Annotated in this window: 54 protein-coding genes and 1 pseudogene (2 of these 55 cut by a window edge); 31 read left to right on the forward strand and 24 right to left on the reverse strand. The window is 72.8% G+C overall.

The genetic code is table 11. From position 1 onward, the window contains the following. The 5 genes from V5E28_RS11415 to V5E28_RS11435 all read right to left on the reverse strand — a co-directional run. Positions 1–739, reverse strand: the beginning of a protein-coding gene (locus V5E28_RS11415) for a penicillin-binding transpeptidase domain-containing protein (RefSeq protein ID WP_336206620.1). Its footprint begins 884 nt before the window's first position; 739 of the gene's 1,623 nt are visible here — the first part of the coding sequence; its start codon is at positions 737–739; the stop codon falls past the left edge of the window. A gap of 30 nt (positions 740–769) precedes the next feature. Beyond that, positions 770–1,462: a lysophospholipid acyltransferase family protein gene (locus V5E28_RS11420; RefSeq protein ID WP_336206622.1), complete on the reverse strand. Its 693-nt coding sequence runs from the start codon at positions 1,460–1,462 to the stop codon at positions 770–772. A 217-nt stretch (positions 1,463–1,679) separates the two neighbouring features. Then, positions 1,680–2,276, reverse strand: coding sequence for an NUDIX hydrolase (locus tag V5E28_RS11425; RefSeq protein ID WP_336206624.1), 597 nt, complete (start codon positions 2,274–2,276; stop codon positions 1,680–1,682). Positions 2,277–2,356: 80 nt separating this feature from the next. Continuing rightward, a complete protein-coding gene (locus tag V5E28_RS11430) occupies positions 2,357–2,680 on the reverse strand; it encodes a hypothetical protein (protein WP_336206626.1) in 324 nt (107 codons plus the stop codon). 59 nt (positions 2,681–2,739) lie between these two features. Beyond that, positions 2,740–4,761: a HelD family protein gene (locus tag V5E28_RS11435; protein WP_336206629.1), complete on the reverse strand. Its 2,022-nt coding sequence runs from the start codon at positions 4,759–4,761 to the stop codon at positions 2,740–2,742. A 61-nt stretch (positions 4,762–4,822) separates the two neighbouring features. Here V5E28_RS11435 and V5E28_RS11440 point away from each other — a divergent pair, with 61 nt between their 5' ends. After that, positions 4,823–5,422 (forward strand): TetR family transcriptional regulator, encoded by a 600-nt coding sequence (locus V5E28_RS11440; RefSeq protein ID WP_336206631.1) that lies wholly within the window; start codon positions 4,823–4,825, stop codon positions 5,420–5,422. 130 nt (positions 5,423–5,552) lie between these two features. Here V5E28_RS11440 and V5E28_RS11445 read toward each other — a convergent pair whose 3' ends face one another. The 4 genes from V5E28_RS11445 to V5E28_RS11460 all read right to left on the reverse strand — a co-directional run bounded on the left by V5E28_RS11445 (position 5,553) and on the right by V5E28_RS11460 (position 8,709). Beyond that, a complete protein-coding gene (locus tag V5E28_RS11445; RefSeq protein ID WP_336206633.1) occupies positions 5,553–5,762 on the reverse strand; it encodes a hypothetical protein in 210 nt (69 codons plus the stop codon). A gap of 36 nt (positions 5,763–5,798) precedes the next feature. Beyond that, positions 5,799–6,770: a tyrosine-type recombinase/integrase gene (locus V5E28_RS11450; protein WP_336206635.1), complete on the reverse strand. Its 972-nt coding sequence runs from the start codon at positions 6,768–6,770 to the stop codon at positions 5,799–5,801. A gap of 22 nt (positions 6,771–6,792) precedes the next feature. Continuing rightward, a complete protein-coding gene (locus V5E28_RS11455; RefSeq protein ID WP_336206637.1) occupies positions 6,793–7,404 on the reverse strand; it encodes a LysE family translocator in 612 nt (203 codons plus the stop codon). 117 nt (positions 7,405–7,521) lie between these two features. Next, the gene (locus V5E28_RS11460) at positions 7,522–8,709 is read right to left on the reverse strand and encodes a cysteine desulfurase-like protein (RefSeq protein ID WP_336206639.1); all 1,188 of its coding nucleotides are present in this window, start codon (positions 8,707–8,709) and stop codon (positions 7,522–7,524) included. Between the two features lie 9 nt (positions 8,710–8,718). Here V5E28_RS11460 and V5E28_RS11465 point away from each other — a divergent pair, with 9 nt between their 5' ends. The 3 genes from V5E28_RS11465 to V5E28_RS11475 are packed head-to-tail and all read left to right on the forward strand — an operon-like array spanning position 8,719 to position 12,325. Then, entirely contained in the window at positions 8,719–9,771 is a 1,053-nt protein-coding gene (locus V5E28_RS11465) for a winged helix DNA-binding domain-containing protein (protein WP_336206641.1), read from the forward strand. A gap of 30 nt (positions 9,772–9,801) precedes the next feature. After that, the gene (locus tag V5E28_RS11470) at positions 9,802–11,232 is read left to right on the forward strand and encodes a WS/DGAT/MGAT family O-acyltransferase (RefSeq protein ID WP_336206643.1); all 1,431 of its coding nucleotides are present in this window, start codon (positions 9,802–9,804) and stop codon (positions 11,230–11,232) included. A gap of 16 nt (positions 11,233–11,248) precedes the next feature. After that, on the forward strand, positions 11,249–12,325 hold the full coding sequence (locus tag V5E28_RS11475; protein WP_336206645.1) for a winged helix DNA-binding domain-containing protein: 1,077 nt from the start codon (positions 11,249–11,251) through the stop codon (positions 12,323–12,325). Here V5E28_RS11475 and V5E28_RS11480 read toward each other — a convergent pair. Together V5E28_RS11480 and V5E28_RS11485 are read right to left on the reverse strand one after the other, a co-directional pair. Further along, positions 12,322–13,221, reverse strand: a pseudogene (locus V5E28_RS11480) (RNA polymerase sigma factor); the annotation flags it as partial. The gene V5E28_RS11475 and the pseudogene V5E28_RS11480 overlap by 4 nt on opposite strands. Before the next feature lie 214 nt (positions 13,222–13,435). Continuing rightward, positions 13,436–14,188, reverse strand: coding sequence for a protein phosphatase 2C domain-containing protein (locus V5E28_RS11485; RefSeq protein ID WP_336206647.1), 753 nt, complete (start codon positions 14,186–14,188; stop codon positions 13,436–13,438). 166 nt (positions 14,189–14,354) lie between these two features. Between V5E28_RS11485 and V5E28_RS11490 the strand changes: the two genes are divergently transcribed. After that, a complete protein-coding gene (locus V5E28_RS11490) occupies positions 14,355–15,116 on the forward strand; it encodes a class I SAM-dependent DNA methyltransferase (protein WP_336206649.1) in 762 nt (253 codons plus the stop codon). Positions 15,117–15,159: 43 nt separating this feature from the next. Continuing rightward, entirely contained in the window at positions 15,160–16,098 is a 939-nt protein-coding gene (add, locus tag V5E28_RS11495; protein ID WP_336206651.1) for an adenosine deaminase, read from the forward strand. A 3-nt stretch (positions 16,099–16,101) separates the two neighbouring features. Here the strand turns inward: add and abc-f are convergent, their stop codons facing one another. From abc-f to V5E28_RS11510, 3 genes are all read right to left on the reverse strand, one after another. Then, a complete protein-coding gene (abc-f, locus tag V5E28_RS11500; protein WP_336206653.1) occupies positions 16,102–17,682 on the reverse strand; it encodes a ribosomal protection-like ABC-F family protein in 1,581 nt (526 codons plus the stop codon). A 191-nt stretch (positions 17,683–17,873) separates the two neighbouring features. Next, the gene (locus V5E28_RS11505; protein WP_336206655.1) at positions 17,874–18,212 is read right to left on the reverse strand and encodes a hypothetical protein; all 339 of its coding nucleotides are present in this window, start codon (positions 18,210–18,212) and stop codon (positions 17,874–17,876) included. 105 nt (positions 18,213–18,317) lie between these two features. Continuing rightward, the gene (locus tag V5E28_RS11510) at positions 18,318–19,436 is read right to left on the reverse strand and encodes a winged helix DNA-binding domain-containing protein (protein ID WP_336207118.1); all 1,119 of its coding nucleotides are present in this window, start codon (positions 19,434–19,436) and stop codon (positions 18,318–18,320) included. A 123-nt stretch (positions 19,437–19,559) separates the two neighbouring features. On the opposite strand from V5E28_RS11510, the gene V5E28_RS11515 reads away from it, so the two are divergent. From V5E28_RS11515 to V5E28_RS11535, 5 genes are all read left to right on the forward strand, one after another. After that, a complete protein-coding gene (locus V5E28_RS11515; RefSeq protein WP_336206656.1) occupies positions 19,560–20,117 on the forward strand; it encodes a DUF6624 domain-containing protein in 558 nt (185 codons plus the stop codon). Between the two features lie 71 nt (positions 20,118–20,188). Further along, the gene (locus V5E28_RS11520) at positions 20,189–20,527 is read left to right on the forward strand and encodes a YciI family protein (protein WP_336207119.1); all 339 of its coding nucleotides are present in this window, start codon (positions 20,189–20,191) and stop codon (positions 20,525–20,527) included. 1 nt (position 20,528) lies between these two features. Further along, on the forward strand, positions 20,529–21,761 hold the full coding sequence (locus V5E28_RS11525; RefSeq protein ID WP_336206658.1) for an RNA polymerase sigma factor: 1,233 nt from the start codon (positions 20,529–20,531) through the stop codon (positions 21,759–21,761). A 32-nt stretch (positions 21,762–21,793) separates the two neighbouring features. Continuing rightward, a complete protein-coding gene (locus V5E28_RS11530) occupies positions 21,794–22,381 on the forward strand; it encodes an ArsR/SmtB family transcription factor (RefSeq protein WP_336206660.1) in 588 nt (195 codons plus the stop codon). A gap of 1 nt (position 22,382) precedes the next feature. Further along, the gene (locus tag V5E28_RS11535) at positions 22,383–23,102 is read left to right on the forward strand and encodes an SRPBCC family protein (protein ID WP_336206662.1); all 720 of its coding nucleotides are present in this window, start codon (positions 22,383–22,385) and stop codon (positions 23,100–23,102) included. On the opposite strand, the gene V5E28_RS11540 is transcribed toward V5E28_RS11535, so the two are convergent. From V5E28_RS11540 to V5E28_RS11550, 3 genes are all read right to left on the reverse strand, one after another. After that, entirely contained in the window at positions 23,093–23,749 is a 657-nt protein-coding gene (locus tag V5E28_RS11540; RefSeq protein ID WP_336206664.1) for a class I SAM-dependent methyltransferase, read from the reverse strand. The genes V5E28_RS11535 and V5E28_RS11540 overlap by 10 nt on opposite strands. Before the next feature lie 68 nt (positions 23,750–23,817). Next, the gene (locus tag V5E28_RS11545; protein WP_336206666.1) at positions 23,818–24,639 is read right to left on the reverse strand and encodes a TetR/AcrR family transcriptional regulator C-terminal domain-containing protein; all 822 of its coding nucleotides are present in this window, start codon (positions 24,637–24,639) and stop codon (positions 23,818–23,820) included. Between the two features lie 185 nt (positions 24,640–24,824). Then, positions 24,825–25,136: a hypothetical protein gene (locus tag V5E28_RS11550; RefSeq protein WP_336206668.1), complete on the reverse strand. Its 312-nt coding sequence runs from the start codon at positions 25,134–25,136 to the stop codon at positions 24,825–24,827. Between the two features lie 508 nt (positions 25,137–25,644). Between V5E28_RS11550 and V5E28_RS11555 the strand changes: the two genes are divergently transcribed. From V5E28_RS11555 to V5E28_RS11565, 3 genes are read left to right on the forward strand one after another with little or no spacing between them, the layout of a single operon-like run. Continuing rightward, positions 25,645–26,958, forward strand: a complete 1,314-nt coding sequence (locus V5E28_RS11555) for a purine-cytosine permease family protein (protein ID WP_336206670.1) — start codon at positions 25,645–25,647, stop codon at positions 26,956–26,958. 22 nt (positions 26,959–26,980) lie between these two features. Then, positions 26,981–28,606, forward strand: a complete 1,626-nt coding sequence (locus V5E28_RS11560; RefSeq protein WP_336206672.1) for a hydantoinase/oxoprolinase family protein — start codon at positions 26,981–26,983, stop codon at positions 28,604–28,606. Further along, the gene (locus V5E28_RS11565; RefSeq protein ID WP_336206674.1) at positions 28,591–29,697 is read left to right on the forward strand and encodes a DUF917 domain-containing protein; all 1,107 of its coding nucleotides are present in this window, start codon (positions 28,591–28,593) and stop codon (positions 29,695–29,697) included. The genes V5E28_RS11560 and V5E28_RS11565 overlap by 16 nt, the downstream gene beginning before the upstream one ends. Before the next feature lie 380 nt (positions 29,698–30,077). On the opposite strand, the gene ligA is transcribed toward V5E28_RS11565, so the two are convergent. The 3 genes from ligA to V5E28_RS11580 form a co-directional block, all read right to left on the reverse strand. Next, a complete protein-coding gene (gene ligA / locus V5E28_RS11570; RefSeq protein ID WP_336206676.1) occupies positions 30,078–32,261 on the reverse strand; it encodes an NAD-dependent DNA ligase LigA in 2,184 nt (727 codons plus the stop codon). A gap of 333 nt (positions 32,262–32,594) precedes the next feature. After that, the gene (locus V5E28_RS11575; protein ID WP_336206678.1) at positions 32,595–33,284 is read right to left on the reverse strand and encodes a response regulator transcription factor; all 690 of its coding nucleotides are present in this window, start codon (positions 33,282–33,284) and stop codon (positions 32,595–32,597) included. Continuing rightward, positions 33,281–34,507, reverse strand: coding sequence for a sensor histidine kinase (locus V5E28_RS11580; RefSeq protein WP_336206680.1), 1,227 nt, complete (start codon positions 34,505–34,507; stop codon positions 33,281–33,283). The genes V5E28_RS11575 and V5E28_RS11580 overlap by 4 nt, the downstream gene beginning before the upstream one ends. 109 nt (positions 34,508–34,616) lie before the next feature. Here V5E28_RS11580 and V5E28_RS11585 point away from each other — a divergent pair, with 109 nt between their 5' ends. The 11 genes from V5E28_RS11585 to V5E28_RS11635 all read left to right on the forward strand — a co-directional run bounded on the left by V5E28_RS11585 (position 34,617) and on the right by V5E28_RS11635 (position 45,634). Beyond that, positions 34,617–35,558 (forward strand): ABC transporter ATP-binding protein, encoded by a 942-nt coding sequence (locus V5E28_RS11585; protein WP_336206682.1) that lies wholly within the window; start codon positions 34,617–34,619, stop codon positions 35,556–35,558. After that, positions 35,558–36,565 carry an ABC transporter permease gene (locus tag V5E28_RS11590; protein ID WP_336206684.1) on the forward strand — a complete coding sequence of 336 codons (1,008 nt, stop codon included), beginning with the start codon at positions 35,558–35,560 and terminating at the stop codon, positions 36,563–36,565. The genes V5E28_RS11585 and V5E28_RS11590 overlap by 1 nt, the downstream gene beginning before the upstream one ends. Continuing rightward, entirely contained in the window at positions 36,562–37,671 is a 1,110-nt protein-coding gene (locus V5E28_RS11595; protein WP_336206686.1) for an ABC transporter permease, read from the forward strand. Before V5E28_RS11590 ends, V5E28_RS11595 begins: the two co-directional genes overlap by 4 nt. A 123-nt stretch (positions 37,672–37,794) precedes the next feature. Then, a complete protein-coding gene (locus tag V5E28_RS11600) occupies positions 37,795–39,798 on the forward strand; it encodes a beta-ketoacyl synthase N-terminal-like domain-containing protein (RefSeq protein ID WP_336206688.1) in 2,004 nt (667 codons plus the stop codon). A 47-nt stretch (positions 39,799–39,845) separates the two neighbouring features. Beyond that, positions 39,846–40,376, forward strand: coding sequence for a hypothetical protein (locus tag V5E28_RS11605; protein ID WP_336206689.1), 531 nt, complete (start codon positions 39,846–39,848; stop codon positions 40,374–40,376). Positions 40,377–40,501: 125 nt separating this feature from the next. Beyond that, positions 40,502–41,146, forward strand: a complete 645-nt coding sequence (locus tag V5E28_RS11610; RefSeq protein WP_336206691.1) for a class I SAM-dependent methyltransferase — start codon at positions 40,502–40,504, stop codon at positions 41,144–41,146. 214 nt (positions 41,147–41,360) lie between these two features. Then, on the forward strand, positions 41,361–42,269 hold the full coding sequence (locus V5E28_RS11615) for an ATP-binding cassette domain-containing protein (RefSeq protein WP_336206693.1): 909 nt from the start codon (positions 41,361–41,363) through the stop codon (positions 42,267–42,269). Next, positions 42,266–43,048: an ABC transporter permease gene (locus V5E28_RS11620; RefSeq protein ID WP_336206695.1), complete on the forward strand. Its 783-nt coding sequence runs from the start codon at positions 42,266–42,268 to the stop codon at positions 43,046–43,048. The genes V5E28_RS11615 and V5E28_RS11620 overlap by 4 nt, the downstream gene beginning before the upstream one ends. An 11-nt stretch (positions 43,049–43,059) precedes the next feature. After that, complete coding sequence (locus tag V5E28_RS11625; RefSeq protein ID WP_336206697.1) at positions 43,060–44,172, forward strand: sensor histidine kinase; 1,113 nt, start codon at positions 43,060–43,062, stop codon at positions 44,170–44,172. Continuing rightward, positions 44,163–44,807, forward strand: coding sequence for a response regulator transcription factor (locus tag V5E28_RS11630; RefSeq protein WP_336206699.1), 645 nt, complete (start codon positions 44,163–44,165; stop codon positions 44,805–44,807). The genes V5E28_RS11625 and V5E28_RS11630 overlap by 10 nt, the downstream gene beginning before the upstream one ends. A gap of 17 nt (positions 44,808–44,824) precedes the next feature. Continuing rightward, positions 44,825–45,634: a pentapeptide repeat-containing protein gene (locus V5E28_RS11635; RefSeq protein ID WP_336206701.1), complete on the forward strand. Its 810-nt coding sequence runs from the start codon at positions 44,825–44,827 to the stop codon at positions 45,632–45,634. Between the two features lie 49 nt (positions 45,635–45,683). Here the strand turns inward: V5E28_RS11635 and V5E28_RS11640 are convergent, their stop codons facing one another. After that, entirely contained in the window at positions 45,684–46,241 is a 558-nt protein-coding gene (locus V5E28_RS11640) for a fasciclin domain-containing protein (RefSeq protein ID WP_336206702.1), read from the reverse strand. A 181-nt stretch (positions 46,242–46,422) separates the two neighbouring features. Between V5E28_RS11640 and V5E28_RS11645 the strand changes: the two genes are divergently transcribed. Continuing rightward, positions 46,423–47,940 (forward strand): SDR family oxidoreductase, encoded by a 1,518-nt coding sequence (locus tag V5E28_RS11645; protein ID WP_336206704.1) that lies wholly within the window; start codon positions 46,423–46,425, stop codon positions 47,938–47,940. A gap of 36 nt (positions 47,941–47,976) precedes the next feature. Here V5E28_RS11645 and V5E28_RS11650 read toward each other — a convergent pair whose 3' ends face one another. Next, entirely contained in the window at positions 47,977–49,053 is a 1,077-nt protein-coding gene (locus tag V5E28_RS11650; protein ID WP_442945796.1) for an NADH:flavin oxidoreductase/NADH oxidase, read from the reverse strand. Between the two features lie 89 nt (positions 49,054–49,142). Here V5E28_RS11650 and V5E28_RS11655 point away from each other — a divergent pair, with 89 nt between their 5' ends. Continuing rightward, positions 49,143–49,487 carry an ArsR/SmtB family transcription factor gene (locus tag V5E28_RS11655; RefSeq protein WP_336206706.1) on the forward strand — a complete coding sequence of 115 codons (345 nt, stop codon included), beginning with the start codon at positions 49,143–49,145 and terminating at the stop codon, positions 49,485–49,487. On the opposite strand, the gene V5E28_RS11660 is transcribed toward V5E28_RS11655, so the two are convergent. Continuing rightward, entirely contained in the window at positions 49,462–50,205 is a 744-nt protein-coding gene (locus V5E28_RS11660; RefSeq protein WP_336206707.1) for an AraC family transcriptional regulator, read from the reverse strand. The genes V5E28_RS11655 and V5E28_RS11660 overlap by 26 nt on opposite strands. A gap of 64 nt (positions 50,206–50,269) precedes the next feature. Between V5E28_RS11660 and V5E28_RS11665 the strand changes: the two genes are divergently transcribed. Further along, complete coding sequence (locus V5E28_RS11665; RefSeq protein ID WP_336206709.1) at positions 50,270–50,863, forward strand: TIGR03086 family metal-binding protein; 594 nt, start codon at positions 50,270–50,272, stop codon at positions 50,861–50,863. Positions 50,864–51,174: 311 nt separating this feature from the next. Here V5E28_RS11665 and V5E28_RS11670 read toward each other — a convergent pair whose 3' ends face one another. Next, complete coding sequence (locus V5E28_RS11670; RefSeq protein WP_336206711.1) at positions 51,175–52,107, reverse strand: LysR family transcriptional regulator; 933 nt, start codon at positions 52,105–52,107, stop codon at positions 51,175–51,177. Here V5E28_RS11670 and V5E28_RS11675 point away from each other — a divergent pair. From V5E28_RS11675 to V5E28_RS11685, 3 genes are all read left to right on the forward strand, one after another. After that, positions 52,106–52,705: a short chain dehydrogenase gene (locus V5E28_RS11675; protein ID WP_336206713.1), complete on the forward strand. Its 600-nt coding sequence runs from the start codon at positions 52,106–52,108 to the stop codon at positions 52,703–52,705. The two genes, V5E28_RS11670 and V5E28_RS11675, sit on opposite strands and share 2 nt — an antisense overlap. Before the next feature lie 686 nt (positions 52,706–53,391). After that, on the forward strand, positions 53,392–55,047 hold the full coding sequence (locus V5E28_RS11680) for a hypothetical protein (RefSeq protein ID WP_336206715.1): 1,656 nt from the start codon (positions 53,392–53,394) through the stop codon (positions 55,045–55,047). Between the two features lie 549 nt (positions 55,048–55,596). Beyond that, on the forward strand, positions 55,597–56,063 hold the 5' portion of the coding sequence (locus V5E28_RS11685) for an AraC family transcriptional regulator (RefSeq protein WP_336206716.1). 406 nt of this gene lie beyond the right edge of the window; only the first 467 of its 873 coding nucleotides appear in the window; its start codon is at positions 55,597–55,599; the stop codon falls past the right edge of the window.

Here is a 56,063-nt window from a genome sequence, read left to right on the forward strand (position 1 = left end):
GCGGGTCGAGGGTGGTGCGCAGGCTCTCGCCGTCCGTGCCCTCGATGGTCTCCAGGGTCTTGCCGCCGGCCTGGATCTCGGTGGTGGGCGTGCCCGCGAGCCGCTTCTGGAAGGTCTCCTGGAGCCCGCCGCGGCCGACGGCCTGCCCGACCTTGTAGGCGGTGCCGAGTTTCTGCACGTCCTTCTTGGTGGCCTTGTCGAGGTAGCCGACGAGCTGCTGCACGGAGCCGCCGACGGCGCCGCTGTCGATGCGGTCGCCCGAGGCGTCGGTGATCTCGGCCCGGTCGGGCCAGCCCGCCTTGAGCGCGAAGGGGGCGGCGGAGGTCAGGGACGGGTGCAGGGTCTTGGGGGTCCAGTCGACCTTCCAGTGGCGCTCGGCCACCTTGAGGTCGATGGCGCCCTCGTAGGTCCACTCGCCGAGGTTCTTCAGCCGATGGGTGGCGGTGTAGGGGACGGTGGCGCGGTCGTCGCCGGTCTCGGTGGGGCGGCCGAGCTTCACGGTGGTGGATTCGACGCCCAGGGCGGTGCGGAGCTGGTCGTAGGGCGTGAGCTGCTGGGGTGCGGCGAGCTCGGCGGTCATCCGGGCCTGGTCGCCTGACTGCCAGGCGGTGGCGAAGCGCTGCGCGGTCTCGGCGGGGGTGCCGCGGGTGTGCAGCACGTAGTAAGCGCCGCCGCCGGCGGCTCCCAGCGCCAGCACGGTGACGCCGGAGACGATCGCGATGGTTCTGCCACGCGGCACTGGGTCAGCCTCCTGCTCGTCGAGTGCGATTCACGCCACGCCGTTGGACGCTTTGTAGCTGGCGGCGTACGTGGGCACGTACTCCTGGCCGGACAGCCGCTGGATGGCGGCCATGATGTCGTCGGTGACCTGGCGGCGCTCGCGGGCCTTGGTGTGGTCGCCGGCGAACTTCAGCGGCTCGCCGATCGTGATGCCGATCTTGGCGGGGCGGGGCATCTTGGCGCCGACCGGCAGCACCTTCTCGGTGCCGCTGAGGGCGACGGGCAGCACGGGCGCGCCGGTCTTGAGCGCGAGCCAGGCGACGCCGATCTTGCCGCGGTAGAGGCGGCCGTCGGGGGAGCGGGTGCCTTCGGGGTGGATGCCGAACAGCTCGCCGCGCTCCAGCAGGTCCGCCGCCGCGTCCAGCATCGCCTGCGCGGCGTGGGCGCTCTCGCGGTCGGTGGGCAGGCTGCCGCCCAGGCGCATGAACCAGCTGGAGACCGGGTTGCCGGAGAAGTACTCGTTCTTGGCGGCGAAGGTGACGTGGCGTGGCAGCAGCGCGGGCAGCAGGAACGAGTCGAGCACCGACAGGTGGTTGGCGGCCAGGATCGCCGGGCCCGTCCTCGGCACGTGCGAGGCGCCGGAGATGTGCGGGCGGCACATCGCGTGAGCGATCGGTGCGGCGGCGAACTTGACCACTTGATACAGCAACGGGCTCTCCTGGACGATCGTCGGCTCGGCCACCCACCATAAAGCAGGCGCCCCGTCCTGGGACGGGGCGCCTGACACATGTTTAAGGCCGATGTGGCGGTCGCCTCCTCGGCGAGGTGCACAACACGGCTCCAGCCGAACGGTATTCCGTGAAGGCGGTAATTTGCGGCCCGGGGGACACAGACCACATCGGCCATTCGATGCTAACGGACATCCGGCGGGACGTATTCCACCTGGCCCAAAGATTCGGTCAGGTTCTGGTCCAGCGCGGCTGGGCCACGTCGAAGACCCGCAGCTCACGGCCACGCAGCGCGACCTCGGCGAACTGCCACAAAATCGCGCCCGTCGGCGCGTGGATCACGATCCGCGGCCCCAGCGGCATCTGCAGCAGCCCGCCGCGCCAGCGTGGCACCCCCGGCGCCAGGAACCGCTCCAGCGGCACCGCGTGCACCGAGGCCACCTCCCGGGGGTCGCCCACCGGCTCCTGCCTGCCGCTGAAGGCCACCACCGGCGTGATGACGAACCCCGAGTCGGTGACGAAGTCGTCGAGCAGCCCCGCAACGCGCACCCCGCGCACCGCGACCTCCTCGGCCAGCTCGCGCAGCGCCGCCTCGACGGGCTCCTCGCCGTCGTCAAGCCGCCCTCCCGGCAGCGCCCACTGGCCGGGGTTGCGGCCGCGCGGGGCGCGCTTGATGAGGATCGTGTACGGCGCCCGCTCGGCGTCCTCGAGCACGCACACGGTGACGGCGGCCCTGCGGATGCCGTCGGCGGGCGGCACCTGCCGGCGGTCGAAGGCGGCCAGGTTGGCGGTGATCAGATCGCGTAGCTCGTCGATCGGGGGCAGCACCCGCCCAGAATCTCATGGGCGCGCGTCGTGAACGACGAGACGCCCGCCGCGAGGTGCGCGGCGGGCGTCCCGGTGGAAGGTCAGGTCATCGACGTCACGACGATGTACCCGAGGACCATGCCGACGATCATCGTGACGCCGGCGGTGATCGCGGCCCACTTGCCCAGCGACTCGCCGCGGGTGTGGCCGACGATGCCCAGCACGATCCCGGCGATGCCGAACAGGATCGGGATGAACAGCAGGGCGATCGCCGCGCAGACGAACCCGATGATCGACAGGACAGGGGTGGACTGCGCCTTCGGTGGCTGCGGATAAGGCGGCTGGTAGGGGGGCTGCTGCTGCGACCACTGCCCTTCTTGGGTATGGCGGTCGTCGCCCGGGGGCGGGTCGTACGGGGAGGTCATGGTCTTGCTCTCCTCTCGAAACGCACCTGGCGGCGGCCCGTTCCTCAATGTGAGTGACATCACACACCGAAGTCCGCGGTCCTGTCGAGCGATACGGGCGTAGACGTCTCAGGCTGAGGCGGGAAGGAGAGCTGGGGCGGCAGCGCCCGGGCGTGCACCACGTCCAGCCGCGAGACCGCCCGGGTCAGCGCGACGTAGAGCCGGTTGAGGCCGCGCTCCTCCGCTTCGGCGATGGCGGCGGGCTCGCACACCACCACGTGGTCGTACTCCAGCCCCTTGGCGAGTGAGACGGGCAGCACGCCGAGCCGCTCGCCCAGGTCGAGCCCGGCGTCCCACAGCGCGGCCGTCAGGGTCTCCACGTGGGCGTCGGCCGCGATCACCCCGACCGACCCCTCGAACTCCAGCGCCTCCCGCGCCGCCGCCACCACGCCGTCCCGCAGCCGCGGGACGCCGATCAGGCGGACCCGCCCGTCGGTCCGGTGCGAGCGGGTGACGGGCACGTCCACCTCCAGTGCGGGCAGCAGCCGGCCGGCCAGCTCGGCCACCGCCCCCGGTACCCGGAAGCCCTCGGTCAGCGCGACCAGCCGGCTCTGCGGCTTGCCGAGCAGCTCCAGGCGTGGCGCCCAGGACCTGGCGGCCCACGGCGTGGTGCCCTGGGCCAGGTCGCCGAGCACGGTGATCGAGCCGTGCTCGCTGCGCCTGGCGACCGCCCGGCACTGCATCGGCGAGAGGTCCTGCGCCTCGTCCACGATGACGTGGCCGTAGCCGCGGGGCCGCTCCAGCAGCCCGGCGAGCTCGTCGAGCAGCACCAGGTCCGCCGCCGTCCAGCGGGCGCCGCCGGGGCCGCGCGGCGGCCGGGCCCAGGTGATGGCCCGGTGCTCGGCGGGTGTGAGCGCACCGGCGGGCGTGTGGCCGGCCAGCACCTCCAGCAGCACCTCCTGCGGCTGGACGGCGGGCCAGACGGCGTCCAGGAACGGCGTGACGGCCTTGCTCACCCCGCGCGTCCAGGCGGTGTTCACCGTCCGCCCGCGTGCCTCGGCCTGTCGCCGCACCAGCTCCACCACGCGGGCGCGGACCCGTTCACGGCCGGTCGTGTACGGCAGGGCGTCGCGGCGCGCGCCGTCGACGACGCGGCGCAGCTCGGCCTCGCCGACCCACCACCGGGCGGAGCCGTCGGCCACCACGACCGGCTCGGCCGGCTTGCGGACGCGCCCGTACAGCGCCTCGCGCAGCACGCCGGCCATCCGGACGTCGTGCTTGACGGCGGCGGCGGCGGGGCTGTCCTCGGCCCTGACCGGCACGGTCGCCAGGAGCTGCTCCAAGGTGGTCTGCTCGACGTCGACCTCGCCCAGCGCGGGCAGCACGGCCGAGATGTAGCCGAGGAAGGCCCGGTTGGGGCCGAGCACCAGCACGCCGTCGCGCCGCAGCCGCTGGCGGTGCGCGTACAGCAGATAGGCGGCTCTGTGCAGGCCGACGGCGGTCTTGCCGGTGCCGGGCGCGCCCTGCACGCAGATCGACTCCCCCAGTCCCGCCCGGACGAGCTCGTCCTGCTCGGGCTGGATGGTGGCGACGATGTCGCGCATCGGGCCGACGCGGGGCCGCTCGATCTCGGCGGCGAGCATGCGGCCGGTGGCGTCCTCTTCGCCGGCTCCGAGCCGTTCGTCCTCGAAGGACGTCAGGGTGCGGCCGGACCAGCCGAAGCGGCGGCGCACCGCCACCCCCTGCGGGTCGCGGCCGCCGGCGCGGTAGAAGGCGCGCGAGACGGGGGCGCGCCAGTCGATCACCAGGGGAGGGCCGCCGCGCTCGCCCCTGATGTGCCGCCTGCCGATGTGGTAGCTGCGCCCCCGGTGCTCGGCCGAGTCCTGCCCGAAGTCGAGCCGGCCGAAGAACGGCGGTCCCTCCGGCTCCTCGCTCAGCTCCTTGGCCAGGCTCTTGAGGTGGCGGCCGAGCCGCTCGGCGCTGTAACGGTCGCCGGCCACGCTCTCGCCGACGATGACGTTCTCGCGGGCGTCGTCGAGCATCCTGCGCAGTCCGGCGGCGCAGCGCTGTACGTGCAGCCTCTCCTCGTCGAGAGTGGCCATGGCACCTCCTGTTAACTCGGTCAAGAAGTTAACCAGGTTAACACTTTGCTAGGGTGTGCTCATGACAGGACTGCGACAGCTGCAGAGGCAGCGCGTGCGGGAGGCCATCTCCGCGGCGGCCATCAGGCTCTTCCTGGAGCGCGGCTTCGACGAGGTGCCGGTCACCGAGGTCGCCGCCGCCGCGCAGGTCTCCAAGCCGACGCTGTTCAAGTACTTCCCGACCAAGGAGGACCTCGTCCTGCACCGCATCGCCGACCACCAGGGCGAGCACGCCCGCGTGGTGCGGCAGCGCGAGCCCGGCCAGGCGCCCCTCGCCGCGCTGCGCCGCCACTTCGCCGCGGGCCTTGCCCGCCACGACCCCGTCACCGGCCTGAACGACCATCCGGAGGTGATGGCCTTTCACCGCATGGTGTTCGCCACGCCCAGCCTGGCCGCCCGGGTGTCCCACTACATGGCGCAGGACGAGCGCGCGCTGGCCGAGGCGTTGGCCGAGAGCTGCGACGAGCTGACCGCCGGCCTGCTGGCCGCCCAGGTGCTGGCCGTCCAGCGCGTCCTGGCCCGCCGCAACTGGGAGGCTCTCGCCGACGGCGTCCCTCTGGCCGACCTGGAGCCGGAAGCGCTCCGCGCCGCCGACCGCGCCTTCTCCCTCCTGCCCGCCTGATCCGGAACGGAGGTTCAGTCGCCGGGCGCGTGCGCACCGGCGAAGACGGCGAACTCATCCGCGTCCGCCACCCCTGCCAGCCAGCGCTCGATCACCCGGTGATGTCGTACGATCTCCGCCTCGATCTCGGTCATCTCGCGGCGATCCATCCGCGCGCGGACGCCGGGCGGACGCCCAGCCGGGACGCCGGCGCGGGGTCCGCCGCGAACAGCGAAGCCGGGCGGGTGGCGGCGATCCAGCGGTAGGTGGCCGTCACCTCGGCCGCCGTCGACGCCCCGAGTGCCCCGGCGAGCTCCGACTCGAAGGCGTCCAGATCCCGCTCGGCACCTCCGCCCGGCACGGCCGGTCCGCGGCACTCGGCTGAAGGGAGACCGGGTCAGGCGAGCGGGCGGGCGGCCGGGAGGCGGAGACGGTCGACGGCCTCGCGGCGGGTTCGCTCCGGGCGGCGGTCGTAGCGGGCGGTGGTGGCCGGGGAGGAGTGGCCCACCAGCGCCTGGGCGGTGGCCAGGTCGACCCCGGCGTCCAGCAGTTCGCCGATGAACGTGCGCCGGAAGTCGTGCGCGGTGCGCGGGGACGCTCCCGCCTCGCCGAGCCGGCGGGCCAGGATGTCGGCGATGCCCTGCCCTGTCAGGCCCACCGGCCGGTTGTCGCGGGTCCGCAGCCGCCCGGCCTTGCTGATCGGGCTGAACAGCGCCCCCGCCGTCCGGCCGCGCACCTTCAGCCACCGCTCCAGCAAGCCGATCGCGTCGGCCGTCAGATAGACCAGCCGTTCCTTGTCGCGCTTGCCGCGCACCCGCAGCGAGCGCGCGCCCGGGTCGTAGTCGGCCAGCGCCAGCCCGCCGACCTCGGCACGGCGGCAACCGGTCGAATACAGCACCGCGATCAGCGCGGCGTCGCGCACCCCGGCGGCCGAGTCGTCGCAGGCCGACAGCGCCGCCCCCACGACCTCCGGCGGCACGTGCTGCCCGGTGGGCAGGCGGCTCTGCCGTACGGGGGCCAGGTCGGAGGCGCGGGCGTAGTCCTCGGCGCTGCTCTGGCCGAGCCGCCAGGACTCCTTGAGCACTCTGCGCAGCGCCACCAGATGCTTGTTGACGTAGGCCGCCGACCAGCCCTGCTCGGTCAGCAGGGTGCGGATGCGGACGGTGTGCTCGTAGCGCAGCAGGTGCCACGGCTGGCCCGCGCCGGTGGCCTGCTCGTCGCCGGTGAGCAGCCGCGCCAGCCGGTCGAGGCAGCCGCGCATGGTCCGGCGCGACTCCGGGCTGGTCAGCGAGTCCAGGTAGACGAAGTACGGGTCGCGGGCCGGCTCGACGGGCGACGCCGTCAGGTCCGGCACGGCGGGCAGGCTCATGAGGCGATCTTAGAAGCCCCGCCTACCGGTCGGTGAGCGCGAGCTGGGCGCCGAGCGCGACGAACGCGCCGGCGCAGACGCGGCGCATCCAGGTCAGGACCTGGGGCCGGGCGACGACGTGGGTGCGGATCGCGGCGGCGAACAGCCCGTAGCCGACGAAGACCACGAAGGTGAGCAGCATGAAGACGGCGCTGAGCTGGAGCATGTGCGCCACCGGGCCGCCTTGGCCGGTGCTGACGAACTGGGGCAGGAACGCGAAGAAGAAGATCGACAGTTTCGGGTTCAGGATGTTGACCAGGATGCCCGAGGCGATCACCTGGGTGGTGGTCCGGGGCGCGCCGTCGGCGTCCACGCTCAGCGCGCCCCGCTCGCGCAGCGTGCTCCAGGCCATGTAGAGCAGATAGGCCACGCCCGCGTACTTCAGCGTCTGGAACGCGAGGGCACTGGTGTGCAGGAGGGCGGCGAGGCCGGTGATCGCCGCGGCCATGTGCGGAACGATGCCGAGGGTGCAGCCGAAGGCGGCGACGGCGCCGGCCCGGCCGCCGCGGGAGAGCCCGGCCGCCAGCGTGTAGAGCACGCCGGTGCCGGGCGTGATGACGATGACGAGGGACGTCAGCAGGAATTCGACGGTCACGGCGGCCTTCCGGGAGAAGCGGGACGCGGCTCAGCCAACCACTGCCGGGCCTCTATGTCAATGATCATTGTTATAGAGGCCCCGCGCATGCCGGGCGCCGAGCGATCAGCGCCGGCGTCAGTCCAGCCGGGCCACCCCCTCCAGGAGCCGGTCCACGTCGGAGCGGTCGTTGTAGTGGACCAGCCCCGCCCGCACCGCGCTGCCCGCGCCGCGGATGCCGAGCGCCGCGGTGAGCTCCCAGGCGTAGTTGTGACCGTTCCACACGTTCACGCCGCGCGCGGACAGGTGCTCGGCCACCTCCCGCGGAGTGTGCCCGGACACGGTGAAGTAGGCGGTGGCGGTGCGCCTGGTCGGCTTGCCGTAGAGGGTGACGTGCGGCATCGTCTCCAGCCCCGCCTGCAGGACCCCGAACAACTCCAGCTCGTGCTTCTCCGCGGCCGCCATCGAGGCCAGCAGCCGCTCGCGCCGGCTTCCGGTGCCCGGCACCAGCCCGGCCAGATGGTCGACGGCCGCCGTCACCCCGGCCAGGTCGGCGAAGGCGGCGGTGCCGCGCTCGAACCGTTCGGGCACCGTGTCGGTGGAGGAGGCCAGCTTGTCCGGCCTGATCGACTCCAGCAGGGCCGGGTCGGCGACGACCGCGCCGATGTGCGGGCCCGCCCACTTGTAGGCGCTGGTGGCGTAGAAGTCGGCGCCCAGCGCCCGCATGTCGACCGGGCCGTGCGCGGTGGCGTGCACCCCGTCCACGTACGCCAGCGCCCCGGCCTCGTGCGCCAGCGCGGTGATCGCCGCCACGTCGGGGCGGGTGCCGAGCACGTTGCTCGCCGCCGTGACCGCCACCAGCCGGGTGCGCTCCCCGATCAGCTCGGCGTACTGCTCCACCGGCAGCTCGCCGGTCACCGGATCCACCTCGGCCCACCGGACCGTCGCCCCGGTCTGCACCCACGGGCGCACGTTCGCGTCGTGGTCCAGCCGCGACAGCACCACCTCGTCACCCGGCCCCCAGTCCCTGGACAGCGCCCCGGCGAGCCGGTAGGTGAGTGTGGTCATGTTGGGACCGAGGATGACGCCGTGCCGGTGCCCGCCGACCAGGTCGGCCACGGCGGCGCGGCACGCCGCCACGATCGCGTCCGAGCGGTGGCTGGCCGGGAAGGCGCCGCCGACGTTGCCGATGCCGGTGCGGTAGGCGCCGGCGATGGCGTCGATCACCGAGTCCGGCACCTGGGTGCCCGCGGCTCCGTCAAGATAGGCATGCCCGTCGGCCAGGGCGGGGTAGGCGGCACGTACCGATTCAATAGGAAAGAGCATGATGTGTTCATGCTCACCCTGAGAGACCTCAACCGGGCCACCCTCGCCCGTCAGCACTTGTTGCGGCGGCACGAGGGCACCGTGGCCGACGTCGTGCACCGGCTGGCGGGGCTGCAGGCGCAGGAGCCCCGCCCGCCGTACCTCGGGGTGTGGACCAGGCTGGCGGGGTTCGCCCGCGACGACCTGCACGCGGAGCTGCACGCCCGCACGGTGGTGCGCGCTCCTCTGCACCGCGCCACCCTGCACCTGGTGACGGCGGCGGACTTCGCCGAGTTCCGGCCGCTGCTGCGGCTGGTGCTCGCCGGGGCCGCGCGGCGGTTCCAGGGCGTCGACTACGACGCCGTGGAAGCGGCCGCGGGCCGGCTGCTGGCCGAAGGGCCGCAGACGTTCAACGAGCTGCGGCCCCGGCTGCTGGCGGAGTTCCCCGGCGGCCACGACCGGGCGCTGGGGTACGCGGCGCGCATGCTCACACCGCTGATCATGGTGCCCACCCAGGACCGGTGGAGCTTCCCGCGCGAGTCCGCCTTCGCGCTGCCGGGCATCGACCTCGACCCGGCGCCCTCGCTGGAGGGCCTCGTCGAGCGGTACCTGGCCGCGTTCGGGCCCGCCAACGATGCCGACATGCAGACGTGGTCGGGGCTGGGCGGCCTCGGGCCGGTCTTCGCCGGCATGCGCGACCGGCTGGAGGTGCTGGCCGACCACACGGGCCGGCGGCTTTACGATCTCCCGGACGCGCCCAGGCCGCCGGGCGACGCGCCGGCCCCGGTCAGGTTCCTGCCGGACTTCGACAACCTGATGCTCGGCCACGCCGACCGCACCCGGGTGCTGGCCCGCGAGCACCGCGGCACCGTCGTCACCAAGAACCTGCGTGTCCGCGCCACCTACCTGATCGACGGGTTCGTCGCCGGGACGTGGCAGATCAAGCGCTCCGGCAAGAAGGCGAAGCTGATCGTCACTCCCTTCACCAAGGATCCGGTGGAGCTGCTGGAGGAGGAGGGGATGGCCCTGCTGTCCTTCGCCGAGCCGGACGCGACGGGCCGCTCACTTGAAGTGGGAGGCTGAGTCTGGTTGGTTCGGGGCGGAGGTGTCACCATGTCCCAGCTGACCGCATTGGACGCGCAGTTCCTCCACTTCGAGACCGCCACGAACGTCGCCAACATCGCCGGTCTGGCCATTCTCGACGGGAGCCTCAACCGCGCCGACCTTCAGGCCCTGCTGGAGGCGCGGCTGCCGTACGTGCCGGCGCTGCGCCGCAAGCTGGCCCAGGTGCCGTTCGGCCTGGACCACCCCTACTGGGTGCGGGAGGACGACCTCGACCTCGACTATCACGTGCGCGAGATAGGGCTGCCGCCGCCGGGGGACGACAGGCAGCTGGCCGAGCAGGTGGCGCGGCTGCACCCGCGCCGCCTGGACCGGGGCCGGCCGCTGTGGGAGATCTACCTCATCCACGGGCTCGCCGAAGGCCGCACCGGCCTGTACGTGAAGATCCATCACGCGGCCGTGGACGGCGTCGGCGGCGCGGACGTGCTGGCCGCGCTGCTCGACCTGGGGCCCACGCCCGCGCCCCCACCGGCGCTCGAACCCGAGCTGGACGCGCCGGCGCCGGGGCGTGGCGAGATGGTGGCGCGCGGCCTGGCCAGGATGGCCGGCAACCCGGCTCACGCGCTGCGGTTCGCCGCCAGGGCCGTGCCGCACCTGGACGAGATCCCCGTCGTGTCGTCGCTGCCCGGTGCCCGGGTCGTCTCGGCGCTGGCGCGCAGGGCGGCGGGCAGCGGGCAGGCTCCCGAGCTGCCGTCGCTGCCCGCGCCGAGGACGCCGTTCAGCGGCCCGATCTCCGCGCACCGGCGCTTCGCGTTCGTGTCGATGCCGCTGGAGGAGTTCAAGGCGGTGCGCAAGGAGTTCGACGTCACCGTCAACGACGTGGTGATGGCGGTGTGCGCGGGGGCGCTGCGGCGCTGGCTGGCAGGGCACGGCGGGGTTCCGAGCCGGCCCCTGGTGGCCGGGGTGCCGTTCTCGCTGCGTGCGGCCGGCGACGAGGGGCCCGGCAACCAGGTCACGATCATGACGGCGCCGCTGGCCGTGCACCTGGACGATCCGGCCGCACGGCTGGGGCAGACCCGGCGCGCGATGCAGCGGATCAAGGAGCGGTTCTCGCTGTCGCCCGCCCGATGGCTGCGCGAGTTCAGCGAGTCGATGCCCGCCGCGCTCATGGGCCTCGCCTCCAGGTCGGCGTTCGGGCTCGTCGGGCAGACCGCGCCGCCGATCAACGTGTTCGTCTCGAACGTGCCGGGCCCGCAGTTCCCGCTGTACGTCTGCGGGGTGCGGCTGCTGCACCACTATCCGGTCTCGGTGATCACCGACGTCAGCGGCGGGGTGAACATCACCGCCTTCTCCTACGACGGCTCTCTCGACTTCGGCGTGATCACCGACAGGACGATGGTGCCGGACGCGTGGGAGCTGGCCGGGCATCTCCGCGAAGCGCTCGACGAGCTGCTCAACGCGGAAGCTCCTTTTCCGCAATAGTGCGTAGCCTCCTGTCATGAAGGTGAACCGCAGGGTGCTCAACCGCACGACGCTGGAGCGTCAGCTGCTGCTGGCCCGCTCGCCCGTGTCCCCGGCGCAGGCGATCGAGCGGCTCGTCGCCGTCCAGGGTCAGGACGCCAACCCGCCGTACTTCGGCCTGTGGTCCCGCCTGGCGTCCTTCACCCGGGACGACCTGACCTCGCTGCTGTACGGCAAGCAGGTGGTACGCGGATCGCTGCTGCGCGGCACCCAGCACCTGGCCCTGGCCGAGGACTACCTGTGGCTGCGCCCGCTCATGCAGGCGCCCATGTCACGCGGCAGGCAGGCGGCCTTCGGCCGGGCCACCCGCGGGGTGGACCTGGAGGAGCTGGCGTCGCTGGCAAGGGAGCATCTGGCGGGACGCACGCTGACCCGGCCGCAGCTGCGCGATCTGCTGGCCGAGCGCTGGCCGGAGGTCGAGCCGATGGTGCTCGGCTGGTCGGCGCAGTCCCTGGTGCCGGTGGTGCACATTCCGCCGAGCGGCGTCTGGAACCGGGGCGGGGCGACGCCGTTCACCCTGGCCGAGGAGTGGCTCGGCCGGCCGCTGGACGGTTCCCTGCCGGTCGAGCGGCTCGTCACCCGCTATCTGGCGGCCTTCGGCCCGGCGAGCGTCATGGACGTGCAGATGTGGTCGGGGCTGACCCGGCTGCGGCCGGTGATCGAGGCGATGTCGTTACGGAAATATCATGACACCGAGGGTCGTGCCCTCTACGACCTGCCGGACGCGCCGCTGGCCGAGGAGGACGTGCCCGCCCCCGTACGGTTCCTGCCGTACTTCGACAACCTCGCCGTCGCCTACGCCGATCGGACCCGGCTGATGACGGACGAGCAGCGCAAGGCCGTGTGCGTGGGCGCCGTGGTCTACCCGACCTTCCTGGTCGACGGCGTCGTCGCCGGAATCTGGGACCTCAAGGACGGCGTACTGGACCTGCGGCCCTTCCACCCGTTGCCGGAGCCGGCCATGGCGGAACTCGCCGCCGAGGGCGCCCGCCTGCTCGGCTTCGCGGGCGCTCAGGGCGAGACCATCACCTGGCAGCGGCCCTCCGGGACCTAGACGAGATAGTCGCGCAGGGCCATCGCCCGGGACGGGTGACGCAGTTTGGACATCGTCTTGGCCTCGATCTGCCTGATGCGCTCGCGCGTGACCCCGTAGATGCGGCCGATCTCGTCGAGGGTCATCGGCTTGCCGTCGGTCAGGCCGTAGCGCATGGAGATGACGCCCGCCTCGCGGTCGGTCAGATCGTCGAGCAGTGAGCGCAGCTGCTCCTGAAGGAGGGTGAAGGAGACGGCCTCGGCGGGGGAGACGGCCTCGGTGTCCTCGATGAGGTCGCCGAACTCGCTGTCGCCCTCCTGCCCGAGGGGTGTGTGCAGGGAGATCGGCTCGCGGCCGTAGCCCTGCACCTCGATCACCCTGTCGGCGGACAGCTCGGTCTCGGTGGCGATCTCCTCGGGTGTGGGCTCACGGCCGAGGTCGCTCTGCAGGGTGCGCTGGGCTCGCGCCACCTTGTTGATCATCTCCACCATGTGGACCGGGATGCGGATCGTGCGCGCCTGGTCGGCCATGGCCCTGGTGATCGCCTGCTTGATCCACCAGGTGGCGTAGGTGGAGAACTTGTAGCCGAGCCGGTAGTCGAACTTCTCGATCGTCCGGATGAGGCCGAGGTTGCCCTCCTGTATCAGGTCGAGGAAGAGCATGCCGCGCCCGGTGTAGCGCTTGGCGATCGACACCACCAGCCGGAGATTGGCCTCCAGCATGCGCTGCCTGGCCCGGTCACCGTCGTCGGCGATCCACTCGAGGTCGGCGCGGAGCTCACCGCCGAGGCCTTCCTCGGTCTCCAGGCGCTCCCTGGCGAACAGGCCCGCCTCGATGCGCTTGGCCAGGTCGATCTCCTGAGAGGCGGTCAGGAGCGGCACCCGCCCGATCTCCTTCAAGTAGGTCTTGACGGAGTCGGTGCCGATGGCTGAAGTGGTGTTGTCGTCCAGGTCGAGAATTTCTGCTGCTTGGGTCAAGGCGATCTCCTCGCTCGAGTGTGGACGGAGTCGGCGGCGCCGGCACCGGCGTCGGGTGCGTGACCTACGTTCGGGAATCGGCCCCCTAGCACGAGCAGGAGAACTGTTCTCCCCCCAAGCTACCCAACGCCACCGACAGCTTGTGACGCCCGTCTCAGGTCGTCGCCAAGGACATCCACGCCGCGGTCGCGTCGTCGTGCGCCTTCCCCCACTCCGTGCCGTGCGCCCGCTCCTCCTGGCGCACCAGCTCGAGCAGCGCAGCGGGGTCCCGCGCGGCGCCGCCGACCAGCTCCCGCCACGGGTGGCCGTACCAGTCGGCCAGCCTGGTCACACCGTCGGTGAACAGGGCGACCCCGCACAGCTCCGGCACGGGCGCCGAGCCGGTCAGCGCCCGAGACGCCGCCTCGGGGCAGGTGCTCGCCACCCAGAAGCCGCCGGGCCGGTTGCGCTGCGAGGCGACCAGCTCCATCGAGTACGGCCGCCCGCCCGGCAGATGTTCGAGCCGGTCGTCGCGCGTGACGGAGACCGTGCCGTCGCGGCGCCGCAGGCCGACGGCCGAGTCGCACAGCACCAGGTGGTCGAGCAGGTCGCCGCGGCGGCGGGCGATGGCGACGGTGGCCGACGGCGAGTTCGGGTTGTCCAGGTCGCAGGTCGCGGCGTGCGCGTCCACGGTGGCCGCGATCGCCCCGGCGAGGACGTCCGGCAGGCGCTCGTCGCCGTCGAGGCGGGCCGCCAGCGCCGTGGCCAGGGTGCGCACCAGCCAGGGGACGTCGTGGACGCAACCGGAGTCGATCCCGCGCGGCGCCGTCGCGCCGTCGAGCACCACCACCCAGGACGGCCCGGCGATCACGTAGTCCTCGTTGACGCCGCCGGGCGCGGCGGCCGTCGCATAGCGGACGTGCGTCATCGAGCTCCTCGGGTAGTGGCGGGGAAAGGCTGTGCAAACGGCGATTCAAGACTGTCGCGCAAGCCAGTTGCGCGCCCCGGCCGCTGATCTACATTCCCAGCATGACGGCCGTGCCCACTTCCCCGGCCCGCAGCAGGGGCCTGGTTTACGTTTGGCGGTATAAATCGTGATACGCCCCCGTTCGAGCCTCGTCCATCAGGCCTCCTACGCGCTCAAGCATCCGCAGAAGGTGGTGCCGCACCTGCGCAGGCTCGCCCGCGACACCTGGCTGCGGCTGCGCACCCGCGACCACGTCGCCTACTACCGGGCGGTCATGAAGTCCGACACGGCCCGCAGCCCGGAGGGGGCCGTCGGGTCCCACACGCACCGGCGCTGGCTGGCCCTGGGCCGCCTGCAGTTCGACTATCTGGTGGAGCACGGGCTCAAACCCGAGTGCCGGATGCTGGAGATCGGCTGCGGCAACCTGCGGGCCGGGCGTCTGTTCATCGACTACCTGCACACCGGCAACTACTACGGCATCGACATCTCGCCGGACATCCTCATGGCCGCACACGAGACGGTCGCCACGCACGGGCTGCGCGACAAGCTGCCCCACCTCACGCCGGTGCGCGACCTGCGCTTCGCGTTCCTGCCCGACGAGCACTTCGACGTGGTCCACGCGCACAGCGTCTTCTCGCACTCACCGCTGGAGGTGATCGACGAGTGCTTCGCCCACGTGGGGCGGATCATGCGGCCGGGCGGCTGGTTCGACTTCACCTTCGACCGCACCGAGGGCAGGGAGCACCAGGTGCTGCGCGAGGACTTCTACTACCGCACCGAGACCCTGGTGGCGCTGGCCGGCAAGCACGGGCTGGACGCCACGTTCATGGAGGACTGGGAGCGCGGGCCGCACAAGCAGTCGAAGATCCGCGTCACCAGGCGGCACTGAATCCGGATGCGCGCCGTACCCGGTGGTCCGTAGGGTGCTGCGAGTGAGAGATGTCCGGTCGCTGCCCAAGGCCCACCTGCACGTCCACCTGGAGAGCACGGTGCGGCCCGACACCGTGCGCGACCTCGGCGGCGCGCCCGCGCCGCAGGAGGGGTTCGCGAGCTTCCGCGAGTTCGCCGACCAGCGGGCGCGGGTGCGCGAGCTGCTGCGCACGGCCGGCGACTTCCGGCGGGTGGCACTGGAGTTCTGCCAGGACGAGGCGGCCCAGGGCACCCGCTACGCCGAGGTGACCTTCACCGCCGCCTCGCACGGCGAGCGGCTCGGAGAGCCGGAGATGCCGCTGGAGGCGGTGCTCGACGGGCTCGCCGAAGGCGCCCGCTACGGCATCGAGTGCCAGGTCCTGCTCGACCACTCCCGGCGGCGGCCCGTCGAGCGGCTCTGGCAGACCTTCAAGCTGGCCGCCCGCCACGAGCGGGTGATCGGGATCGGGCTGGCCGGTGACGAGAGCCACCCGCTGGCGCCGTTCGCCGAGGTGTTCGGCGCCGCCAGGGACGCCGGCCTGCACCTGGTGCACCACGCGGGGGAGTTCGCCGGGCCCGCCAGCATCCGCGAGGCGCTCACCCTGGGCCACGCCGAGCGGCTCGGCCACGGCATCCGCGTGCTGGAGGATCCCGCCCTGGTCGAGGAGGTGCGCGAGCGCGGCGTCCCGTTGGAGGTCTGCCCGACCTCCAACGTCCTGCTCGGCGTCGTCCCCTCACTGGCCGCCCATCCGCTGCCGCTGCTACGCGCGGCCGGGCTCGCCGTCACGCTCAACACCGACGGCGAGACGGACCTGGCCGGCGAGTACGGGCGCGTCCGCGACGCCTTCGGCTACGGCGACGCGGAGCTGGCCGGGCTGGCCCGGGCCGGGATCGAGGCGTCGTTCGCCCGGCCGGAGCTCAAGGCGGAGCTCCTGGCCGGGGTGGACGCCTGGCTCGCGTAGCCGTCAGGCCACCAGCCTGCCCTCGCGCAGGGTGACCCGGTCGCCGTCGAAGCCGCCGCGGAAGCGGCGGTCGTGCGACACCACCACCAGCGCCCCCTCGTAGGCGCCCAGGGCCTCCTCCAGCTCCTCCACGAGCGCGAGCGACAGGTGGTTGGTCGGCTCGTCGAGGATGAGCAGGTCGGCGGGGCGACTCACCAGCCGGGCGAGCTCCAGCCTGCGCCGCTGCCCCACCGACAGGACGCCCGCCGGTCGGGCGAGATCGGCCTCGGCGAACAGGCCGAGCGACAGCAGCCTGCCCGCGTGCTCGTCCGCCGGACCGGGCAGCCCGCGGGCGAACGCGCCCAGCACCGTCGTGCTCGGAGCCGCCCGCGGCACCTCCTGACGCAGATAACCGATCCGGCGCGGCCTCCGGACCTCGCCGGAGTCCTGGGCGAGGTCGCCCGCCAGGACCCTCAACAGGGTCGTCTTGCCCGCGCCGTTCGGCCCCGTGACCAGCAGGCGCTCGCCGGGACCCACCTGGAGGCTGTCCACGCGCAGGCGATCGGCCACCGTGACGCCCTCCAGCGAGACGGCCGTCCCGCCGGCCTCGCCGCCCTCCAGCCTGGCCGTGAAACGCAGCGGGTCCGGCGGCCTCGGCACCGGGTTCTCCCGCAGCCGTCGCAGCCGCTCGCGGGCGTTGCGCACCGCGCCCGACAACCCGGCCTCGTGCGACCTGCGATGTCCGGCGGTGCGCGGCCGGTCCTGCGAACGCTCCGCGGCGCCGAGCCGGGCGATCCCGCTCTCGGCCAGACTCGCCTGGCGCTCGATCTCGGCCAGCCAGTCGTCGTACTCCTGCTGTCGGCGCCGCCGGGCGGCCGCCCTGGCCGCGAGGTAGCCGTCCCAGCCGTCGCCGTAGCGGGCGACCGCCCGCCGGTCGTGGTCGACCTCGAGGATGGCGGTGGCGAACCGGCTGAGGAAGTCGCGGTCGTGCGTGACCGCGATGACGGTGCCGCGGTGGGCGCGCAGATGGTTCTCCAGCCACGTCACCGCCTGCTCGTCGAGGTGGTTCGTCGGCTCGTCCAGCAGGAGCAGCTCCGGCGCGGAGGCCAGCACGCAGGCCAGCGCCAGGCGAGACCGCTCACCGCCCGAGAGGCTGCCGAGCGTCCGGTCACGGGTGACGCCGGACAGGCCCAGGCCGTGCATGGCGGCCTCGACCCGTGCGTCGGCCTCGTAGCCGCCGCGGGCCTCGAACGCGGTCAGCAGCGCGCCGTAGGCGTCCATGTCCTCGGCCTCGGCCGCGCGCAGCATCCGCTTCTCCAGGTCGCGCAGCTCGCCGAGCGCCTCGTCGACGGCGTCGCGCACGGTGTGGCCGGGCGGCAGCTCCATTGTCTGGCACAGGTGCCCGACGCCCTCGGCGGTGACGATCACCTCGCCGCCGTCGGGCTGGTCCGCCCCGGCGATGAGACGCAGCAGGGTGGATTTGCCCGACCCGTTCTCGCCGATGACACCGGCCTTCTCACCGGAGGGGACGGTGAGGGAGATCTGATCGAGTACGGCACGCTCACCGTACGACTTGGACACATCACGAAGGGTGACTTGGCTCATGGGGGAGAGCCCTCCAGATCGGTGGAGTAGGTGATCAGGGAATGAGGTGGTCCGGCTCGATCGGCGAACGCCGAGAGCCGCCTCGCCGCGTCAGCGCGCGAGGCTTAGTGGAACCACAGCCTGTAAGGCATTCCTGAACATGCACCCATGTCGTCGACCGTACCCGAAGGACCGGAAATGGTGCGACCGATTTATAAACGGTCGCGCGGCAGCCGGACGCCGCCCAGGTGCTGCCAGCCCTGGCGCGGCTCGTCATGGCGGCCGCGCGGCGTGGTCACCGGGGTGAGGACCCGTGCGGGGACATGAGCGGGGGCGGGCTGCCGGTCCGGCACGGCAGGCGCCTCGGGGAGCACCGGGCGCGCCGTCACCGGCAGCCTGCGTGCGTGCCGCCGCGCCCATCCGCACGGTCCCTCGTGACCTCCGGCGTGGGCGTAGCCACAGCGGGCGGACAGCCTCGGCCGGGGCCTCGAAGCGCCTCGCGCGCACGCGGGCATGCCGGGACGGGCCTGGGGAAACGACTCGTCGGCCATCGCGTGACTCCTCGGACGGGACTGTTCCCTCCAGGCCTACCGCCGGGCAGGTGAACCCAAGCCCAAAGGCCGTCCAAGAATGCGAGTGCGGAAGGTCATGAAATCTCAGGCATGCGCCCCCACGGTGACCGGGCCGACGGTGAGCCGCGGCCGGCCCTCCAGGATCTCGCCGACGCGGGCCACCTGCTCGTCCAGCTCGGCGAGCCGGGCCCGGTCGAGCTCGCGGAGCGGCTCGACCGTGACCTCGATCCTGGCGCCCGAGCGGCGCTGGTGCCAGACACCGGCCACCTGGCCGTCCACGAGCAGCACCGGGAAGTTGCCCGCCTGTCCGCCCGCCAGGGCCCGCTGGGCGGCGGCCCCCGGAAAGAGCAGCTCGCGCGGCATGCCCGCGACGAGGTAGGCGTCGAAGTACGGCAGCAGCCGCACGCCCCGCGGCGGCTCGTCGGGCAGATCGGTGTCACCGGCCAGGACCCAGGCCACCGACCCCTCGAAGCGGACCTGCTCCAGCTCCACCGAGTCGAACAGCGCCGCGGCCCACCGCTTCGGCGCGCCCAGCCACCGGGCGAACTGGTCCGGGGTCGCGGGCCCGTACGCGTGCAGATAGCCCGTGAGCAGCCCGGCCCGGTCGTCGACGGGCCGGAAACCGGCGGGCGGGGCGGTGTAGGTGACCTTGCGGCCCCTGGCCGGGCCGAAGACGAACGCGCCCCGGTGCGCCGCCAGGTGCATGACCTGCCGCCAGCGCGGCCACATCGTCTGGAAGGCGGGCATCACGAGGTCGCCCGCCCAGGGGCCGGTGGCGGCGACGACCGCGTCGCTCAGCTCGTCGATCGTCAGGCTGTCCGCGTCCAGCACCTGGCGGATGGCCTCCACCACCTGGTCGGTCTGCTCAGGCGTCATCCGGACGCCTTGCGGGAACGGGCTGCCCCCGGCGGGCACCGACGACAGGGCGCCCACCCACATGGGCAGGTCATCGGCGGGCAGCACGTGCACGGTGCCGCGCGGCCCGTGCGTCTTTACCAGGCTGCGCTCCTGCCACAGCGCCTCGCGCACGTCCGTCCGGGTGGCGCCCTCCAGGCGCAGCGCGATCGACAGCTCACCCGCCGACATCACCTGCGCGTGCGCCCCGCACATCGCGGCCACCACCTGCGCCGGGGTGCCGTCCTTGACCGGCGCGGCCAGTCCCGCGCGGGCCAGCCGCCTGGCGCTGACCTGTTGCCACGACATCTCGATCACACGTCCTCCTCGATCCGTGCGACCACTGTAGGAAGCATTGCGGAACGTTGGCTTCCGCGTTGGTACGAGATCGCGTGCGTTGTACGTTCGGGTTCCCGGCGGAAGGAGCGGCCCATGCGCATGCTGGTTACGGCGCTCCTCGCGGCGCTCCTGCTGGTCGCGGCCTGCGGCGACGACGCTCCGGACGATCCGCGGCTGCGGGCCGAGCTGCTGGAGATGCTGAAGCAGGACCAGGAGATCAGGACCCTCGACGCGGCCCAGGCCGACTGGGACCGGGTGGAGAAGGCCAACACCGACCGGATGCGGCAGATCCTCGACACGCGCGGCTGGCCCGGGCACGCGATGGTGGGCGAGGACGGCGCGCACGCCGCCTGGGCGCTCATCCAGCACGCCGACCTCGACCTCGATCTGCAGCGCCGCGGCCTGGCCATGATGCGGCAGGCCGTGGACGACGGCGACGCCGATCCGGGGGACCTGGCCTACCTGACGGACAGGGTCCTGGTCGCGGAGGGGAAGCCGCAGGTCTACGGCACACAGTGGGAGACCACGGCCGACGGCCAGTGGAAGCCGCGCACCCCCATCGAGAACGAGGCCCAGGTGGACGGGCGTCGCGAGGCGGCCGGGCTCAAGCCGCTGCAGGACTACCTCAAGGAGCTCAAGTCCATGGGGTGAGCGGCGGGTCGCGATCAGGGCGTGCTCCTGGTTAGGTTTCAACGACCGGACGAGGAGTGCCTGTGAAGTACATGCTGCTGATCTACACCAACCCCGCCTCCCAGCAGGCGGTCGCCGACAGTGTCGACGTCGTGATGGCCGAGGTCGACGCGTTGATGAAGGAGCTGGCAGAGTCGGGCGAGCTGGCGGGGGGCCAGGCGCTGGCCGAGCCCGCCGCCTCCAGGACCGTCAGGGTGCGTGACGGCGTGCCCGCGGTCACCGACGGGCCGTTCCTGGAGGCCAAGGAGTATCTGGCCGGCTACCTGATCGTCGAGTGCGACAGCGTGGAGCGGGCCACCGAGATCGCCGCCCGCTGGCCCGACGCCCGGCTGTGCGCCATGGAGGTCCGGCCGATCATCGACGAGGCCTGACGTGCGAGCCGTCGAGGAGGCGCTGCGCGAGCTGGCGCCACGGGTTCTCGGCGTGCTCGTACGGCGCCACGGGCAGTTCGACGCCTGCGAGGACGCCGTCCAGGAGGCGCTGCTCGACGCCGCCGTGCAGTGGCCCGAGCAGGGCATGCCGGACAACCCGCGCGCCTGGCTCGTCACGGTGGCCACCCGCCGCCTGACCGACCAGGTGCGCAGCGAGTCGGCGCGCCGGCGCAGGGAGGAGAGCGCGGCGGCCCGCGTGCCGGCCGACGAGTTCGTGACGCCCGCGCCCGGCGACGAGCGTCTGCCCGACCGCGACGACACGCTCACCCTGCTCTTCCTGTGCTGCCATCCGGCGCTGTCGCAGTCCTCGCAGCTCGCGCTGACGCTACGGGCCGTGGGCGGGCTGACGACGGCGCAGATCGCCGCCGCGTTCCTGGTGCCGGAGGCGACGATGGCGCAGCGCATCAGCCGGGCCAAGCAGCGCGTCAGGGCCGCCGGCGTGCCGTTCGGGCTCCCGCCCGAGCCGGAGCGGGCCGAGCGGCTGCGCGTCGTGCTGCACGTGCTCTACCTGATCTTCAACGAGGGCTACACCGCCACCTCCGGCCCGGACCTGCACCGCGCGGAGCTGACGGGGGAGGCGATCAGGCTGACCAGAGCGGTACGCCGGCTGCTGCCGGAGGACGGGGAGGTCGCCGGGCTGCTGGCGCTCATGCTGCTCACCGAGGCCCGACGCCCGGCGCGCACCGACGGGGAAGGGCGGCTGATCCCGCTGGCCGAGCAGGACCGCGGCCTGTGGGACCGCGACGCCATCGCCGAGGGCGTCGCCCTCGTCACCGGCGCCCTGTCCGGCTCGCCGCTCGGGCCCTACCAACTCCAGGCGGCGATCGCCGCGGTGCACGACGAGGCGCCCAGCGACGCCGCCACCGACTGGCGGCAGATCCTGGCGCTGTACGGCGTGCTGTCCGGCATGGCGGACAACCCGGTGATCAAGCTCAACCAGGCGGTGGCCGCCGCCATGGTGCACGGCCCGCGTGCCGGGCTCGGCCTGCTCGACGAGGTCGCCGCGGACGAGCGGCTGTCGGATCACCACCGGCTAGCCTCGGTCCGCGCCCACCTGCTCGAACGGGCGGGCGAGGCGGAGGCGGCCGTGGCGGCCTACCGCGAGGCGGCCCGCCGCACCACGAGCCTGCCCGAGCGGCGCTACCTGGAGGAGCAGGCGGCCCGGCTCGATTGACAAGTATTTTTTTCGGTGCGATCGTTGGGCCCATGTACGAAGTGGCAGTGATCGAGGACCCGGCGGCAGCCGAGGCGTCCCTCGACCCCATGCGGTCCAAGCTGCTGGCCCAGCTGGTCGAGCCCGGTTCGGCCACCTCCCTGGCCGCCAAGGTCGGCCTGGCCAGGCAGAAGGTCAACTACCACCTGCGCACCCTGGAGAAGCACGGCCTGGTCGAGCTCGTCGAAGAGCGCAGGAAGGGCAACGTCACCGAGCGGGTGATGCAGGCCACGGCCGCGTCCTTCGTGATCTCCCCGACGGCGCTGGCCTCGGTGCAGCCCGACCCCGCCAGGTCGCCCGACCGGCTGTCGGCCCGCTGGCTGCTGGCCCTGGCCGCCCAGCTCGTCCGCGACGTCGGCACGCTCGTCACCGGCGCGACCGAGGCGCGCAAGCGGGTCGCCACCTTCGCCATCGACGGCGAGATCCGCTTCGCCTCGGCCGCCGACCGCGCCGCCTTCGCCGAGGAGCTGGCCGGCGCCGTCACCTCCCTGGTGAGCAAATACCACGACGAGAACGCCGAGGGCGGCCGTGACCACCGTCTGGTGGTCGCCGTGCACCCCGCCGTGCGAAAGGAGCACTGAAGTGGGCCACGCGTTCGAGCTTCCCCAGGAGGCGCTGGTCGACGCGACGCCCGAGGAGGTGTGGGCGGCCATCTCCACCGGGCCGGGCATCGATTCGTGGTTCATGGGCCGCACCGAGGTGGCGGGCGACGCCGTCCGCACCGCCTTCGGCGGCATGGATCTGTCCTCGACCGTGACCGCCGCCGAGCCGGGCCGCCGCTTCGTGCACAGCAGCGAGACGGCCGAGGACGGGCGGTTCGTCGCCTACGAGTTCCTCATCGAGGGCCGTGAGCGGGGCAGCACCACGCTCCGCATGGTGGCCAGCGGTTTCCTGCCGGGCGACGACTGGGAGACGGAGTTCGAGGCCATGGCCGGCGGCCTGGCGATGTTCTTCGCCACGCTGGTCGAGTACCTCACCCACTTCGCGGGCCGGACCGCGACTCCGGTCACCGAGTTCGGCCCGCCGGTCAGCGACTGGCCGCGCGCGTGGGAGATCCTGTACGGCGAGCTGGGGCACCCCTCGGCGGGCGACAAGGTGCGCTTCGAGCCTGACGGGCTCGCCCCCGTCGAGGGCGTCGTCTACTTCGCCGGAGCCCAGACGCTCGGGGTGCGCTCCGGCGACGCGCTCTACAGGTTCATGCAGGGCATGGGCGGATCGATGGTCGCCTCCCACCACCTGTTCGGCGAGACCGGCGACCAGGGGCCGGCCTGGCGGGCCTGGCTCGAGCGGCTCTACGCCTGAGGCTTGCGGGCCCGGATCGCCAGCGCCACCGGCACGGGCCCGCCGGTCTCGGCGAACCGCTCCAGCACCAGCCCCGCCTCCAGGAACGCCTGCAGCAGGGCGGCCAGTGGCCAGTGGCTCGCGCCCACCTTGTCCCGCACCCCCTGGTCGGTCCAGGACGCCTTGGTCCAGTGGCCGTCCACGTAGCCGGGCCTGATCACCACCGCCTCGGTGTCGCTCCGGTCCGCGAACCCGCCGCAGAAGCACGGATGCACGCCGACGTGCACGAACACCCCACCGGGACGCAGCACCCTGGCCACCTCGCGCAGCACCGCCGGGTAGCCGGGCATGTCGGTGTGCGCCATCATCGCGATCACCGCGGGCAGGCGGTCGCCGCGCACCGGCAATCGCCCCGCGTCGCCCCGCACGGCAGGAAGGCGGCCGCGGGCATGGCCCAGCATCCCGGCGGACAGGTCGACGCCCACCGGCGTCCAGCCCAGCTCGCGCACGAGCGCCGCGTGCACGCCGGTGCCGCACCCGATCTCCAGGCACGGACCCCGGCCCTCGCCCAGCAGCTCGCGCAGCACCCCCTGGAGCCCCAGGGGGTCGCCTCGGCTGAGGAACTCCTCTTCGTACCAGTCGGCGATCTCGTCATAGGCTGCCTTCACCCCTCCAAACGACCACGGAGCAGGGGCGCGTGGCCAGCCTTTCCGCCGACGGCTGACAGGGGCGGGCGTCAGGACCGGGAGCGCGCCGGGTCGCCGTGCGCGGCCCTGGCCATGGTGGCCTCGATGCCGTCGAGCAGGACGGCCAGGCCGGTGGTGAAGGCCGGACCAGCGATGCCCTCCAGATGGCCCACGCTCTCGTCCCGCCGGGGGGTGACCGCCTGCGTCTCCAGCCAGGTCACCGACGGGTAGCGACCGGCGAAACCGGGCGCGACCTCCTCCAGCAGCGCCGCGCGCGCGTGCCACCACTCCTCGTCGGGCACCCCGGTCTCGGCCGGCGCCTGCCGCGACTCGGCGACCGTCCTGGCCGCCCCGCGCACGAAGTCGGCCAGCAGCGCGACGACACCGCGCAGGATGCCCGCCTCCAGCCCGGTCTCGCGCAGGATCCGTACCAGGGTCTCGATCACCGCGAACTCGTTCGGCCCCAGCACGGGCCGTGCCTGCGAGACCTGCAGCACCCACGGGTGACGCAGGTAGCAGGCCCTGGTCTGCTCCGCCCACGCGGTCACGGCGGTCCGCCAGCCGCCACGCAGGTCGTGCTCGGCGGGCAGCTCGGCCAGGGCGCGGTCGTACATGAGATCGACCAGCTCGCTCTTGCTCGGCACGTAGGTGTAGAGCGCCATGCCGCTGCGGCCGAGCCGCTCGCCGACCCTGCGCATGGACAGCGCCGCCATGCCCTCGGCGTCGGCGACGGCGATCGCCGCGTCCACGATAGCGTCCACGCTCAGCCCGGGCTTGGGCCCGGGACCGGTCCGCTTCTCCGCCTGCGCCTCGGCCCGCCAGAGCAGGGCCATCGAACGGCGTGCGTCGCCCTGTCCGGCGTAGACGACCAAAGTGCGGCTCCTCGCGGCGTGCCCGAGACATCTCTTTACGCCCTAAAACTATCAGGGCTCGCTGCCCGGTCCGCGGGTCGAGGCCCCCGGAACAGGCCGATGCCGGCCCTGAAACCCAAGTGGTTGCAGGACCGGCATCGGATGGTTACAGCCTCGGAGCCCGTGTGGCTCCGGAGCGGGGGTGGTCAGCCGTCCAGACCCCACCAGTTCGGCTTCTCCCAGTCCTCGTGGTGGTGGTGCCTGTCCTTGTCGTCATCGTCGTCGTCGTCCTTCTCGTCGTAGACGACGCGGCCCTTGCAGGCCTCGGCGTCACGGGTGCCCGCGGTGACCGAGTGGTGGTCGATGCGGAGCCAGGTGGCGTCCTGCGAGGCGTCGAGGACGCACAGGGACGCGCGGCCGTGGCGGTCGTCGTCGGCGACGGCTGTGCCCACCATGGCGGTGGCCATGGCGGCGGCGGCCAGCAGCACCCCGCCAGCGGCGATGAAACTAGATCTCATGATCCCCCCTGATCACGAAAGTGACATCGATTCGTCACTATACGTATTCGTCTCTCCCCTCTGGTGAGCTACGCCACACCTGACCTGTCGAACTTGTATTAGTCCAGGTCGAAGGCGTATTTCTCGCCGTAAGAGTGGGCTTTCGCAGGTGTGGCATGGGTGCTGTGGCGGGAGGGCGAAGGTTACGATCGGTAGTCGCCGGGAGCCCTGGTGCCTGGCGACGGTCTGGGCGGGCGAGCGCGCCGGTCGTCACACGACAGGGCCCGCCGCCCTCGCGCACTGGAGCGAGTCCGTCCGGGACGTCGGCACACCGCGCAGGCCGCTCCCGAGCTCGCGCCGGTCGTTCCTCGCCGCCGGCCGCCAGGCGGACCCCGAACGTACTTCTCGGAGCACATGACCCCTTTTCAAAGATCGCTTACGGATCTACCGTCGCAATGACACCCCCACCAGCGCGCGTCACTTCCTCCCCCGCCCTGAAGGACGAGGCTGCCACGCTCAAGGAGATCCGATGACGAGACCGGCTGACGCCGCTCTGTCCGATGAGGGAATCGTCCGCGACGACTACGCGCTGCAGCGTGTGCCCCCGAACGCCCGCTACGCCTGGGCCACCGTGGCCGTGCAGCGATTCGGCCTGCTCAGCGCCCTGTCCCAGTTTCTGCTAGGCGCCACCCTCGGCATGGGCATGACCTTCTGGGACGCCGTGCTCGCCATCACCATCGGCGCCGCCATCCTGGAGGTCGCCGCCATCGCCGTGGGCGTGGCCGGGATGCGCGAAGGGATGTCCACCACCCTCCTGGCCCGCTGGGCCGGGTTCGGCCGCTACGGCTCCGGCCTCGTCGGCGTCGTCCTGGCCGTCAGCCTCCTCGGCTGGTTCGGCGTCCAGTCCGCCGTGCTCGGGCAGGGCCTGGGCGCGCTGCTCGGCGGGCCGCCCGTCTGGGTCTGGGCCGTGGTCGGCGGCCTGGTCATCACCGCCATCGTCGTGCACGGCTTCGCCGGGATGGCCTGGACGGCGTGGATCACCGTGCCCGCCTTCCTCGCCCTGGCCGGCTGGGCCATCGCCGTCGAGCTCGCCAAGCAGCCACTCGGCGAACTCGTGGCCTCCGCCCCTCCCGGCCCCGTGATCAGCCTGGCCCAGGGCGCGACCCTGGTCGCCGGCGGATTCATCGTCGGCGCGACGATCAGCCCGGACATGTGCCGGTTCAACCGCAGCACCGCCGACGTCATCAAGCAGACCATCGTCGGCATCACCCTCGGCGAGTACGTGCTCGCCCTCGTCGGCGTGCTGCTCGCGCACGCGCTGCGCACCGGAGACGTGGTCGCCATCGTCACCACCACCTCCGGCGTGGTCGGCACCATCGTGCTCGTCACCGCCACCCTCAAGGTGAACGACTGGAACCTCTACTCCTCCTCGCTCGGCGTCACCAACGCCCTGGACACCGCCTTCGGCTTCCGGGTCAGCCGAGCCACCGTCACCGTCGTCCTCGGCGTGATCGGCACCGCGCTCGCCGCGCTCGGCATCGCCGACCACCTGGTGGGCTTCCTCGTTCTGCTCGGCGTCGCCGTGCCGCCGATCGCCGGCATCATGATCGCCGAATATTACGTGGTCCGCCGCTGGCGGGCCGACCTGGACGAGTCCCGGGTCCGAGGTGAGCTGCCCGCCTCCGCCCCAGGATGGGTGCCCGCCGCGCTCGTCGCCTGGCCGGCGGCCGCGCTCATCGGCAACTACGTGACCTGGGGCATCCCGGCGCTCAACGCCCTGCTGGCCGCGTTCGTCCTCTACGCGGTCATCGGCAGGCTGAGCGCGAGGCCACGAACCGCCTGATCACCTTCCGGCAGGAGCACCAGTGCGTGTAGGGATCGACGTGGGCGGCACCCACACCGACGCCGTCCTCATGGACCAGACCACCGTCAAGGCCGAGATCAAGACCGCGACCACCCGCGACGTCACCAGCGGCATCGTCACCGCGCTGCGGCGACTGCTCGCCGCCGCCGGCGTCGACCGGGCCCGCATCACCGCCGTGATGATCGGCACCACCCACTTCACCAACGCCCTCGTCACCGGCCGCGGCCTCGCCTCCACCGCCGTCGTACGGCTGGCGCTCCCCGCCACCGCGGCGTTGCCGCCACTCGTCGACTGGCCCCGCCGCCTGCTCACCGCGATCCGGCCCAGCGTCCACCTGTGCGACGGCGGCCACGAGTTCGACGGCCGCCCCATCTCCCCGCTCGACCCCGGCCAGCTCAGCCGGGTCGCCGCCACCATCGAGGCGCTCGGCATCCGCAGTGTCGCCATCTCCTCGGTGTTCTCGCCCGTCAACACCGAGCTCGAAGAGCGGGCGGCAGCCATCCTGCACGCCGAACTCCCGCACCTGCACATCAGCCTGTCCCACCAGATCGGCCGCGTCGGCCTGGTGGAGCGGGAGAACGCCACCGTCGTCAACGCCTGCCTGCGTGACCTCGCCGACGACATCGTCGGAGCGTTCGGGCGGGCACTGCGCACCGTCGGCGTGGCGGCGCCGCTGTTCCTGTCGCAGAACGACGGCACGCTCATGGACGCCGAGCACTGCCGCCGCTATCCCGTCGCCACCTTCGCCTCCGGCCCCACCAACAGCATGCGCGGCGCCGCGTTCCTGGCCGAGCAGGCCGACTGCGCGGTGGTGGACATCGGCGGCACGACCACCGACGTGGGTGTACTGACCGGCGGCTACCCGCGCGCCGCGACCGGCGAGGTGGACATCGGCGGCGTCCGCACCAACTTCCGCATGCCCGACGTGCTGTCCATCGGCCTCGGCGGCGGCAGCCGCGTCACCCACGGCTCGGGGCCCGGTGGCGCCGGCCTGCCCCGAGGCCGGGGCGGGCTGGAGGTCGGGCCGGACTCCGTCGGCTACGAGCTCACCGAGCAGGCCCTCGTCTTCGGCGGCTCCGTGCTCACGGCCACCGACCTCGCCGTCGCGGCCGGGCTGGCCGACATCGGCGACCCCGCCCTCGTCCGCCACCTCGACCGCGACCTGGTCCGCTGCGGCATCGACTGGATGGCCGCCCGCGTCGCCGACCTGGTCGAACGGATGCGGGTCTCCGCCGCGCCGCTGCCGGTGATCGTCGTCGGCGGCGGCAGCGTGCTCATGCCGCCCGAACTGCCCGGCATCCCCTCCGTACACCGCCCCGAACACCACGCGGTGGCGAACGCCATCGGCGCGGCCATCGGCCAGATCGGCGGGGACGTCGACCGGCTGTTCGCCATCACCCCCACGCACACCCGCGAGGACGTCCTCGACCAGGCGCGTACCGAGGCCGTCGAACGCGCCGTCTCAGCGGGAGCCGCCCGCGACACCGTCGAAGTCGTCGAGATCGACGAGGTCCATGTCGGCTACCTGCCCGGCAACGCCGTCCGCGTCCGCGTCAAGGCGGTCGGCGACCTCGACCTCGCCCGCCGCACCCCCACCGAGGAGGAGCCCCAGTGGGTTACGACCTGACCCTCGAAGGACTGCGCGACCTGGCCGAAGGAGCGGCGGTCCTCGGCACCGGCGGGGGAGGCGACCCCTACATCGGGCGCCTCCTGGTCGAACAGCAGCTCAAGGCCGGCCGCACCGTCACGATCATCGACGTCGGCGAGCTTCCCGACGACGCCCTGGTGATCCCGTCCGCGATGATGGGCGCCCCCACCGTCTTCATCGAGAAGCTCCCGTCGGGCGAGGGCAACATCGCCGCCCTGCGCGCCCTGGAAGCCCACCTCGGCCGCACCGCCGCCGCCACCATGCCGATCGAGTGCGGTGGCCTCAACAGCATGATGCCGCTTCTGCTCGGCGCCCAGCTCGGCCTGCCGGTCGTGGACGCCGACGGCATGGGCCGGGCCTTCCCCGAGCTGCAGATGGAGACCTTCGCCGTCTACGGCGTCTCCGGCTCGCCCATGGCCATCGCCTCCGACCACGGCGACACCGGCATCATCCACGCCACCGACAACCGCCGCATGGAATGGCTGGCCCGCGCCATGACCATCCAGATGGGCGGCGCCGCCTACATCAGCGACTATCCGATGGACGCCGCCACCGTCCGCCGCACCGCCGTGCCCGGCACCCTCACCCTCGCCCGCCGCCTCGGCTCCGCGCTCCGGCGGGCGCGCGCCGAGCACGCCGACCCCTTCGACGCCCTCGCCGCCGCCCTGTCCGGCACCATCTACACCCATGGTCTGGTCCTGTTCAGAGGCAAGGTGACGGATGTGGACCGCAAGACCGTGGACGGCTTCGCCCGCGGCCACGTCACCCTCGTCGACCTCGACGACCCGGACGACCAGCTGGAGATCATCTTCCAGAACGAGCACCTGGTCGCCCGCCGCAACGGCCGGGTGGCGGCCATCGTCCCCGACCTGATCTGCACCCTCAACACCGAGACGGGCACCCCGGTGACCACCGAGGCCCTCTCGTACGGCCAGCGCCTGACGGTGTTCGCCATCTCCACCCCCGCGCTCATGCGCACCCCGGACGCCCTCGACTGCTTCGGTCCCGCCGCCTTCGGCCTCGCCGACCCGTACACCCCCGTCGAGCACCTCACCGCCGCCACCACCTGACCCTCTCGCCCGCCGTCACCGACCTCAACCGGTGACGGCGGGAGGCGGCCCGCACAGACCCGGCCCTGCGGAGGTGGTGGTGTGGGACCGGTCCTGGGAGGTGGGCCCCCTTCAGAGTGAACCCGTTCGTGCCCTCCCTCGCCCGGGCAGGGTCCGGCGCAACCCTCCAGCTTCGGGTGGGCCCGTACGTGCCTTCCCCGCCTGGGCGGAGTCCGTACCACCTACCCAGGCCGCCACCGGCAAGGCCTCGACCTTCCACCGGCGCGATGGGACCCGGGCAGCGCAGGCAGACCCGGGCCGACTCTGGACGTACGTCCCCCGCCGTCCTGCAGGCGTGCGCGTTCGGGGAGCACGTCCTCGGGACGTCCTCAGGACGTCCGTCAGAGGAAGGCGGCCACGACGGTGGCGAACTCGTCCGGTGTGATGACCTCCACGCCGAGGGACTCCGCCTTGGTGCGCTTGGATCCCGCCTTCTCGCCCGCGACCAGCAGGCTCGTCTTGGCCGAGACGCTGGAGGACGACTTGCCGCCGGCCTGCTCGATGAGCTCGTTCATCTCGTTGCGCGTCAGGTCTGCCAGCTTGCCGGTCATGGAACCCGTGACGACGACGGTCTTGCCGGTCAGGGGCAGCTCGACGGCGGGAATCGGGGCGCCCTCAGCCCCGGGGACCTCCGCGTCGCCGTCGCCGTCGCCGTCGCCGCCGCCGGCGGCACCCGCACCGGCCTCCGCGCCGGTGGCGGCACCCGCGGTGACCCCGGCGGCGGCGCCCGGCGCGGGGGGCGTGACGCCCGGCTCGGTCATGTTGACCCCGGCCGCCCTCAGCTTGTCGATCAACGGCAGCAGCTCCACCAGCTCCGCCAGCATGAGCGTCGCCTTCTCCGGCCCCATGCCCTCGACGGCCTGGATGCCCTCGGAGTCGGCCGCGAGGATGGCGTCCATCGTGGCGAAGTGGCGCGCCATCCGCCGTGACATCGACCGGCCGGTGCCCCGCACCCCGAGCGCGCAGAACACCCTGCTCAGCGGCCTGGTCTTGGCCTGCTCGATGGCGGCGAGCAGCTTGTCGGTGCTGGTCTCGCCCATCCGGTCCAGGTCGAGGATCTGCTCCCGGGTGAGGGTGAACAGGTCGGCGAAGTCCACGATGAGCCCGGCTTCCAGCATCTGCACGATGCGGCTCTCGGCCAGCGTCTCGATGTCGAGCTGGTCGCGGCCGGCCGCGTAGAGGACGGAGGCGACGGCCCGGCAGCCGCGGCCCTTCACACAGCGCCACCGCTCCTGCGACCTGTCGATCTCGCTCCCGCAGTTGGGGCAGACCTCGGGAATGGGGATCTCGCTCTCGTCACCCGTACGCAGATGGACCACGGGAGCCTCCACCCGCGGGATGACGTCGCCGGCCTTGTAGACCATGACGGAGTCGCCGAGCTTGAGGCCGCGCCGGGCGATGTCGGCGGGGTTGTGCAGAGTGGCGTAGGTGACCCTGCTGCCGTCGAGCTCGACCGGCTCCAGCACGGCGCGGGGAGCGATGATGCCGGTGCGGCCGACGCCCCACTCGACGTCGAGCAGCTTGGTGATCTTCTCGGTGGCGGGCAGCTTGTAGGCGATGGCCCAGCGCGGCACCCGCGTGCCGAATCCGGCCTCCACCTGGTCGGCCGCGCTGTCGGCCTTGATGACGATGCCGTCGATGCCGAACGGCAGCTCGGCCCGGGCGGCCTTGAGCTCCTCGACGCGCTCCTGGATCTGCTCCACCGTGGAGACGACGATCCCGGCGACCGGGGTCGCGGCGGTGGTGGCCACGCCGAGGGCGGCGACCAGCTCCATGATCTCGCTGTGCGGCAGCTCGCGCAGCCGGATGGCGAGCTCGGAGGCGTCATCGGGCGGCAGCGGCAGCGCGCTGTAGCCGAAGAAGGTCAGCTCGCAGGTGTAGGGCCGGTCCTTGGCGCGCAGCGTGCCCGCCGAGGCGCTGCGCGGGTTGGCGAACGTCGTGCCGTCGTGCGCCTGCCGCTTGGCGCAGGCTGCGTCGAACTGCTCGCTGGTCATCAGCACCTCGCCGCGGATCTCCACGGTCACCGGCTCGGCCAGCTCCAGCGGCAGCCCGACGATGGTGCCGATGCCGTGGGAGACGTCCTCGCCCGCCGTGCCGTCGCCCCGGGTGACGAGCTGGACCAGCTTGCCGCCGTGGTAGCGGGCCGAGATGGCCAGGCCGTCGAGCTTGGGCTCGACGCTGTAGGCCTGCACGGGCCGGCCGAGGCGGCGCTCCAGACCGGCGATCCACCGGGCCAGCTGCTCGGCCGAGAACACGTTGTCCAGGCTGAGCATCGGCACCGTGTGCGGGACGTCGCCGACCACCGCGCCGCCCGCCACCTTGCCGGTGGGGGAGTCGGGCAGCACCTCGTCGGGGTGCTCGGCCTCGTAGGCCTGGATGCCGCGGAACAGGCGGTCGTAGGCGTCGTCGTCAAGCGGCGACTCGCCCGCGCCGTAATAGGCGGCGTTGGCGTCGACTGCCAGCTGGACCGCCCCCACGTAGGCGGCGTTGTCAGGCAGGGGGGTGAAAGGGGGCGCGTCAGTCATGCTCATATCGTGCCGTGTCCCACCGACAATTGCCCCTCCCACCGGGCGCGCCCGGGTAAAGCTCCCTGCCCGCGTTCGGTGGGCAGCAAGGCCATCAGCACGGCGGGCCCCCGACGGCCGGCGGCACCCCCCAGACGATCACTTCGGGGACGGCGGCCGCGACCGCTTCAGGCCGGGCGTCGGGACCGCTCCGGCGGGCGAGGAGGCTGCTGAAGAGGGCGACCCCCGCGGCCTGATAGCGAGGAGATGCCGCACATACCCCCGCCATGCCTGCCCCGGCCGAGCCGGAGTTCCTCCCGGGCCGGCAGGAACCGCCGAAGGCCCAGCGGACCGTCAACGGTCCCCTCCTGGGGAGGCCGGCCGCACGGCGCCCGAATCCAGCGCGTCGTGCGCCAGGACGGCGAGCTGCGTGCGGTTGGCCAGCCCGAGCTTGGTGAGCGCGCTGGAGATGTGCGCCTTGACCGCGCCGACCGACAGGTGCAGCCGCTGCGCTATCTCGGCGTTCGAGGTGCCGTCGGCGACTGCGAGCGCGACCTCGCGCTCGCGGTCGGTGAGCCTGGCCAGGCGGTCGCGGGCCCGATGCGCGCGGGTGTCGACGCCGCCGGTCACGTGGGTGATGAGCGTGCGCGCCACGCCGGGGGAGAGCACCGGCTCGCCCGCGGCGGCCCGCCGCACCGCCTCGACGATCTGCTCCGGAGGGGTGTGCTTGACCAGGAAACCGGCCGCGCCCGCGCGCAGCGCCTCGATGACGGTCGTGTCCCCGTCGAAGGTGGTCAGGACGATCACCTGCGGCGTGCGGCCAGTCCGGGCGGCGAGCGCGCGGGTGGCGGCGATGCCGTCCAGGCACGGCATGCGGATGTCCATCAGCACCACGTCCGGGTCCAGCCGGTCGACGGCGCCCGGCACGTCGGCTCCGTCGGCGGCTTCGCCCACGACCTCGAGGTCGGGCGCGCCGCGGAGCATCAGCCGCAGCCCGGCGCAGACCAACGGGTCGTCGTCGACGAGGAGCACGCGGATGGTCATGTCTGCCACGGTAACCGGGCCGACAGCCGGAACGCGCTCCCCGACGGCCCGTGATCGAGCTCGCCGCCGTCGAGGGCGACCCGCTCGGCAAGGCCGAGCAGCCCGTTCCCGGTGTCCGCGGCCGTGGGCCCCGCGGCCAGCGGATTCTCCACGGTCACCGCCAGCCGCCCGCCCGGCTCGCCTTCGACGCGCACGGTGACGGGCGCGCCGGGCGCGTGCTTGCGGGCGTTCGTCAGACCTTCCTGGACCGTACGGTATGCGGTGCGCTGCACGTGCGGGCGGATCGTCCCGGCGCCTTCCGGCAGACCGGCGAAGCTCACCCGCTGCCCCGCCGCCCGAGCCTCGTCGAGCAGCCGGGGCATGCCGTCCAGGCAGGGCGGAGCCGGTCCGGCGGCGGCGGGTTCGTCGGCGCGCAGCACCGACAGCACGTCACGCAGCTCGTCCAGCGCCCGGCGGGCGTTGTCCTGGATCACCTCGACGGCCTCGTCCACCTCGGCGGCGTCCAGCGGCGGTCCGGCGCCCGCCGTGGCGGACCTCGTCCGGTAGGCGAGCGCGCCCGCGTGCACGCTCAGCAGCGAGATCCGGTGCGCCAGCACGTCGTGCATCTCGCGGGCCAGCCGCTCGCGCTCGGCCCTGCGGGCCCCGTCGAGCCTGAGCCGGTGCTCCCGCTCGGCCACCTCGGCGTCCCTGCGCAGGCCGGCGACGAGCAGCCGGCGGGCACGCATCACCATGCCGAGGCAGAACGGCCCGGCGAAGGCCAGCAGCAGGGTCGCGGCGACCACCTGCCGGGTGACGCCCGGAGTGTCGTTGAACAGCGCGTAGTAGCTGACCGCCAGCAGGTAGACGGCGGTCATCGCGGCCGCGCGCGGCCACGGCCGGTGCACGGCCAGGGTGAGGCCGGCCACCATCGTCGCCCCCATCGCGGAGGCCGAGAGCAGCAGCGCCGGAACCATGGCCACGGCCAGCAGGAAGGGGAAGCGGCGCCGCCACCACAGCGCCAGGCAGGCGGCGGCCCCCACCCACGGGTTGATCGCGATCAGCCAGCCGGGCAGGAAGCCCACGCCCTGCGGCGGGTAGTCGCGCGCCTGCTCCACGGCCATGATCGCGGCGAACGCGAACAGCGCCGCGTCGGCCGCCCAGTCGCGCGGCGTGCGGCGGCCCGCCGGCCAGCCGTCCAGCGTGGCGAGCTCGGCGGGCAGGAGCCGGCGCGGCACGGTGGTCATGCCGGTGAGCCTATGCGCGCCGACCCGGATGGATCCCTGGCCGTCCGGCCACCCTTCCTGGCCGGACGGCCCGTGCCGGCCACCGACCGGCGCTGGTGGGCTGGCGGCCATGAGTGACGTGATATTGGCCTGCGAGAACCTGCGCAAGCGCTACGGCGGCACCGAGGCGGTCAGCGGCCTCGGCTTCAGCATCGCCGCCGGCGAGACGTACGGGCTGCTGGGGCCCAACGGGGCGGGCAAGACGACGGCCATCTCGATGATCGTGGGCGTGCTGCGGCGAGACGCCGGCACGGTGACGATCGACGGGCGGCCGCACGACGTCGACGACAGGCCCGGCAAGGCGCTCATCGGCTACGTGCCGCAGGAGCTCGGGCTCTACCGGGAGCTGACGGCGCGCGAGAACCTGCGCTTCTTCGCCCGGCTGCACGGGATGCGGCACCGGGAGCGCGAGCGCCGGGTGGCCGAGGTGCTGGAGGTCGTCGGCCTGTCGGACCGGGCGGGCGGCAAGGTGGCCGAATACTCCGGAGGCATGATGCGCAGGCTCAACATCGGCATCGGCCTGCTGAACCGGCCGCGGCTGCTCGTCCTGGACGAGCCCACGGCCGGGGTGGACCCGCACAGCCGCAACACCATCCTGGACAGCGTCCGGGTGCTCGCCGACGAGGGCGTGGCCGTCCTCTACACGACGCACTACATGGAGGAGGCCGAGCGGCTCTGCGACCGGGTCGGTGTCATCGACGAGGGCCGACTGCGCGCCGAGGGCACCAGGCGCGAGCTCGTGGCGCTGGTGGACGAGCACGACCGGGTGTCCCTGGGGGTGGACGGCGACCCAGTCCCGGCCGTGCGCGCGCTGGCCGCCCTGCCCCGGGTGCGGCAGGCGCGCGGCGACAGCGGCCGGGTGGAACTGCTCGTCGACGGCGCCGCCCGCGAGCTGCCCGCGATCCTCGCCGCGGCGGAGCGGGCGGGCTCGGCGGTGCGGTCGGTCGAGGTGCGCGAGCCCGATCTGGAAGCGGTGTTCCTGCACCTGACCGGCAAGGGGCTGAGGGACTGATGCGGGCGTTCGGCATCATCCTGGCCAAGGACCTGCGGCAGCGGCTGAGGGACGGCTCGCTGCTGCTTCTGGGCATCGTGCTCCCGCTCACCCTCGCGTTCGTGCTCGGCCTGGCGTCCGGCCAGGCCGAGCCGAGCGCCTTCGCCGTGGCCGGTCAAGGGCCGTTCGTCGAGCAGGCACTGCGCCCTCTTGAGCGGTCCGGGCAGATCAGCCTGCGAGCCGCCGCGTCGCCGGAGGAAGGCGCCCGTCTCGTCAGGGACGGCGAGGTCGCCGCGCTCTTCGCGGTGAACGGCGACTCCATCGAGGTGATCGGCCACGCCGGGCAGCCCCTGGCCGTGCAGCTCGCCCGGGGCGTCGCCGAGACGTACAACGCCCAGCGGCAGCCGGCGACGCTGCCGGTCACCGTGACGCGGGACGGCACGCTGGACGGCGAGGAGCTCGACCCGCGGACCCGCCAGGCGGCGGGGCCGGCCGTCTTCTTCCTGTTCACGCTGGTGTCCGGGACCGCCGGGGTGCTGGCGGAGCGGCGAGAGGGCACGCTGGTCAGGATGCTGGCCGCCCCGGTCGGCCGGTGGAGCGTCCTGGCGGCGAAGCTGGGCGGCGGGGTGCTGGTCGGGCTGGCCGCCATGGCGGTGCTGGTCTGGGTGACGGGCCTGCTGTTCGGGGCGGTGTGGGGCGCCCCGTTCGTGGTGTCCGTGCTGGTGGTGGCGGTCGTGCTGGCGGCCTCGGGGGTGGCCGCGCTGGCGGGGTCGTTCGCCCGTACGCCGGAGCAGGCGGTCAACCAGCAGAACGCCGTCGCGGTGGTCCTCGGCCTGGCCGGCGGCTCGATCTTCCCGGTGCCGCCGGTGGGCGGGCTGGACGTGCTCGGCCTCCTCAGCCCGCACCTGTGGTTCCTGCGCGGGCTGGGGAGCGGGGAGGTCGCCGTCCCCGCGCTGGTGCTGCTGGGGTTCGCGGCCGCCGGGTGGGGGCTGGCGCTGGCTCGTACCGGAAGGACGTTCCTGACATGAAGATCCTCGTCATCGGGGCGGTCAGCCTCCGCCTGACCTTCCGCGAGCGCGGAAACCTGTTCTACATGGTCGCCCTGCCGCTGTTGCTGGTCTTCCTGCTCGGCATGCTGTTCGGCGAACGGGAGCAGCGGCTCGGCGTGACCGGGGGCGACGGCTCCCTGGCCGGACAGCTGGTGCGGGAACTGCGGGTGGGCGGTGGAGTCGCGGTCGAGCGGGTCGCCGGCCAGGAGGCTCTCCGCCTCGCGGTGTCCCGGGGGCGGGTACGGGCCGGGCTGGTGATTCCGGACGGCTACGAGCAGCGGGTGCGCGCCCGGCAGCCGGTGGAAGTGACCTTCCTGTCCAAGCGGGACGATCCAGCCTCGGCCGGTCTCGAGATCCAGGTCAGGTCCGCCGTGGCGCGGGAGGCGGCCCGGCTGGGGGCGGCGTCCGGCGACGGCGGTCCGGTGGCGTCGCCGCCGCGGGCCGAGGTGCGCATCGTGGGCCGGGAGCCGGATCCAGGAGGCCTCGGCGGCTTCGCCGTTTCGGCCCCGTCGCTGCTGGTCATGTTCGTCTTCTTCATGTCGCTGGTCGCCTCGCTGGGCATGGTCGCGGGGCTGAGCGCCGGAGTGCCCCGCCGGATGTACGCGACGCCGACCTCGGCGGCGGCCATCGCGGGCGGGGAGGCGGCGGGCCGGATCCTCGTCGCTCTGGCCCAGGGAGTGATCATCATTGCCGGCTCGACGCTGCTGTTCGGGATGGACTGGGGGGATCCGCTGGGCGCCGCGGCCCTGCTCACGGCGCTCGTCCTGGTGGGAGGGGGCGCCGCGATGCTGCTCGGATCGCTCTTCCGGGCACCGGAGGTGGTGTTCGGCCTGGCCATGATCCTCGGTATCGGGCTGCCCACGGTCGGCGGCACGTTCGTGCCCCGGCTGGAGCAGATGGGCGAGCCGCTGCGGACCATCGCCCACCTGACTCCGCACGCCTGGGGCTACAAGGGGTTCGCCACGCTCGTCGGGCGCGGCGGCGGCTTCGCCGACATCCTGCTGCCCCTCGGCGTCCTGACGATCTTCGCGACCGTGCTCATGGCGGCCGGTGTGTGGCGATTCCATCGCAGACTCCTCGCCTGACGCGAGCCCGGCGGCGGTGGCCCGGCATGGTGCTTTGACCTGGGACCAGGCGGCCCCCCACAGTGATTCCCCGTGATCGGGTGATCACTGCCGGCGAAGGTCCGGGAGGGCGGGAGCGTGCTCGTGGGTGGAGTGGGTGACCAGGCGGTGGCGGTCGTCGGGGCCGGCTGCCGGCTGCCGGACGGGATCGCGGATCTCGACGGGCTGTGGGCGGCGCTGGACGGCGGTCCGAAGGCGGGCGGGCAGGTCCCTGGCGGGTTCTCGCAGGAAACGCATGGGTTCGACGCCGCATATTTCGGGATGTCGCCCGACGAGGCGGTGCGGCTCGATCCCCGGCACCATCTGCTGCTGGAACTGGCCGTCGAAGCCCTGGACGACGCGGGCATCGACCCCGCCCGGCTGGCCGCCTCCGACACCGGCGTGTTCGCCGGCCTCGGCGGCCCGCGGGCGGTGTGGCCCGTGACGGCCGCCGAGGTGGTCTCGCGGCACTTCGATCTGCGCGGCCCCGGCGCGGAGGTGGACAGGGGCTGCTCGTCCTCATTGGTGGCGCTGGCGCGGGCCTGCCATGGGCTCGTCTCCGGTGACAGCCGGGTCGTCCTGGCCGGCGGGGTGTTCCTCAGCCTGGGCCAGGCTCAGGTGCACGACGGGCCCGGCGAGGCGGACCAGCACCCTCTGCACGGCGCGATGCTGGTGCTCAAGCGGCTCGGCGACGCGCTGGCCGACCGCGACCGCATCCACGGCGTGCTCGCCGGCTGGGGCAGCGGCGGCCTGGGGCCGGACCTGCTGCGGCAGGTGTACGAGCGGGCCAGGGTGGACCCCGGCGACCTGGCGTACCTGGAGGCGCACGGCACCGGCGCCCCGGCCGAGTGGCAGGCCCTGGGCCACGCGTTGGCCGAGCCGCGTGAAAACCCGCTGCCGGTGCGGCCGGATCCGGGACGGCTGGGAGCGGCCTCGGGCGTGGTGGCGGTGCTGAAGGCGCTGCTGGCGCTGCGGCACCGGGGGATCCCGGCGTCGCCGCACGCCGAGCCGCCCGATCCGGGTGTCGACTTCGAGGGGCTGCGGCTGGCTCCGGTGGCCGCAGCGATCCCGGCGGCCAAGGGGTTCGTCGGGGTGAACTCCGCCGCCGCCGGTGGGGGCGCGCACGTCATCGTCGCCCCCGCCCCGGCAGACCTGGGCAGGCCCGTACGGCAGCGCGGCCCGCTGCCGGTGGTGGTGTCGGCGCGCTCGGAGCAGGCGCTGGCCGAGGCCGCCCGGCGGATGGCGGCCCGCCTGGTGGCGGCCGCGCAGGAGGAGTTCTACGACCTGGCCTACACCTCGTGCGCGCGGCGCGGGCGGCACCCCCACCGGCGGGTGGTGCTGGCCGACGGCCCACAGGAGGCGGCCGAGCGGCTCACCCTCGGCAGGCCGGCGGCCGGCGACGGGCGGGTCGTCTTCGTCTACGGCGAGGCGGGTGAGTGGCCCGGCATGGGCGCCGACCTGCAGGCCCGTGACCGCGCCTTCCGCTCGGCGGTGGAGCGTGCGGACACCGCGCTGGCGCCGCACCTGGGCTGGTCGGTCGCCGGGAGGCTGGCCGCGCCGGGGGAGTGGGGGAGCGACGAGGCCTGGCCGCTGCGGTTCGCGGTGCAGGTGGGAATGACCGGGATGCTGGCCGCCCGTGGGATCACAGCGGGCGCGACCACAGCGCACGGCACCGGCGCGGTGGCGGCGGCCTGGGCGGCAGGCGAGCTGACTCTAGAGGAGGCGGCGAGGGCGGTGGCCGAGCCGGGCGGCGCGGCGCGGGTGGTGGCCGGGCCTGGGGGAGGGCCGGACGGCGTGGCGGGGTTCGAGTTGTTCGCCCTGATCGGCCCGTGCACGCGGGGGCCGCTCGCGCGCCCGGCCACGGTCGTCGCCACGATGGACCCGCACCGCGACGGCGTGCGGGCCGTCGACGAGGCGGTGGCGGAGCTGATCACCGCGGGCGCGGACGCCGATTGGAACGCGTTCTTCCCGCGCCCCGGCCGGGTGGCGGACCTCCCGGCCTACCCCTGGCGGCGGAGACGCCATCAGGCGGGCATCTCCGTGCCGCCTGCCAGGCGGATGCTACAGAATGTAACGCCAGCGGCACTGTACGCAGGGGGAGTCTCTTGACGTCATCCCCGCCTGAAGGACGAGGTTTCCACACCCGAGGAGATTCGATGAACGTCAGGTCGATCGGCGCGGCCGCGGGAGTCGTGGCCGCGCTCAGCCTCACCATCGGTCCCGCCCAGGCCCGGCCGGCCACGCTGACCTGTGACGTCGGCACCCCGCCCGGCGGCCCGCCGACGTTCGCCCCGCGGCTCGGGCTGATGCCGGGGAAGGTCACGGTGCGCGGCGCGCTGTGGCTGAGCGGCTGTCACGGCTCGCGCCCGCGGCTCAGGTCTGCCTGGGTCACCCTGCGAGGCGCAGGCCACGCCTCCTGCGCCGGCGCCCGCGACCTGCGCGGCACCGCCACCATCACCTGGTACAACACGATCGGCCGGCCCGTCGGCAGTTCCACGCTGCGCACCCGTGGCAACGACCTCGCGGTGCGAGGCCCGGGCGGCGGACTGCTCACCGGCACGGTGACCAGCGGCCCACTGGCCGGCGAGCGGTCCCGGGGCGGGATCACGCCGACGGACACCGTGCTGACCTGCGCCATGCGGGGCACCGGCGCGATCTCCGGCGGCGGCCGCGTCGATTTCGGCTGAGCCGTGAATCAAGCCCGCGCGCACGTGATCGCGGTCATGCAGGATTGAACGATGAACTCCTGGCACGCTCGGACCCCGCGCGCGGAAGGGACGGCATAGCGGCTTTGAAAGAGCTGGCGGAAATCATGCATCGCACCTTTTTCAGGACGCTCTCCCTGCTCTCCTCGCGAGGGCAGGGGACACTCTTGCGCCGCTACTTCGACTGGTGGCACCGCCGCCCCGACCCGTGGAACATGGGCACGGACGCCTACGAGCAGGGGAAGTACGCCGCCACGCTCGCCCAACTCCCCGACCACCCCTACCGCCGCATCCTGGAGGTCGGATGCAGCGAGGGCGTGTTCACCGAGCTGCTGGTCAAGGCCTACCCCGACGCTCACATCACGGGGGTGGACATCTCCGAACGGGCCCTGCGCCGGGCCCGTGAGCGCGTCGCCGAGGCGGCCGACCGGACGATGCTGCTCTCCGCCGACCTGCTCACCTTCACCACCGAGCACCGCTACGACCTGGTGTTCTGCTCGGAGACGCTCTACTACCTCGGCCGGCGCGACCGCCTGCGGCTGGCGAGCGCCCGGTTGACCGGTCTGCTGGCCCCCGGCGGCGTCCTGGTGCTGGTGCACCCCTGGCCGGAGGCGAGGCGGCTGCACCACTTCGTCGACTCCGGCCGGGCGGTGTCCCGGATCGGCGAGCTGGTGGAGACCTCCGCGCACCGGCCGTTCTCCGTCTCGGTCTATCAGGCCCCCGGCCGCCGAGAGGGCTCGGCCGGCTTCTGAGCCAGGAGGCGCTGGGCGGGGCGCGTCGGTCCAGCCGCACTCGCGGGTCATCACCAGGAACAGCTCGGGCGACAGCAGCCCGACCGCGAGCGCCTGCCGCCGCCGGCGGCTGTCGAAGTCACCTTCGAGGAGGCCGCCTTACGGGAAACCGCCACAGGAGTCGGCGGACCGCCACCATGGTCGGCTACCTCCCGGCTCCCTACCGTGAGGGAGCGTGATACTCCTCGACCGACTCACCAAACGGTTCGGCGACCGGACCGCCGTCGACGACCTGAGCCTGGAGCTGAAGCCCGGCACGGTCACCGGCTTCCTCGGCCCCAACGGCGCCGGCAAATCGACCGCCATGCGGATGATCCTGGGGCTGGACCGGCCGACCGCGGGCCGGGCGCTCGTCGGCGGCAGGCCGTACCACGAGCTGGAGCACCCGCTCCGCACGGTCGGCGCGCTGCTGGACGCCCGCGCCGTGCATCCGGCGCGCAGCGGGCGCGCGCACCTGCTGGCGCTGGCCCGCAGCAACGGCATCCCCAAGGCGCGCGTGGCGCGGGTGCTGGAGCTGTCGGGACTCGGCGCCGCCGCCGGGAAGCGGGCCGGCACCCTCTCACTGGGCATGAGCCAGCGGCTGGGCATCGCGGGGGCGCTGCTGGGCGATCCGGAGGTGCTGATGTTCGACGAGCCCGTCAACGGGCTCGACCCGGACGGGGTGCGCTGGGTGCGCGGGCTGATGAGGTCGCTGGCAGGGGAGGGGCGTACGGTCTTCGTCTCCAGCCACCTGATGAGCGAGATGCAGCTCACGGCCGACCACCTGGTGGTGATCGGCAAGGGGCGCCTGATCGCCGACGCGCCGCTCGAGCAGGTGCTGGCGAACCCGTCGGTGCTGATCCGCAGCCCGCACGCCGGCGAGCTCGCGGCACGGCTGGCCGCCGAGGGAGTGGTGGTGGAGCGGCGCGGCGAGAACGAGCTGATCGCCACCGGCGCCTCCATCGAACGCATCGGCGACCTGGCGCACGACGCGGGCGTCCGGCTGCACGAGCTGAGCCCGCGCGCGGCCTCGCTGGAGCAGGCCTACCACGAGCTCACCGCGGGCAGCGTGGAGTACGGCGCGTCGAAGGAAGGCGCCCGATGAGGAACGCGATGGCGGCCGAGTGGACCAAGCTCTGGTCGGTGCGCTCGACCTGGTGGTGCCTGGCCGCGGGGGTGGTCGCGACCGTGCTCGGCGCGCTGACGCTGGGCGGGGCGCAGGCGACGGAGGCCATGCGCGAGGGGCTCGCGGGGGTCCGGATCGTGGCGACGGAGCCGGTGGTCTCGGCGATGGCGTTCGCCCACTACGCGGTGATCACGCTGGCGATGCTCGCGGTCACCTCGGAGTACGCCTCCGGCTCGATCCGCGGCACGCTGCAGGCCGTGCCGATCCGCGGGCGCGTGCTGGCGGCCAAGGCGCTGGTGGTCGCGCCCGCGATGTTCGCCGCCGGGGTGCTGTCGGGAGCCGTGGCCGCGCTCGTCACCTACGCGGTGCTGGCCTCGCCGGTGTTCGGTGGGCTGACCGTGTTCCCGATCGGCGAGGTCGTCGCTGACCTGCTGCGGCTCGGCCTGTTCTGCGCGCTCATGGCGGCGGTGACGGTCGGGGTGAGCGTCGCCGTACGCGCCTCCGCGGGCTCGCTCACCCTGATGTTCATGCTGACGATGGGGCTGCCGCTGATGCTGGTCATGACGGGCGTCCAGGTCGCGCTGGAGGTGTCGCTGCGGATGCCGCTGTTCGCCGGGCTGGCGTTCATGGAGAGCACCGACAACATGACGGGCGGGCCGATCCCGTACTCGCCCGCCGAGGGGCTGGCCTGGCTGGTGGCGTGGGCGGTGCTGGCGCTGGCCGCGGGCCAGGTCGTGTTGCGCCGGCGCGACGCCTAGACTGCGCAGCCGTGGCGGGCGTCATCGTGCGAAGGCTGGCCGGCGTGCTGGCGGGGATGGTCACCGGTGCCGCCGGGCTGCTCCTGCTCGTGCTGGCCTGGCCGTTCAGGAAGCGCTGGGCGCCCCGGCTGGTGGCGCTCGAACGGGCGCGGCTGCGTGCCCTCTTCGGTCAGGACAGCGACACGGGCACGGCGGGACCGGCCTATCTGGCGCTGCGCGCGCTGGCCGGGCTGCTCGGCGGATACGTGGTCACGTCCGTGCTCTTCCTCGGCCTGCTGCTCCTGGCAGGCGGCGGTTGGGCGGTGCTGTCGGGCCGGTCCTCTCCCGTGTCGCTGGAGTTCCCCGGCGTTCACATGATCACCGACAGCTGGATCGTCGGCGCCGTCTCCGGTGCCTTCCTGGTGGCGCTCGGCGTGCTCTGCTGCCAGGGGGTGGTGGCCGTAGAGCGGTGGCTGGCCGCCCGCTTCCTCGGCCCGGGCGCGAACGAGCGGATGCGGCGGCGGATCGCCGAGCTCACGGAGACCCGGTCCGGCATCCTGCGCGCGGTGGACGACGAGCGCCGCAGGATCGAGCGCGACCTGCACGACGGCGTCCAGCAGCGCGGCGTCGCCCTGGCCATGCTGCTCGGCCGCGCCCGTCACGATCCGGGCGCCGCCGCGGCCCTGGTCGACCAGGCCTACACCGAGGCCCGCCAGCTCCTGGACGAGCTGCGCAGCGTGGCCTGGCGCATCTACCCGACCGCGCTCGACGAGCTCGGCCTGCGGGCCGCGCTCGCAGGCGTCGCCGAGCGCTCCAGCGTGCCGGTGACCATCCACCACGGGCTGACCGGACGGCCCGTCTCGGAGGTGGAGACGGCCCTGTACTTCGTGGCCCGCGAGGCGATCACCAACGCGGTCAAGCACGCCCGGGCCCGTGACATCCTGGTCGTCCTGAGCGAGGACGAGCGGACGGTGCGGGTGGTGATCTCCGACGACGGCGTGGGCGGGGCCGACCCGTCCGGTGCCGGCCTCTCCGGTCTCGCCCGGCGGGTGCTGGCCCTCGACGGCGCCTTCGAGGTGACCGGCTCCGAAGCCGGCGGCACCCGGGTGTCCGCCACGCTGCCCAAGCAGGCGCCGTGCGGCTGATCCTGGCCGACGACGCCGTGCTGCTCCGCGAAGGGCTGGCCGTGCTGCTGCGCGAGGCCGGACACGACGTCGTGGCGGCGGTGGGCGACGCCCCCTCCCTCATCGACGCCGTCGGCGCCCACCGCCCCGACGTCGCCGTCGTCGACGTCCGCATGCCGCCGGACCACACCGACGACGGGCTGCGCGCCGCGCTGCGCATCCGCGAGAGCTGGCCCGGCGTGGGCGTGCTCGTCCTGTCCCAGTACGTCGACAAGATCTACGCGGCCCAGCTGCTCGCCGGAGCCGCCGGAGGACTCGGATACCTGCTGAAGGACCGGGTGTCGGAGGTGGCGGAGTTCCTCGAGTCGCTGGAGCGCGTCCACGCCGGCGGCACCGTCATCGACCCGGAGGTGGTCCGCCAGCTTCTCGCCCGCACCACCCACGTCGACCCGCTGCGCACGCTGACCGAGCGCGAGCGGGAGGTGCTGCGCCACCTGGCGCAGGGCTACGCCAACGCGGCGATCGCCGCAGTCCTGCACGTATCATTGAGCACTGTCGAAAAGCACATCAACGCCATCTTCGAGAAGCTGGATCTGCCGGCCACCCCCACCTACAGCAGGCGGGTGCTCGCGATCCTGCGCTACCTCGACACCTGATCGGGAGGACGAGCGGGTTGCCGGACAAGCAGGCCCTCCGGGCGGACTGCACGAGCTGCTTCGGCCTGTGCTGCGTCGCGCTGCCCTTCGCCGCCTCCGCGGACTTCGCCGTCGACAAGCCGGCCGGGCAGCCGTGCGCCAACCTGCAGGACGACTTCCGCTGCGGCATCCACCGGCGGCTGCGGCAGGAGGGCTTCACCGGCTGCACCGTCTACGACTGCTTCGGCGCGGGGCAGCAGGTCTCCCAGGTCACGTACGAGGGACGGGACTGGCGGCGGCATCCGGAGACCGCCAAGCAGATGTTCGAGGTGTTCCCGGTCATGAGGCAGCTGCACGAGCTGCTGTCCTACCTCACCGAGGCCCTGACGCTGCCCGCCGCCGCCCCTGTCCACGGCGACCTCCGCCCGGCGCTCGACGAGACCGAGCGCCTCACCCGCCAGAGTCCCGGCGTGCTGCTGGAGCTGGACGTCGCCGCCCACCGGCAGCGGGTCAACGTCCTGCTGCTGCGCACCAGCGAGCTCGTCAGGGCCGGCGCGGGCCGCCGCAAGAAGGACCGCAGGGGCGCCGACCTCATCGGCGCCAACCTCAAGGGCGCCGACCTGGCGGGCGCCAACCTTCGGGGCGCCTACCTCATCGGCGCCAAGCTGAAGGGCGCCGACCTGAGGCGCGCCGACCTCATCGGCGCCGATCTGCGTGGCGCCGACCTCAGCGGAGCCGACCTCACCGGCAGCATCTTCCTCACTCAGGCGCAGCTCAACGCGGCCAAGGGTGACGCCGCCACCAGGCTCCCGCCCGCGCTCACCCGCCCGGCGCACTGGACGTCCTGAACGGGGGCGCGTCAGGCGTCCCCGGGACGGGGACGCCTGACGAGGGGCGCTACTTGGGCATGAGGACCTTGTCGATGACGTAGACGGTGGCGTTCTTCGTCGGCACGTCGCCGCAGACCACCTTCGCGTCGTTGACCGTGAACTCCTCTCCCGAGCCCTTCGCGGTCAGCTCGCCACCCTGGAGGGTGGTGAGCGTGGCGTCCTCGAGATCGGCCGGGGTCTTCTTGCCCTTCACCACGTGGTAGGTGAGGATCTCGGTGAGCTGCTTCTTGTCGGCCATGACCTTGTCGAGGGTCTCCTTCGGGATCGCCTCGAACGCCTGGTTGGTCGGTGCGAACACCGTGATGTTCTCGGCCGAGTCCAGTTGGTCCACCAGACCGGCCTGCTCCAGCGCGTCCGTCAGCGTGGACAGTTCGCTCACCTCGGAGGCCGCGGTGCCGACCGGCTGGTCGGCGATGGTGGAGGTGGCGCCTTCGAGTGCGGTGCACGCGGGTCCGAACGGGCTGCCCTCGGGTGATTCGGGCGCGGGGGAGAGCGCGGACGCACTGGTGGTGCCGGCCACGGTCGTGGTCAGCGTCATGGCTGCGGCGAGCAGGATTCTTTTCACCTTGGTCTCCTGGGTTCGATGGGAGCCGTCGGCGTGATGGGGCCGTTGTTCCTCCATCCAGTCTCCGGAGGCTTCGAGAACCCTGGGGTTGCATTTCCCCCAAAAGGGGATAAAGGGCACATGCTGTGACTCTTGAATGGCTCCAGATTCGAGAAAGACAGGAGTCAGGAGGTGGTTGCGGATGGCGCGATGCCTGGTCACCGGCGCGACGGGCTACATCGGCGGGAGACTCGTCCCCGAGCTGCTCGCGGCGGGTCACGACGTCCGCTGCATGGTCCGGTCCGCGGGACGGCTGCGCGACCTGCCATGGGCCGGACACGTCGAGGTCGCCGAGGCCGACGCCCACGACGCCGATCGTACGGCGGCAGCCCTGCGGGGGATCGACGTCGCCTATTACCTCATCCACACCATGGGCGGCGGGAAAGGCTTCGAGGAGGCCGACCGGACGGCCGCCGTCGGCTTCGCCAGGGCCGCCGAGGCGGCCGGCGTGCGGCGGATCGTCTACCTCGGCGGCCTCACCCCGGGCACGGGCGGCGAGCTGTCGCCGCACATGAGCTCGCGGTCCGAGGTGGGCGAGATCTTCCTGCGGTCCGGCGTGCCCGCCGTCGTTCTTCGAGCCGCGATGATCATCGGCTCGGGATCCGCCTCCTTCGAGATGCTGCGCTACCTCACCGAACGGCTGCCCATGATGACCACCCCCCGCTGGGTGCGCAGCCGTACGCAACCCATCGCCGTCCGCGACGTGCTGCGCTACCTCGTCGCCTGGGCGGGCATCCCCGACGAGGTCGACCGGGCCTTCGACATCGGCGGGCCCGACGTGCTGACCTACGCCGAAATGATCCAGCACCACGCCTCCGTCGCCGGCCTGCCGACGCGCGTGATCATCCCGGTGCCGGTGCTGAGCCCGGGGCTGTCCAGCCACTGGGTCGGCCTCGTCACCCCCGTCCCGGCCAACATCGCGCGCCCCCTGGTGGAGTCGCTGCGCAACCCGGCGGTCTGCCGGGAGCACGACATCGCCGCACACGTCCCGGACCCGCCGGAAGGGCTGATCGGATTCCGTCAGGCCGTCTCGCTGGCTCTGCAGAGGATCAGGGAGGCCGACGTGGCGACGCGGTGGTCCTCGGCGTCCACACCGGGCGCCCCGAGCGACCCCCTGCCCACCGACCCCGACTGGGCGGGCGGCAGCCTCTACATCGACCGGCGCAGCATGCCCGTCGACGCCGCGCCCGAGGCGCTGTGGCGGGTCATCGAGGGGATCGGCGGCGAGAACGGCTGGTACTCCCTGCCCGTCGCCTGGCGGATCCGCGGCGCGCTCGACCGGATGGCGGGCGGGGTGGGCCTGCGCCGGGGCCGCCGCGACCCCCGGCGGCTGCGGGTGGGCGACTCCATCGACTTCTGGCGGGTGGAGGAGATCGAACCGGGACGCCTGCTGCGGCTGCGCGCCGAGATGCGGCTTCCCGGGCTGGCCTGGCTGGAGCTGAGCCAGGCGGAAGAGGACGGCCGCACCGTCTACCATCAGCGCGCGGTGTTCCACCCGCGTGGGTTGCTCGGCCACCTCTACTGGTGGCTGAGCTCCCCCTTCCACAGGCTGATCTTCGGCAGGATGCCGCGGAACGTCGCGGCGGCGGCCGCACGCCAGGGCGCGAAGTCCCGCCCGCGCCGCGGCCCGCACGACCGGCGGGCGAGGGAGCGTGCTTGACCCACGGTCGGCGGGCCACCCGGTGTGGTGCGGACCTCAGATGGCGCGGTGATACTGGTCGGGCCGGTGCGGCCGCACGCCCAGCTCCCGGGCGGCCTGCTGCGGCCAGTAGGGATTGCGCAGCAGCTCACGGCCGAGCAGGACGGCGTCGGCCTGCCCGGAGGTGAGGATCGACTCGGCCTGGCGCGGGTCGGTGATCTCGCCCACCGCGGCCACCGGAAGGTCGGTCTCGGCGCGCACCCGGGCGGCGAACGGCACCTGATAGCCGGGACCGGTGCTGATCCGCACGCCCGCGGCGTTGCCGCCACTGGAGACGTCCAGCAGGTCGACGCCCCGGCTGAGCAGCTCCTTGGCGAGGCGTACGGTGTCCTCGACGCTCCAGCCCTGGCCGTCGGGCAGCCAGTCGGTCGCCGAGACGCGGAAGAGCACCGGCAACTCGGCGGGCCAGACGGCGCGCACCGCGTCGACGACCTCCAGCGCGAAGCGGATGCGGTTCTCGAACGGGCCGCCGTAGGCGTCGGTGCGGTGGTTGCTGTGCGGGGAGAGGAACTCGCCGATCAGATAGCCGTGCGCGCCATGGACCTCCACGACCTTGAAGCCCGCCCGATGGGCACGCTCGGCCGCCGCGGCGAAGTCGGCCACGATGCGGCGGATCTGGTCGATCGGCAGCTCGTCAGGGGTGGGATGGCGGCCGTCGAAGGGGATCGGGCTCGGAGCGACCGTCTGCCAGCCGCCGTCGGCGGCGCTCACCGGGCCGCCGCCGCGCCACGGCCGGTCGGTGGCGGCCTTGCGGCCGGCGTGCGCGAGCTGGATGCCGGGCACGGAGCCCTGCTCGGAGAGGAAGCCGGTGATCCTGGCGAACGCCTCCTGCTGGCGGACGTTCCACAGTCCGAGATCCGCGGGGCTGATCCGGCCCTCGGGTGAGACGGCGGTGGCCTCGGCCAGGATCAGGCCCGCGCCGCCCACCGCCCGCGTCGCGAGATGGGCGAAGTGCCAGTCGTGCGGCACTCCGGCCAGCGGGCCGTCGGTGGCGGCCGAATACTGGCACATCGGGGCCATCCAGGCGCGGTTGGGAATGGTCAGCGACCGCAGGCTGATGGGGTCGAACAGCACGGAGCCTCCTAGGCTTGTACGGCACTCATCGTACTACGATAAACGACGTACTACGGTGCTTGTCGTACTATAGGGCGAGAGGAGGCGCGATGAGAGTTCTGGACCATCCGAGGCCAGAGGATATCCGGCTGGAGGCGGTCCTCCACGCCCTCGCCGACCCCATGCGCCTGGAGGTGGTGCGCTTCCTCGCCCAGGCCGGCGGGGAGGTGGCCTGCTCGGAGATCGACCTGGCGGTCAGCAAGTCCACCGGCACGCACCACTATCGGGTCCTGCGCGAGGCCGGGATCATCAACCAGGTCTACCGCGGCACCGCGAAGCTGAACTCCCTGCGCCGCGAGGACCTCGACGCGCTCTTCCCCGGCCTGCTCGACAGCGTCATAGCCGCGGCGGCCAGGCTCGGCACGCGGGCTAGTAGCGCTCGGCATAGCGGGTAGGGGGCTCCCCGAAGAGCCGCCCGAAGTCCCGTACGAAGTGGGCCTGGTCGGCGTAGCCGAGCTCGGCCGCCAGCTCCGCCCAGTCGATCGAAGCGCCCCGGGAGAGCCGCTCGGTCACCTCGTGCAGCCGATAGCGGCGGATCACCCGCTTCGGGCCGATGCCGACATGCTCGGCGAACAGCCGCTGCAACTCCCGCACGGTCATGCCGGCCCGGTCCGCCAGGGCGCCGACCCTGGTGATCGCGGCGTCGGCGGCGATCGTCGCGACGAGGTCCATGGCCTCCTCCGCTCGGGGATCGGGGACCGGTAGCCGCGCTCTGAGGAAGGCTTCGACCGCGGCGGCCTCCGGCGGGTCCGGCAGGTCGCCGGGGAACACCTCGCTCGCGTTCACCGACCGGTCGGTGAGCGTGGAGACGGGCGCGCGCAGGAACGGGCGGAAGCCGCCCGCCCGGAACGTGACCCCGAACACCTGGTTCCTGCCTGTCAGTACCCTGACCTGGTGCCCGGTGCACACGCCCTGCAGCCTCGCGCCGCCGTCCTGGAACGTCAGGTGCACGTTCGGGTACGGCACGATCAGCTGGCGGTAGGGCTCGCCGTAGTCCCAGGAGACCATCCAGAAGCGCGAGACGTACGGCGCCAGATCTGGCGCCGGGTCGGGGTAGGCGTGCTGCTGGAACCTCCTCCACGCGCCGCCGACCTCGCGGGCATCTCTTGGCATGAGGGCGAGCTTATGTCGCGTTTGTTCAAGACATCGCCCGGGACGTTGTGCTTTCTTGGGGGCCATGTCGAACGAAACCCTGATGGCCCGCGCGGCCGCGCCCTTGCTGGAGACCGTCCATGGCGTCAAGCCGGACCAGCTCGGCGCGCCGACGCCGTGTGCCGAATACGACGTGCGCAAGCTGATCAACCACCTGCTGTTCTGGGGGCCCTCGCTGGAGGGCGCGGCACGCAAGGAGAGCGTGCCGCCGCCCGCCGGGGCTGACACGGAGCTGGACCTGACCGGAGACGACTGGGCGGCCGCCATGGAAGCGCACATGGAGCGGCTGGTCGCCGCCTGGAGCCGGGCCGCCGCGTGGGAGGGCACGACGTTCATGGGCGGGCAGATGGAGCTGCCGGCGTCGCTGGTCGGCGGGATGGTGGTGGGCGAGCTGGTCGTGCACGGCTGGGATCTGGCGCGCTCGACCGGCCAGGTCGCCGAGTGGGACGACGACCTGGTCGCCTACCTGCACGCGGAGGTCGAGAAGAGCGCGGAGCTGGGCAGGCAGATGGGCGTCTACGGGCCCGCGGTCGCGGTGCCCGCCACCGCGTCGATCCTGGACCGCGCGCTCGGCCTGGTGGGCCGCGAACCCACCTGGACCCCTCAGACGCTGAGCTGACCGGCGGCGCGCAGCTGGTGCAGGTCGAGTCCGGCGCGGGTGTCGAGCAGGACGCGGGAGCGGTCGTGGCCAAGACGGGCGCTCACCGACGTCATGACCACCGGCGCGCACACCGTCGGCGGTCGGCAAAGGCCTGGTGACCAGGGCCGCACGATGATCATCGAGTGGGCCGTCGAGGAGCGGCGCGGTCGACGTCATCGTCTGGTGAACGGCCACCGCCCGACTGCTGGAGGGCCGCCGGACCGGGCCGGTGTGGCGCGTCCGGCCGGCCATCATGGCCGCCAGCCGGCGCGTTCGTACGTCGACCGCTGCTAGGACTCTAGTTGCTGTTGCACCAGCCGGCGGAGGGCGTCGGTCGCGGGATGAGAGGGGCTCCTCGGCCACACCAGATACACCGTGACTGGCGCGGCACCGGAAAGCGGTAGGTAACGGACGCCTGGATGGGGATGGTTGTAGCTGGTGCCCGCAGAAGTCACCCCGACGGCTTCACCGGTGGCAATGGTGGTGAGCCATTCGTCCACGCCCGGCACCTGGAAGGTCAGGGGCCGCTGGTCGTCGGGCCACAGATCGGCGCCGGCGGTCGAGGCGGTCGAGCACAGGACGACAGGCTGGCCCGCGAGATCGGCCAGGCGCACGGCCGAGCGCTGAGCGAGCGGATGCTCCTCGGGCACGGCCACCATGCGCTGCTCGTGGATGAGGGAGCAGCTCAACAGCGAGGGATCCAGGGTGGGATCGGTGCGCAGGAACGCCACGTCGGCCTCGCCTCGCCGTACGGCTGCCTCCGGGTCATCCACGCGTCGGACGTGCACGGGGGTCTCAGGGTGGCTGTCACGCCAGGCACGAAGGAGGGGAACCGTGTGACTGCCCAGGGCGGACCAGGCGAAGGCCACCCGGATGGAGCGCGGTTGCGTCCCTGGCGCGACTTCGGCCAGCGCGGTGTCCACCTGGTTGAGAATGCGGTGGGCCTGCTCCCACAGCCGCCTTCCGGGTTCGGTGAGCGTGAGGCGGCGAGTGGTGCGCTCCACCAGCCGGGTGCCCAGGCGGCTTTCCAACTGTTCCAGGGTGCGAGAGAGGGCGGGCTGGCTCATGTGGAGAGCGAGCGCGGCACCGGTGATGGTGCCCTCATCTCCGATCGCGACCAAGGCCCGGAGATGACGCAGCTCCACATTCATAACCGCCGAGCATAAATGCTGCCTAAAGAGCATTTCACTGTGGGCCCCGGACCGCCGTAATGTCGTCGCCATGAAGATCCTCCTCATCGGCGCGGGCGGCACGCTCGGCACCGCCTTGCGCGAGACGCTGCTCGGGCGTGGCCACGCCGTCCTCACCGTCGGTCGAAGCAGTGGTGATCTACGCCACGACATTTCCGACCCCGCTCAAATCACGGCACTGTACGCGAAGGTGGATGTGGTCGACGCTGTGGTCAGCGCTGCCGGCGATGTTCCCTGGAAGCCGTTCGTCGAGATGACACCGCAGGATTACCAGGCGGCGTTCGACGGCAAGGTGTGCAGCCAGATCGAGCTGGTGCGCCAGGGTGTTCCTCACGTTTCCGAGCGCGGGTCCTTCACCCTGATCAGCGGAGTGCTGGCTCGTGAGCCTGTTGCCACGGGCAGTGCCGCGTCCATGGCCAACGGCGCGGTGGAGGCGTTCGTGCGGGCGGCCGCCATCGAAATCGCACCTCAGCGAATCAACGCCGTCTCCCCGACGATCTTCACGGAAGACCTCGACAAGTACGGGGCCTACTTTCCCGGCTTCCCGCCGGTAGACCTCAGCGACGTCGCCGAGGCTTACGTCCGCTCGATCGAAGGCGCCCAGACCGGCCAGGTCTACGCCCTTCCGTAGTGCTGGGAGGACTTCCCGGAACCGTTCACGAAGCGTCCGATGGCAGGCTGCGTGGCGTGATTACCGTCTTCCTCCGCAACCTAGGCCGGTCCGTCATCACGCGGACGTCTCAGGCCACACCGGACCCGCTTCCGCCGGCGCCTGCGTTGGGCTGTCAATAGCGCAACCGCGCTTTGCAGGGGTCCCTACCATGCCTTTGAGCTGCGGCGGAGCTTTTACACCACGGCGGCCGCAGAGGTTTCGTCGCGGCGTACTAGGCGCCGACGTCATGCCGTTGAGCTGCGGTAGCGCCTATTGACACGGCAGCGGCTCCCAGGCCTGCATCCAGCCGATGCGGCGTGATCAGTGGACCACCGTGGTGGCGACCGTGACGAACATGCCGAGGTAGACGATCATGCTGAGCCGCGCCACCACTGCCGTTGTCACACGATCCCGCACCGCCGACCTGGGGGCGGGCTGGGCGATGCCCGATGCCGCCGAGCAGCCCGGCGCCAACCTCTACGGGGCACAAGCGTTGCTGAGCTCTCGGTAGGGACGGGGGTGCTTGATCACGGTTTGATGTCGTTCAGGCTTGCCGACCTCGTGTTATCACGGAGAGTTCGGCCTTCCGTCGAGATGTCGGTCTTGACATGGGAGCATCAGCTCGACGTTATTAGAACTATTGTTCCCATCTTCAGGAGGTCTGCGTGCACCACCCACTGGTTCGCCGATTAGCCGCTTACTGCGGCGCCGCCGGCCTGATCACGGGCCTGCTCACCGTGCCGACCACTGCCGCCTCGGCCGCCGACACCACGACCGACCTCGGGGTGAGCCTCGATTCCTTCACCGCCGACATCGCCGTCGGCGGTGGCCGGGTGTTCGTCTCCGCCGCAGACCGGATCATAGTCGCCGACCTCGGCGGAAACGTCACGGGCGGCGCCGTCACCGGCCTGTCAGAGGTGGACGGGCTGGCCCTGAATGCGGACGCCACCCGCCTGTACGCGGCCATCAGCGGATCGGACGAGGTGGCCGAGATCGACACCGCGGGCCTCACCGTCATCCGGCGGATCGACCTGTCCGCCCATCCGTGCCCGTCCACGCTGGCCCTGTCCGGCGAGTGGCTGTGGGTGGGACACGGTTGCGGCGGCGAGCAGGGCGGCGAGGACGGCGGCGCCGTCGGCCTGGACCTGACGGCGGCGACACCGGCACCGGTGGCGCTCGGGCGCGTGCACGCCCGGCCTCCCGTGCTCGCGGTCGCCGGCGACACGCTCGTGGTCGGCGAGACCGGCATGCACCACGCCGACCTGCTTGTCTACGACGTCGGCGGCAGTACCCCGACGCTGCGCGGCGAGATCGACGGCCAGACATGGGACCTGGACAGGCTGAGCGAGCTCGCTCTCACCTCCGACGGCTCCACCCTGGTCACGGCGGCCGACGCCCCCGGGTACTTCACCAGGTACGACACCACGACCCTGACGGCGACCGGCGCCTACGGGGATGAATGGGACGGGTACCCAGCCGGCGTGGCGATCGGCTCCGGCGGCGCCTACGTCGCCGCGGGGCGCCAGTGGGGCACCGACCTCACGCTCTACGACGCCGTGACCGGAGCGGCGGTGTACTCCGCCGACCAGCCGGACGCCGAGCTGATCCCAGGCGGCGTCGCGTTCTCCGGGCCGGACGTCTTCACGCTGCTGCGGAACTCGGCGGGCCGGCTGCTGCTGTGGCGGCTGCACGGCGTCACGCTGCCGGCCAGCGAGCTGACGCTGACGGCCCCGGCGCGCGCGTGGTTCGGTACGCCGGTCACCGTCGAAGGACGGCTCACCCGGGCCAACGGCAAGTCGCCCGGCGCCCAGCCGCTCGCCGTGACCCGCCGCCTACCCGACGGGATGAGCGAGCCCCTCGACAGCGTGACGACAGGCAAGGACGGCAGGTTCACCTTGACGGACACGCCGCCGGGCGTCGGCGAGGTGACCTACACCGTGCTCTGGGACGGCGACAGCAGATCCCGCTGGAGCAGCGCCCTCGCCACCGTGACGGTCAGGCACATCTCCTCGCTAACCCTGGACGGGCCGGCGTCCGGCACCGTCGGCGAGCCCATGGAGCTGACCGGCGTGCTGTCCGCGGGCGGCCGGCCACCCGCACCGGGCGCCACCATCACCCTGCAGCGCACCGTGGCGGACGACGACAGCTCCGAGACCGTCAAGCTCCCGCCCCTGAGCACGAACGCCGACGGCTCTTACGCCTTCACCGACACGCCGGAGACCGCCGGCAGGTACACCTACCTCGCGATGTGGACCGGGCACGCCACGGCCGGGCCGGCCAAGGCCATCCACCTCGTCACCGTCACGCCGGGCACCGGGTGACCTGCAGGGCGTGCCCGGCCGTCAGCCGGGCACGCCCTCATCGCGCCACCGACGGCGGCCGCTTGGGTGCCGACTTCTCTGAGGAGGGCGGACAAATGGTCGGGCGACAGGGCTGCCCTTCGGCGGCCGGGGAACATCCAGCGAGGCGCGGTTGGTGGCGGTGCTCATGTTTCGCGAGCCGCGATGTAGTCCAGTTGTTGGGATGCGACCGGCTCTGGGACGGGTGAGGGCGGATCCCCGAGTCGCAGGAACACGGCCTCTCCGTCGCGGAGCAGGTCATCGACGGTGAGCTGGACGACCCGGGCAAGGGGCTGCGCCACTTGGGGCTGGGCGACGAATACCGGTTGTCCGGCAAGTCGATCCGATCCTGGGGGTACCTCATGGGAAGATCTCTGGCCCGCCGGGGCGTAGTCCTCGCCGGGCAGGCTCGGCGAGCGCGAGCTGGAACCACGCTCCCTCGATGATCGCCATGACGCGGTAGGAGAGACGCCCAATGCGTCAGAGTCCTCGGTCTTTGCGTCAGCGTCCACCGGATGGCACGCTTGCCGGATGGATGTGCTGTCTGACGCGGTCACCGCCGCGCGGGTGGGCCGGCCGCGGTCCACCCGGCGGGCGCACAGGGCCCCCTTCGCCGGCTGGCATCCCCAGGGCGAGGGGGCGGGCTTCCACGTCGTGCTCCAGGGCTCCTGCTGGCTGACCCGCCAGGACGGAGACCCGGTGCCGCTCGGGGTGGGGGACGTGGTGTTCCTGCCGCACGCGTGCGCGCACGGGCTGACCGACGACCCCGCGACCCCGCCGGGCGCCCGGGGAGAGCCCGGACGGCCGGGCGGCTCGACCGTCCTGCTCTGCGGCGCCTACCCGCTGGACCGCGCCCGGACGCATCCGCTGCTGGCCGAGCTGCCGGAGGTGATCCACCTGCCCGCCCGGATCGGGCGCAACCCCGCGCTGCAGGCGGCGGTCGAGCTGCTCGGACTGGAGCTGGACCGGCCGCCCAGCCCCGGCGGTGACGCGGCCGT

It is taken from the genome of Nonomuraea sp. LPB2021202275-12-8 (assembly GCF_037044575.1).
Classification (GTDB): Bacteria; Actinomycetota; Actinomycetes; order Streptosporangiales; family Streptosporangiaceae; genus Nonomuraea.

What these genes read in the sequence shown, in the direction of transcription:
- V5E28_RS11505 (WP_336206655.1), bottom strand. Translation starts at nt 18,212, where the DNA reads ATGGCCGACGAGTCGTTTCCCCAGGCCCGTCCCGGCATGCCCGCGTGC.
- V5E28_RS11670 (WP_336206711.1), bottom strand. Translation starts at nt 52,107, where the DNA reads ATGGCGACGACATTACGGCGGTCCGGGGCCCACAGTGAAATGCTCTTT.
- V5E28_RS11460 (WP_336206639.1), bottom strand. Translation starts at nt 8,709, where the DNA reads ATGCTCTTTCCTATTGAATCGGTACGTGCCGCCTACCCCGCCCTGGCC.
- V5E28_RS11645 (WP_336206704.1), top strand. Translation starts at nt 46,423, where the DNA reads ATGGCGCGATGCCTGGTCACCGGCGCGACGGGCTACATCGGCGGGAGA.
- V5E28_RS11665 (WP_336206709.1), top strand. Translation starts at nt 50,270, where the DNA reads ATGTCGAACGAAACCCTGATGGCCCGCGCGGCCGCGCCCTTGCTGGAG.
- V5E28_RS11620 (WP_336206695.1), top strand. Translation starts at nt 42,266, where the DNA reads ATGAGGAACGCGATGGCGGCCGAGTGGACCAAGCTCTGGTCGGTGCGC.
- ligA (WP_336206676.1), bottom strand. Translation starts at nt 32,261, where the DNA reads ATGACTGACGCGCCCCCTTTCACCCCCCTGCCTGACAACGCCGCCTAC.
- V5E28_RS11555 (WP_336206670.1), top strand. Translation starts at nt 25,645, where the DNA reads ATGACGAGACCGGCTGACGCCGCTCTGTCCGATGAGGGAATCGTCCGC.
- V5E28_RS11660 (WP_336206707.1), bottom strand. Translation starts at nt 50,205, where the DNA reads ATGCCAAGAGATGCCCGCGAGGTCGGCGGCGCGTGGAGGAGGTTCCAG.
- abc-f (WP_336206653.1), bottom strand. Translation starts at nt 17,682, where the DNA reads ATGAGCCAAGTCACCCTTCGTGATGTGTCCAAGTCGTACGGTGAGCGT.
- V5E28_RS11580 (WP_336206680.1), bottom strand. Translation starts at nt 34,507, where the DNA reads ATGACCACCGTGCCGCGCCGGCTCCTGCCCGCCGAGCTCGCCACGCTG.
- V5E28_RS11605 (WP_336206689.1), top strand. Translation starts at nt 39,846, where the DNA reads ATGAACGTCAGGTCGATCGGCGCGGCCGCGGGAGTCGTGGCCGCGCTC.
- V5E28_RS11610 (WP_336206691.1), top strand. Translation starts at nt 40,502, where the DNA reads ATGCATCGCACCTTTTTCAGGACGCTCTCCCTGCTCTCCTCGCGAGGG.
- V5E28_RS11655 (WP_336206706.1), top strand. Translation starts at nt 49,143, where the DNA reads ATGAGAGTTCTGGACCATCCGAGGCCAGAGGATATCCGGCTGGAGGCG.
- V5E28_RS11585 (WP_336206682.1), top strand. Translation starts at nt 34,617, where the DNA reads ATGAGTGACGTGATATTGGCCTGCGAGAACCTGCGCAAGCGCTACGGC.
- V5E28_RS11435 (WP_336206629.1), bottom strand. Translation starts at nt 4,761, where the DNA reads ATGGCCACTCTCGACGAGGAGAGGCTGCACGTACAGCGCTGCGCCGCC.
- V5E28_RS11595 (WP_336206686.1), top strand. Translation starts at nt 36,562, where the DNA reads ATGAAGATCCTCGTCATCGGGGCGGTCAGCCTCCGCCTGACCTTCCGC.
- V5E28_RS11510 (WP_336207118.1), bottom strand. Translation starts at nt 19,436, where the DNA reads ATGTCGTGGCAACAGGTCAGCGCCAGGCGGCTGGCCCGCGCGGGACTG.
- V5E28_RS11575 (WP_336206678.1), bottom strand. Translation starts at nt 33,284, where the DNA reads ATGACCATCCGCGTGCTCCTCGTCGACGACGACCCGTTGGTCTGCGCC.
- V5E28_RS11590 (WP_336206684.1), top strand. Translation starts at nt 35,558, where the DNA reads ATGCGGGCGTTCGGCATCATCCTGGCCAAGGACCTGCGGCAGCGGCTG.
- V5E28_RS11515 (WP_336206656.1), top strand. Translation starts at nt 19,560, where the DNA reads ATGCGCATGCTGGTTACGGCGCTCCTCGCGGCGCTCCTGCTGGTCGCG.
- V5E28_RS11440 (WP_336206631.1), top strand. Translation starts at nt 4,823, where the DNA reads ATGACAGGACTGCGACAGCTGCAGAGGCAGCGCGTGCGGGAGGCCATC.
- V5E28_RS11520 (WP_336207119.1), top strand. Translation starts at nt 20,189, where the DNA reads ATGCTGCTGATCTACACCAACCCCGCCTCCCAGCAGGCGGTCGCCGAC.
- V5E28_RS11675 (WP_336206713.1), top strand. Translation starts at nt 52,106, where the DNA reads ATGAAGATCCTCCTCATCGGCGCGGGCGGCACGCTCGGCACCGCCTTG.
- V5E28_RS11485 (WP_336206647.1), bottom strand. Translation starts at nt 14,188, where the DNA reads ATGACGCACGTCCGCTATGCGACGGCCGCCGCGCCCGGCGGCGTCAAC.
- V5E28_RS11475 (WP_336206645.1), top strand. Translation starts at nt 11,249, where the DNA reads ATGAAGGTGAACCGCAGGGTGCTCAACCGCACGACGCTGGAGCGTCAG.
- V5E28_RS11470 (WP_336206643.1), top strand. Translation starts at nt 9,802, where the DNA reads ATGTCCCAGCTGACCGCATTGGACGCGCAGTTCCTCCACTTCGAGACC.
- V5E28_RS11550 (WP_336206668.1), bottom strand. Translation starts at nt 25,136, where the DNA reads ATGAGATCTAGTTTCATCGCCGCTGGCGGGGTGCTGCTGGCCGCCGCC.
- V5E28_RS11465 (WP_336206641.1), top strand. Translation starts at nt 8,719, where the DNA reads ATGCTCACCCTGAGAGACCTCAACCGGGCCACCCTCGCCCGTCAGCAC.
- V5E28_RS11530 (WP_336206660.1), top strand. Translation starts at nt 21,794, where the DNA reads ATGTACGAAGTGGCAGTGATCGAGGACCCGGCGGCAGCCGAGGCGTCC.
- V5E28_RS11450 (WP_336206635.1), bottom strand. Translation starts at nt 6,770, where the DNA reads ATGAGCCTGCCCGCCGTGCCGGACCTGACGGCGTCGCCCGTCGAGCCG.
- V5E28_RS11430 (WP_336206626.1), bottom strand. Translation starts at nt 2,680, where the DNA reads ATGACCTCCCCGTACGACCCGCCCCCGGGCGACGACCGCCATACCCAA.